Source organism: Mycobacterium sp. NGS49, assembly GCF_059812565.1.
The window spans coordinates 57672-115342 of the sequence record NZ_JCALCX010000002.1; the positions used below are offsets into that span (position 1 = coordinate 57672).

The following is a 57671-nucleotide window of genomic DNA, read 5'->3' on the forward strand; positions in this document are numbered from 1 at the left end:
TGGGTCATCTGCGCCCGGATCTTCTTGATCCTGGCTACCGGATCAACCGTGCCGACGGGCGCAGCGAGGTTGACACCGGTGAACTGATTCCCGCCGGCCGCATCGCCTTCGGCGCGCAGGTTCACCGGTACCGCCATGGGCAGCGTGCTGATCGGCACGCCGAGAGCGACGTGATAGCGGCGCAATGCTCCGCAGAGGCCGGCGAGATATGCGTCATTGATGGACCCGCCCCCGGCTTTGGCCGCCTTGTGCAGGTCGGAGAGCCGGATGTCGATCGCTTCGGTGCGAGTGGCCAGACTGCGCCGACGTAGCAGCGGTGAGGGTTCGGCGGCGCGATTCAACACGCGCGCACCCGACGTGGCATAGCCGAGGATCCCCGACACCGTGGACACGGGATCGAGCACCGCTTTTCCGGCCGCCGACACCGCGCCGGTCAACGCGCCCAGCGCGCCGCCGACGATTGCCATGGGCAGGTGGTTGATGCCCTGGCGCATCAGGTCGTTGGGGCTGAGATCCTGCGGAATCGGTTGCGGCGGCATCGGTCTGGGATCGGGATCGCGCTCCAGGTCATAGATCTCGGCGAACATCTCGACGCTACCCATCCCGTCGGTGACCGCGTGGCTGAGATGCAGCAGCGTCGCGGCCTTACCGTCGGCCAGGCCTTCGACGAGTGTGGCCGTCCATAGCGGCCGGGAGATGTCCAGCGGGGACTGCAGCATCACCTCGGCCAGATCGAACACTTCCCGCAACGTGCCCGGTTCGGCCACCCGAACCCGCCGGACATGGAAATCGAGATTGAAGTCGGGGTCGACGACCCAGCGGGGTGCCGCCGTCGGCAGCGTGGGCACGACGACCTTCTGCCGTAGCCGCAAGACCTTGCGGGAGGCCTTCTCGAAGCGCGACCGGAAGCGGTCCCAGTCCGGCGTGGTGTCGAGCAGCTCCAGCGCCATGATGCCGGAGCGGGTCCGCGGATTCGCCTCGCCTCGATGCAGTAGATAGTCGACCGGTCCGAGTTCGTCGGACAAACCCACGGCCTCAGCCATGGTCACGACCCCCCGCGGGCCGGGCAGCTCGACACGTCAACCCTCTCACCGCTGATCAAACCTCCTGCTATCAGGCCCCGCCACCAGAATTGCCAACCCAACGCTAGTCCGGTTGGGGCGGTGGTGAAAGTGAGGATGCTCTCGCAGACGCCGCAGGATCGACGCGCCCGCTGTGGTGAAGGCCCTGGGGTCGCCGCCTCAGCTGGCGGGCGAGGCGGACAACGCGAACGAGTCCATGAGCTCGCTTTCGCGCCGGCCGTAGACGACACCCAGGAAATCGGCGACGGCGTCGGCGGCCAACCGGGATCGCACCGTCGGGGTGATGTCGAATGCGTGATGCGCGTTGGCGAGTTCGGCATAGGCAACAGTGGGCGCCCCGACTCCTTGCAGCGCCGCGCAGAAAGCCCGGGCCTGCCCGACGGGAGCCAGTTGATCTCTGTCCCCGTGCAGCAGGAAGAACGGTGGCGCTTCGCGGTGCACGTAGGAGATCGGCGAGGCCGTGGTGAATCGTTCCGGCTCTTCGTCGAATCGGGCCTTCATGACGAAGTGCTCGAGGAACGGCAGCATCATCTCGTGCATGTTGTCGAAGTCGGTGAAGTCGTAGACGCCGTAATAGGGGGCGGCCGCGTGCACGGTGGTGTCGGCGCACTCGAACCCGGGCTGAAATGTCGGGTCGTTCGGGGTGAGCGCGGCCAGCGAGGCCAGGTGTCCGCCGGCCGACCCGCCGGTGATCGCGATGAAGTCGGAGTCGCCGCCGTAGTCGCCGATGTTCTCCCGGACCCAGGCGATCGCCCGCTTCACGTCGATGATGTGCGCGGGGAACTTGGCCCGGGGGCTCTTGCTGTAGTTGATCGAGACGCAGATCCAGCCGAGTTCGACCATGCGGCTCATCAAGGTGTAGGCCTGTGGCCGCTTGCCGTTGACACTCCACGCCCCGCCGGGTACCTGGATGAGTACCGGCGCCCGGTGACCGGGTGCCAGGTCAGGGCGGCGCCAGATGTCGAGCAGGTGCTCGGTACCACCCGGGCCGTAGGAGATGTTGGAGGTCTTGGCCGCGTAGCGGCGGTACGGGCCCGGCTTGGGCTTGGGCAGTATTCCGCGGCGTACGCTCAGCGCCGGGTCGGTCGTCGGGTGGAACACCTGGTCACGGAAGTCCGGCCCGAACAACCCCTGCAGGGCGGCGGTGAGCGCACTGTCCGCACGTTGGGCGGCCCAGCTGGTGCCGACGCGGTTGATCGACTGCGGCGCGATGCGGGACAACGCGTGGCCGGTCACGACGTGCGGCGGGAACTCGGTGGCCAGCCACCCCGCGATCCAGCCGACGGCGAATGGGGATCCGCGCAGCAGTACCGACCCGGCACGGTAGGTATCGCGCGCGTCGGCCGCGAGTTGCGCGCCCTGGCGCAACGCCTCGGCACCCGCACGCGAGCACCGCGAAGTCACACTTGCAATGCACATTGCTCAGCACACCCCTCGACGTCAGGCACACGCCTCGTTGCGGTTAACGGCCGATGGCCGGCCGGTGTTGTACGTGTGTCGAGGCTCACACCATAACCGATTTTTCGCATTATCAAAGACTTTTCGAGCGCGTTGCGTTGCCTGCGCCCCTTGATTTTCGGTGTTGGATAGACTGACCTGCGCATTGCCTCCGTAGCTCAGGTGGATAGAGCAAGGGCCTTCTAATCCCTAGGTCGCACGTTCGAGTCGTGCCGGGGGCGCTTACGCGGCTGCATCACGTCGACTCAAGGCTGACATCTCGCGTTCGGGTGAGGACAGCGCCCGGGTGGTGATGGATTCACCGGCGTGTCGGTCGCGATGCAGCGGGACAATCTCGAGAGTCTCCTCGGTCAAACGACCAAGACTCACCACCCAGAGGCACATCGCGACGGGGTAATCAGGCGCAAACGGCTCTGGCTCGCGCACCCTGTGCACCAGGACCGGGGCCTTGGCGTTGCGGATCTTGGAACTGCCCAGGGTCGGTCTCCCTTTGACCGAGTTCTTCCCGTGCCCGGATCGTGGGCCCTGTGTGGGATGCACTTCGTGATTTCCGATGTCCACGAAGCCACCTCTAACGCCATAGTTGAAAGCTGCACGTCCTTGAGCGGATCGCCAACCCGACTTGCACTACTGCCTGGGGCCCGACCAACGGGGCACAGGCAATGACGACCCGCGCCAGTCCGTGCAAAGCGATACCGGGGCCGTACCCATTGTCAAAAAGATCGATCCAATTGCGCCCGGCGGCTGCGCATTCCTACCGAACTCCACTGTGACCGCAGTAGGTGCTCTCGCGGCAGGCGGTCCGGATAGCGAACCTGGCAATATCGTCAAAGGTCATTCTTGGTCCACGGCACGCCGCGAACGGGGTGGGCTTCGTACTCCATTTCATCTAATTCGCCCACCCCATTGAAAAATTGCACCACCTGGCAGATTTCAGCACTGTCGTTGTGCAACTCATGCCAACTGTCACGCGGAATCAATAGGAGCTGACCCGGACTAATTTCGGTCGAGTTCTCAGACGCACCGATAAATTTCAGCGTGCCGGAGAGCGGAATAATGATCAAGTCAGCATTAGAATGACGATGCATATGGTGAATGAAACCCGGTGGAAAAGTGTAGTGCTCCACAACGATCCCGCGCGTGCCGGTAACTGAGTCGCTCAGCAATCGGCGATTGATTTGGTATTCGGTGATGTCTCGCCGGGTGAATAGCTCCGGCGTTACCTGGCTAAACGCCAGTATGCGGACGTCGTCCACATTTCCTCCGCTCAAAAGTGGGTACAACGATCGGAAAGGCATTAATCACATAGCCAGATGAGAACTACACCCCTGCTCTAGAGCCGACATCGGGAGTGCCGCCGGCCGGACGAATCGAGAAGCATACGCGTCCCCCCATGTCGGCCATCGGCGAACTGGGGCGCAACCCCCGCCTCCGCCGTTGCCCCACAGCCACCCACCGTTACCAACCGTGCCACCGTCGCCGCCGCCGATACCGCCAGTCCCACCGTTGCCGCCAGCACCGATGAGGCCGGCCGCGCCACCGGGACCGCCGGCCTGCCCGGGGGCACCGGCAGCGCCGTTGCCGACTAACGGACGCCCCAACAGCAGGCTTTGTCGGCGCATTGATCACCCCGAGGACGCCTTCTTCGATCAGCTGCAACGGCGATGCACCGACCGCTTCGGCAACTCTATTGGAACTCCCAGCCTCGCTTAACGCCTCGACGAACCGCGAATGAAATGCAGGCCTGCGCGTGCATCGACTCATAAGCCTAACCAAGGTCAGAAAACAACACCGCGATAGCCCCTGACACTTCTTCGCCGGCGGTGGCCAGAACTTCAGTAATTGGTATGGCCGCCCGCACTGCTACAGAAACCAACCATTCAGGTGCAATTAAGACATACGAATTCGTTTAGCTCCGGGGGCGAAGAGGATTGGCAAGCGAAGGCGCGACGAGTATGACCGGTTCAGCACGCCACCGCGAGGCTTCGCGGGTTATTCGAATTCTTTTCCGGCACGACTTTCGCAAGCGGTGCGCTGACCAGCGGCTAGACAAGCATTTCGGCTGTCAACCGCGCCAACTGCTGAACGCTAGGTCGCACATTCGAACCGCGCCGGGGGCAGACATGTTGCGAGCCGTGTGGCTGCGTTCGCGTCAGGCGCGTTCTCGGAGCGGGCCGCACCCTGCCCGCTAGCCGGAAAGCATGCGCCGCATCGCGGGCCCGGACACCGGCGGCGAGTACAGGAAGCCTTGCCCGCGATAGCACTGGTGATCGATCAGAACTCTTGCCGCAGCTTGCGTTTCGATGCCTTCCGCCACCACATCGAGGTTGAATCCCTGGGCCAGGACCATGATTCCACGCACGATGACCAGATCGCTGGGGTCGGCGCCCAGTCGTCGCACGAATCCCCGGTCGATCTTGAGCGTGTCGATCGGGAGGGTCTGCAGCAGCGACATGGCGCTGTAGCCGGTTCCGAAGTCGTCGATGGCGATCTGGACTCCGATTTCTTTGAGTCCGGCCAGGGTGGCGCGCGTGGTCTGCAGGTCTTGGACGATGACGTTCTCGGTGATTTCCAGGCACACCGACGAGGCGGCGAGACCGTGTCGGCCGATCGTGTCGGCCACCAAGTCCGCAAATCCCCCGGTTACCAGCTGACCTGGTGAGACGTTGATCCGAAGTACCAGTCCGCGGCCCAGCCCCTCGGACTGCAGGTTCGCGAACTCGTTGCAGGCCGATCGGAGCACCCATCGGTCCAACTCCCCCGCGAGATCACCGATTCGGCGACCGGGATGAAGGAATCCGGCGGAAGCAAGCCACGGGTGGGATGCTGCCACCGAACCAGGGCTTCGACACCCACGATTTCGCCGCTCCGCAGATCCACCTCGGGTAGATAGACCAGACGCAGCGCGTCGGATTCGATGCCACTTTTGAGGTGCAGCTCGATATCGTTGCGCAGTTCGCTTCGTTCGGCCATGTCGGCACTGAATGCCGCGACGCCGTCTCCGCCCGCGTGCTTGGCCGCCAGAACGGCTTGGTCAGCCCGGCGAATCAGGTTCGACGGGGTGTCCGTTCCGGGCGTCGCGGAGGCGGTGCCGATACTGACGGTGCGGGTGAGCACCTCACCGCCAATGGACACGTGTTCTCTGAATTGGTCGCTCAGCCGCTGGGCAAGATCTACCGCGGCGTCGGCGCTCATCGGCGCCGCCGGGACAACGACGAATTCGTCGCCGCCCAGTCGGGCGATCAGGCTTTCACTGCCACAGGCGGACCGCAGCCGCTGGGCGAACACCTGAATGAACTGGTCACCCGCGGCGTGACCGAGGTAATCGTTGATGGTCTTGAGGCGGTCGAGGTCGAGGAACAGCGCCGCCACCGGGCCGCGCTGACCGGGAGCCAGCCTCTGGTCCAGGTGCCGCAACAGGGCCCGACGGTTGTGCAGTCCGGTCAGGTCGTCGTGGTCGGCGAGGTGGCGGAGCTGTGTTTCGGCGGCTATTCGGGCCTGTACCTGAACGAACAGGGTCGCGATGGCCTTGAGGGCGTTCAGCTCCGCCTCGTGCCACTCCCGGTCTCCGAACTTGACCAATCCCAATGTTCCGGTGGTGACTTCCGCCGATATCAGGGGCACGGCAGCCAGCGACGTCGCCATGATCTGCCGGCCTTCGCGGATGCGCTGCTGATACTCGTCGGAGGCCGGATCAGGGCGCAACACGACCGGTTCCTTGGCATGTTGGCACAGCGCGAACACCGGGTCGGCGTCGGCGAAATAGATCACCGCGAGAGGATCGGGGTCGGGGATGTCCACCCGGGGCGGCCATTCGGCCACCAGCTTGGTCGCATCGATGTCGTGATCGTTGTGACGGAGGAAGCTGACGTCGACGCCCAGCTGCTCCACCAGATAGGCGAGCACCCGCCGACTGACTTCCACCGACGTGGAGGCGTCGGCTTCCATGAGTTGGTTGGCTACCGCGGTGACTATCTGGTCAAGCCGATGCGGCGTGGCGTTGTCGTCCATCAGGGGTAGGTCGCGACTCTCAGTTGTCTTGACGGCGGCGCCGGCGGCTACGCACCGACGGTGGCGGCGCATGGAACAGTCTGAATACCAATATCTCGTGCTCGTCTTCGCCGGCGTTGGCCAGGTCCCGCAGCTCGTGCTGCAGGCGGTGCAGCTCCGCAGCAAAATGCGGTGAAGCCTTGTGCAGGTCCTCCGTGGTGCAGCCGTAAAGGAAGACCGGTGAGACGGGTTGCACGGCCAGACCACACTGTTGGGCCGCGATCCATACCGCCTGCATCCCCGAGCCGCCGCGAGCGAAATCGATGAGCGTGGTGCCGTCAACATATACGATCGCCAGCGCCGAGCTCGCCGACACCCGCTCGGCCATGTCAGTTCCGAGTGCCGTTCCGACCTGCCACTGCGCGAGGCGCGCAACGACATCGGAGCGGCTCAGCAACTCCAGAACGCGCAACTCGGCAGCAGGCAGCCCCAGGGTTCGAACGTCGATGCCGGTGTCCGAGGCGGCGTCCCCAGGCCATCGAAGCTCGGAGATCATCTCCTCATGCAGCCTGGGAGTCAGATACCGGATGCGGTCGGCAGCGGCCAGAATCGCTGCGGCCCGTTCGATCTCATCGCGCGTCAGAAAGAGTCGCAATCGCGCACCTTCGGCCCGAGCCGCCCGGCGAAGCAGCTCAACGGTCGTAGCTTCCACTAGGCCTGGAGTACCGCGATATCGGTTGGTGGCGCGATGCAGCATCGGCTGATAAAGGGCGGCCAGACTGGGGTCGTCGCCGTGACCGAACCGCATCGTCGCCTGCAACGGTGAGCCGGGTTGCGTCATGTCGAATTCGACAGACCCCAGGGCCTTATGTGCCGCTGCCGCGACTCGCGCGTTGAACATCGCCGCCCCGAGCGCCACCGCACTGCCCCGGAAACCGATGTCCATCAGTGACGTGCGTTCCGGCGCCAGTCGCAGCGTGAGCGAATCCTGTTCGGCTGCAACATGCCACGGTTGCGCATTGCCCCCTGAGGGCGCGCAGATGGCCGCCTCGGCTACGATTTCGCTGACGCGCCGTTGCGGCTGGGACGCATTGTCTTGCGGCTCAGCAACGTCCGCTTCCGCGCGGTGCATCGCGGGCTGCTCGAGGCGATCCAGGGCCGCATTGACATCTACCCGCACCCGGCCGGAATCAAGTGGTTCCCCGAGGCCGATCCGGCGCACTGCGCTGGTCACCGTGGCGGCACCGACCCAGATGTCGCCGGCCAGCTGCGGCCACCCCGCTAGCGTGTGCCCGACTTCGACCAGCGACGCTGCGCCGCGCGTCGAGAGTTGCTTGCTGTCAAGGATATTGAGCACATATGGCACTTTCTCCCGGGTGGTCAGCCCGCTCAGCCGGACGGCGTCGACGTCTCCCAGCAACCCGTGCAGTATCGGCCGTCGCGGGTCGATGTCAAAGCGCTCGACATCTATCAAACCGCGGTCAGTGGTGGCCATCAACACCGGGATGCGGTGTGCGCGCGCGGCTTGCCGCAGCAGCAATTTCATGTCCAGCGAGTCACATTCCTCGACAACAACATCAAGCCCGTCGAGAAAACCTTCCATGGATTGCGGTGTCAGGCCGGACGCGATGACCTCTACCTGCAGGTAGGGATCCAGTTCCGCGATCCTGCGGGCCGCGACTGTCGCCTTGTTGAGACCGATGTCGAGAACGGTGGCTGGCACTCGGTTCAGATTCGACAGCTCCAGCTCGTCGAAATCGGCCAGTCGCAGTGTGCCACAGGCGCCTTCGGCGGCAAGTGTGTAGGCGATCGCATGGCCGGCGCTAACACCGACGACGCCGACCCGCAACCCGCTCAAGAGAGCTTGCTCCTGAGCGGTGATGAGATGTCGGTTGCGATCCAGACGCACGGCGCGAAATGTCCGGGGACCCAGTATCGCAACCAGCGTGCGACGCCAGGGGTAATAGGCCCACCGCCTGGCCTCCTCGAGCAGATCCAGGTCAGTCGCCGGCAGGCAGCGCCGTGCGGTCTCCAACTGCTCGTCGAGCCGGTCGATCTGCTCGACCTGCGGGTCCGACCGAAGTCGCTCGAGCGCAAGGCGATCGGCAGGGTCTTCGTCGCACAGCACTAGTACCTTTTCGGTATCGCCGCCGTCTGCGTTGCTCACCGGCCAACGCCTGCGCTCGTTGTGCTCAACGCCTCGGCCTCCCGCAGCAGCCGACCGGTCTCGGCATACATTCGCGAGAGTTGTTGAGGATCCGCATGGTTAGCGATGGTGCTGCGGTCCCACCACATCATCTTGGTCCGATAGCGGTCATCCGGATAGGCCACCGCGGGGATTGCTGCCGCGACCACTCCCCCCGAGGTACGCCATCGATCCAGCACGTGGGCCGCCGCGGTCGCCATGACGAACTGCACCCCTAACAGGGCCATGATCGGTAAAGCCGTGCGCGCCAGGGCGGTCGCGATCGCGTCGCGGTGACCAGAACTGCTCTCAGCCCACGCCGTCTTTACTTCGACGACCCCGAACGGCACCCGATCGTCGATCATTTTTCGCACGGTGACCGCACCGGGACTGCCTTGCCACTCGATCACAGCATGCGAATCATCGGCCGACGACAGCGGCCCCACCACCCGGGCGCCCCCCACGACAACGCCCTGATCGTCCACCGCCGCGAAGAACAATTGCGTGTCGACGCCGTCCCGCATTGCATCAATATTCAAAGTACGCTCTACCCCGTGTTTGGCGTAGTTGCGAATAGCGCCATCGAGGTAGTCGGTCCACAAAGTAGGGTCAAGCACTGGAGTTGACACAACGAGTCTGCAATTCGCCTCAGGCACCTGCAAACTCAGGTTTCGCCGAAAGGGCCACATCGACGGTGTAACGCATTGAATTACGGCGGTGCCCATATTTCTCCGATCTGTCGACGCGAGCCGGTCTGAAAATTGCCGGTACCTGAGCGGGCTCCCGGAATCCGGACTCGCACTTCGGGCCTTGCGGCCATGCACCGGGTCCCTGACGGGATCCCTGTTTCGCACTGCAGAGACTTAAACGTAACCGGACGGAATACGCGGCGCGAGGTTTCGGCTCATCCGGCCGAATCTCCGGCCTGCGGTCCCGCGCACCCGGAATTAGTCGTTAGTCATGCCACCTGATCGGGGTTGGTGTCGGGGGGCCATTGCCCGTCGCTGCGCCGCGCGTCAATAACGCAGTCGAATTCACTTTGCGCAACCGGCGGCCGGGCCGACCCGGACGCATAGCTTCCCGAAGGCATTGGAGCGATCGGCGCAATTCAAATGCCGCCTGCAACTCGCGGCACCGCGGTCCCCGCGCCAGTCCTATCGGGCGCCGCGCTAAGCACCCGCATTTACCAATTCGCGTGCCACCGCATCGAATGCGCGCAGGGTGGCCACCATGTGCGGCTCGTGAGAGTGGGGCTGGGTGGACAGCTTGGCGGCGACCACCTCGGCGGTGCGATTGACGTAGATCATCTGACCACACATCCCCAGACACAACAGGACGTCACTGCCCGGGTAGGGCAACCACACCTGATTGCGGTACATGCCCCCGGGCAGCTCGTTGTTATCCGGGTTCCCGGCAAACGCCTGACGGGAGTCGGGGCCACCCTGCAGCGTGTCGGCGATCCACGCCGCGGGCACCACTTGCTGTCCGGTCAGCGAGGTGCCGTCGCATAACAACAGCGTGCCGAACCTGATCATGTCGGCCAGGCATGCGCTGATTCCGCCGTCGAACAGACCGGTGCCTGAGGTGTCCACGCCTATGTTGGCGTCGCGTTGGGCACCGATGCGGCCCCACACCAGCTCCGACATCAGCTCAGGCATCCGCTGGGCTCCGGCCACTTCGCAGATCCAGCCGAGCACGTCGGTCTCACACGAGCGATATTCGAAGGGTCCGCCGTGCGGCGACTTCCGGCGCAACGTCAGCAGGAAGTCACGCATCGTGGCCGGGGCGTCCGGCCGGTTCCTGGGTGCCCACCCGATCGCCTGATCGAGCAGGTGGATGTCCGCCGCCGGGTCGTCGTAGTCCTCGGAGAACGCGATGCCCGACCTCATGTCCAGCAGATGGCGCACCGTCGCACCGGCGTAGCCGCAATTCGCCAGAGCGGGAACGAACGCCGTGACCGGCGCGTCAAGCTCGATCGCACCGCCCGCGTGCAGCGCCCCGACGACCGTGGCCACCAACGACTTGCTCACCGAGAACAGCAGGTGCCGGGTAGCGGGTTCCATGCCGTCGAGGTACTCCTCAGCCACCATCGAACCGCGGTGGGCGACCGCCCACCCGTCGGTAGCGGTGGTGGCCATCACGGTGCCGACGGTGGTGATCACCTCGTCGGGACGGGTCACCCGAATCTCCGCCAGTGCAGCACCCGCCGCCGGCAACGCCGCGACCGGCCCGGCGCCGCGCGAGATCGCGGCGGTCGGCACGAAGTCTTCGACGTGCTGAAAAGACCATCTTGCATAGGGCTCGGACAGCCAGTTGCCCAGCGAGATGCCCGGCGGGGCGCTCACGCTCGCGCGACGAGCCGAGAGACGATCGGCGCGGCGGGCGTCAGAGGCGTTGAGATGAACTTCGCTTTCATCCCTTTGACCCAGCGCTGGCAGCGCTCGCTCAGCTGGTAGTCGTCGGTCTGCAGGTGTCCACGGGTGACGAGCACGCCGAGTTGAGCACCCTCGGAACGCAAGTCCCCAGGCGCCGCGACGCGCATGTAAAAGGCCTCGGAGCCGTCGAGCAGTGTGGCCCAGTCGTTGGCGGTCCGCGCGAAGGAGACGCGACCGTCGTCGTCGATGCGCCACACCCCGGTGCGCGGCGTCGCGGTGAAGATCTCGATTTCCGGCGAGGTTTCCGTGATGATCACCTGGCCCCAAACTTCGTCTTCGCCATAGCCCCGCTCCCACCGAGAGTTGATCTCGTCGATGTCGAGCTCGTACTCCACGTCCATGTACTCGAGCAGATGAAAGAGGAACAGCGGCATGTCGGCGTAAGCCTCGGTGGTCAGGTTGGTCATCGGGCTGGCGCCGGACAGGCGCGGATTAACCTCGCCGAGGTAGAGCTCGTCGGAGTCGAGGTCATGCAGCAGGTCCACTTCGAAGTAGCCGAGGTACCCCTCGCGCCGCATGACGTCGCCCAGCTTGGTCACCATTTCTCGCGCGGCGCGGGTCTGGGCCGGCGGCAACACCTCGTGCCAGATGTCATTGCCACACCAGCTGCCCCGGCTGGGCGTCAGCTCTGAATATCCGACGAGGCTCGTCATCGCCGGTCCGACCACGGTGCCGTGGCGGGTCACCGAACCTTCAAGGCACACCTCGACATTGCGGATGCGCTTCATGACTTTGAGGTCCTGCCCGACCAGGTTGCCGGCGTGCTGGTCCCAGTCTTGCTGACCGTGCACGAAAAACGTCCCACTGCCGGCATTGCCGTACGCGATCGAGATGACGAGATCATCACCTAAACCCGCGTCCTGCGCGAGCGCCAGCAATTCGTCGTAGGAGCCGGCCCGCCCGATCGTGTTCGGCACGCTCGGTATACCCGCGTCGTTGGCCAGCCGCGTCATGACGATCTTGGAGCCCAGTCGCTCGCGCAGCTCGATGGGCGGATGCATGACCTGCAAACCCGCCGACCGCGCCAGGGCCTGGATCTCCTCATTCATCATCACAAAGCAGCACTTGCCACCGGGACCTTTGCCCGCGATGAAGTCGAGCGTCTCGGGATCGGACAGCAGGTGGCTGCACACCTCGTCCATGGAGTCGAAATCGCGGCGGTCTCGTCGCCGAGGCACGAACACGCGCGAATGTGTGCCCTCAAAAGCGTCGTAGTACGTCAGATAGAAGAAGTTTCGTATCCAGCGGTCGACGCCCAGCAGGTTGAACGGGGTCGGCGAGATGAAATACAGCGGCACGGCATTGGTGTGGAAGAACGCCCGCACGTCCGACAGGCCGTTCAGCGGGCGACGGGGCTCCGAGCCGCCGGCGGACCCGGTCACGCGATCCGAGCTGTCGTCGACGGGTGGGCAGCGGGGGTGGAATCTCTTAGCTCCATTTCTAAAGTTTGACCCCGCCCATGGCAGCGCGATCGTGTGGGGTGTCCCGCCACGCGGTCAAAGGACCGGACGGGCAGGTCGCAGCACGTCTGGTGGCCGGCGCCGGCCCGCATTGTCCGAGACGGGGCGCTTAATTCGCGACACTCAATTCCGCGGCTGAGACGGGTGTGGCCGGTTCGGGGTCTATCAACGTCACCGGACCCAGTGCCGAGGTGAAGTCCGACCACAACCGGGTCGACCGAAGGAGCCGCTGCGAAATCATGATCGCCGAACGATCAACGGAATCCACAAACTCCGCTGCCGCCAGCCTGACCGCGTTCGGCCACAACTCGTTTCGTATCTCGGCCGCGGTCGGTTCGAATTCGACGCCGACCGACTCGGCGACCGGCACATCCGCTGCCCCGGCTTGTGGGTGCGGGCGCCGATGCCAGCGGGTCGACCCGTGGGTATGGGCGAGAATCAATTCTCCGGCGTCGGTTCCGACGGTGATGGCGTGCATCAGGCGGGCGTAATTGTCGGGGTCGCTGGCGCAGAGTTCGTTCTGTACCAGCAGGTCGACGGTGACGTCGCCGAGAATCAGGCGCCCGGCGACGAACGGGCTCGGTCCACGTTGCTCGGGCACCATGATCTGCGCAGGGGTCAGGGGACCGACGACATGACCGAGGATGGTGAACAAGGGGTAGGCGACATGGATGGAAGAACGGGCGTGGACGTAACGGATCCGCGCAAGTTTGTCGAGCGACCTTGCAGCACTGATGAATTGGCGCATCGGCGCGATGCGGCTGTAGAAGTCGTTGACGGCGTAGAGCACTCGATTCTTCTTGGCAACCCGCAATAGGGACAGCATCTCGTCCGGGTGCACGGGCTGTTCCTGCATCACATGGATGCCACGGGCCAGCAGCTGCTCACAAATTCTGACGCCATCGCCGCCCACCACGCCCGAGCGCACCACCACGAACGCCACGTCAACCTGCGGCAGACCATCGAGATCCGTGTAGAGGGCGATGCCGAGGCGATCCGCCAGCGCCGCGGACGCCGCGGATCCGGTCGAGACCACTCCGATCAACTCGACCGGTGAACCAGACGCGGCCAGCGCCTCGGCGTAGATCGCACCGAACGTCGCTCCGACCACGATGGCCTGCGGGCGGCGCCGAGTACTCACAACGAGCCTTCCTCGATCACCGGCAGTACCGAGTCATCGACCCACGCTATCTCGGCCTCTGGCACAACCGAGGTCAGATAGTCCATCACCGCGCGAGGCTCGTCGACCCTCCAGAACGGCCGGACGCCTGGCGGCAGGTTCGCGATGTGTTCGGCCGCGAACGCCGCCGCAGCACCGGTGACGCGGTAACTGTCCGGACAGCTGAACGCGACGGTCGTTGCGCCGACGCTGCCGACGATCGCGAAGTAGGGCCGGCGACCGAACAAGTCCAGTTTGGCCGCGGCCAGCGCAGCATTCAGGTCGGTGGTGTGACGCCGTTGATCGTCGAGCGCCAGCAGTTGCATCGCCCGGGTGGTGCGCACACCATCAAGTACGTTCATCCACAACACCTCTGTGAGGCCCAGATGGGCTGCCACAGAGATGGTCTCGGCGTCAAGGTGGGGGTGGACGGTGGCCGAATCCGAAAAGTATTGCATTGGGGCAGGTTGAATGTCGGAGCGTGCGACCCGGTGGATCATCCCTTGGCGCAAGGCTGCACCGGGATGACTGTGCGGGTCCCCAAGGGCGGCCAGGTACTCCAGCACCGACGCAGACGTCAGGTGCTGCAGCCCACCGCACCATACGGTGATGCCGTCGTTGTAATCGGTTCGGTGCAGTGCAAGCACACGCAGCAAGACTCCTGAGATGCCGGGTTGAACACCCGCTTGCAGCACGGCTGGAACGTCAGGCGCTGCCGCCGTGAGACGGTCCGACAGCGCTCGGTCTCCACCGGGGTCGACGTAAGGTACCCCGGCAGCGATGGCCACGCCGGCGACCATCTCGCTTAGACGGTGTGAGGGGCCTGCGCAGTTGATCACGACGTCGTAGCCCGGTACCGCAGCGGTGACGGCCGCAACATCGGTCAGGTCGACACAGGCAACCTCCACCTTGCCTGATCCCGAAGCCTCAGCGGCCGTAGCCACATCGCACAGCGACCTCTCGTCCCGCCCGGCGATCACCAGCGACGTATCCAGATGTCGGCTCAGGACGTCGAGGCAGCTTCTTCCCACGGCACCGGTGGCACCGAACAGCAATACGTTCACGCGTTCGCGACCCAGCAATCCACCAGCATTTTGGCGACGGATTGAGCGTTTTCGCCAGTCAGGCAATCGAAGTGGGTGCCGTCGATATCACTGATCGTCAGATCCCCCAGGCAGTAATCGGCCCAGAACGCAGTCATGTCTTCCTGCAGCGTCGGCAGGAAGTGGATGTCGCCTCGTTGCCGGAGGAAATGGATGTCGCCAAGGAAGGGCTCGGCCGCTCCATGCACCACCGCCCGCAGGCTGTGAATGAAGATCGACCTCAGCTCGGTGAGCGACTCGACGTCCCATCCCGGCCCCAGAACTCCCGATTCGGCCAGCAGCTTCAGCCGTGGTTCCCCGGCATCCACGCTCCGCTCCAGGCTCGCCGCCAGGACAGGTTCGGCAGCACTGCGCAAGGCTCCGGCCGGAATCACGTCGACGTAGCGCGCCCTGGCTCGGGTGAACGCCCCACGCACCGCTTCATCGTCTACCTGCATCCCAAGTATCTCGGGTGAGACACCCAGTATCTGCGCGAAGCAGTAATCGAGGATGTCATCGTCTTCGACATCCATGGGCACCCGGTAGGAGCTGACAACAGTCACGGTGCCGACGTCGATGGCGGCCTCTTCCAGACGTTTTGCGATCTCGGCCGCCAGCAACCCTCCCATGCAGTAACCGAGCAGGTGAACCTTCTTCGGTGCCAGAGCGATAATGGGTTCGCTGTAGCGGGCGGCCAAGGTGGTGAACAACTCCGCAGGCGGGATCTGGGAATACCCATCACCCGGCACCCGGCGCAGCCCGTACAAGTCCGGTACTCGCTCTCCGGCCGCCCGCAGGTGCGGGGCTAGCTGGTCGTAGGGAGCCAGCCCACCGCTTCCGTCGTGCACACAGATGGTGATCTCGGATCCCGGGGTAAAGCCCTCCCCCGCACCGAGATACACCAGCGGCGACTCCAATCCACCGACCGCTTGGCCGGTTCGGTCTGCCGGGGATTTCAGCGCAGGCCGCAACACTGCGTCGGCCGCCGCAACCAACGTGGGATTGGAAACCATCGCGCGCAGCAGATCGTCCCAGGCCAGAGCGGAGGCTTCGGTGATCTCGCGGCGAATCCGGCCGATCGCTTGAGCCATCAACAACGAGTCACCGCCAAGGGCGAAAAAGTCTGAGGTAGGCGAGATCCGGCTCACATCCAGCCCCAGCACCGATGCCCAGATTTCGGCGATACGAGACTGCATGTCGTCCAGAACACCAGGCTCACCAGCCGCCTCGCTGCCACCCACGCGGGCCGCGGAGCGGAGCGCTTCCAATTCTGCTGTCACTACGCTTCGGTCAATCTTGCCGTTGGGTGTCAGTGGCAGCGTTGCCAGCGAGATCAGCTGCTGGGGGACCATGTAACTCGGCAGGACCCCCCGGGCAGCCTCGATCACGTCCAGCGGCCGCAGCGCGCGGGCCGGGGATGCCGAATCACACCAGAACACATGCTGGCCCAACAGTGCCAACGGATGATCGGGCGGCGGGAAGCTGTAGACCGCGCCGAACGGTGACCGCGCAAGGGCCTCGTGCCATTGGACGTAGGTGAGGAAGGCTGAGTCGGTGCCCAGGCGCGCATCGGTAAAGCCGTGTAAGCCTTCTTTGAATTCCATCGAGATCATCAGTGGATGGTTGACGGCCGTGGCGTCGATGAAAGCCAATGACCCGCCGGGTGCCAGAAGCCGGTGCAACCCAGCGAGCGCATCGTCGATGTTGACCGCGTTGTGCAATACGTTGGCACAGACGATGGCGTCGAACGAGGCGGGGGCAAGACCCTGCTCCGCAGGCTGCCGGTTGATGTCGAAGATTCGGTAGTCGATGAAGTCGTGTTCCGCGAACAGGTTTCGGGCCCGCGAGAGGAAGAAGTTCGACACGTCGGTGAAGGTGTAGTGCACGGGATAGGGCGCGAGTGCGGTGACCAGCCCAACGCTGGTGCCGCCCACCCCGGCACCGACCTCCAGGACCCGCAGTGGCCGCTGCGAAGTCGCCTGGCCGGCGCGGGCGGCTCGCGCGGTGAGTCCGGCCACCACGAGTTGGTTGGTATATCTGCTGACCAGGTTGTCCCGGTAGGCGGCCGTTGCGGTGTCGACGGTGCCCTCGGGGAAGAGCAGCTGAAGAGGATCGACGGCGCCTGCCAGGAGGCCGGGCAGATGGTGGATGCATTCGCCCACATACGCCAGCAGGTCGTCGCCATAATCGACCTCCGCACCTAACTCCCGCACCCGTTCCCATTGTGTTTCACAATCCGAAAGTTCATATCTCTCAGTGAGTTCCAATTGTGATCCCGGATGCCAAGTCACTCGGCCGTCAACGGCCAATGCGTCAAGCCAGCGGCGGAGCAGGCGCTGCAACCGGTCGGGAAGCGACAAGCGCTGAGCCAGTACGTCGACGGTGGTGCGTTCACCCGGGTGTATCGCGAGGCCCAGCGCCGCGCACATGCTCATCAGCGCGACTTCACGGGCGGCCGAGGCGAACGCGAGTAGCTGCTCAACCTCGAGACTCTCGGTCTCGTGCCGGTGGGCCTTGCTGAGGTCGCGCAGGACTTCGGCTGTGCTGCATCGCCGCTCGGTCTGCTCTTCGGGATCGGCGGCATCGGGGACCACCGCCGCGGCCAGGATTCGATCATGGCGCGTGTCGCCGATAGCGGCGCTTACCGCGGCGTGCACGCCGGGGAGGTCGGACAATGCCGCGTCCACTTCTGCCAATTCGATGCGGTGGCCACGAATCTTGACCTGGTTGTCGCGGCGGCCGAGCAACTCGATCACGCCCTCGTCGGTAACTCGACCGTAATCGCCGGTTCGATACAGCCGCTCACCGGAGACGGGATGGGTGATGAATGCGGCCGCGGTGCGCTGCGGGTCGCCGAGATACCCCTGCGCGAGGCCCACCCCACCGATATGTATTTCGCCGACCTGCCACCTGGCAGCCGGCTCGCCGCGGTGGGTAAGGACGTGCACGCTCTGATTGCGCATCGCCGTGCCGTACGGGACGCTGCGCGCATATCGGCGTGCTTCCATTGGATGGCAGATCGACCAGATGGCCGCCTCAGTTGCACCACCGAGACTCAGCATCGAGGCTGCGGGCGCCAGCGCGGCGATCTGTTGCGGCTGGGCCACTGGAATCCAGTCTCCGGACAAAATGATCCATCGCAGCGTCGGCAAGGTCTGGCCTTCACCGGCCTGGTCCAGCAGCAGTTGCATCTGGGCTGGAACCGAATTCCAGACGGTGACGCGATGTTTCGCCATCGCTTCGAGCCAGGACTGTGGATTGTTGCGGCCGGCGTCGGCGGCGAACACGAGGGCGCCGCCGACGGCCAGCAGTCCGAAGATGTTGTAGACCGACAGATCGAAGGTGTGCTGCGAAACGGCGAGCACGGAGTCGGTCGCACCGACACCGAGGCGGTCGTTGACATCGTTCAGGGTGTTCACCGCGGCGCGGTGGCTTGTCATGACGCCCTTGGGAATTCCGGTCGAACCCGACGTGAATATCACGTATGCCGTGTCATCCGGCGCCGGCGCTGTGCGCTGCCGCTCAGCCGTGGCGCGGGGCGACCAACACGCCGGATCGGCGAGCAGGTCGTCGATGCGTCCGCCCGGCTCGCACAGTGCGGCCAGCGAACATTGCTCGGCAATTTGTGCAATCCGGTGATCGGGCCACATCACGTCGAGCGGTACATAGGCTGCGCCGACCAGAACGGTACCGAGGATCGCCGCCACCTGACGCCGCCCTTCGGGCAGGCGGATCCCGACATAATCACCGGTGCCGAGATTCGAAAACTCGGCGGCGACCGCAGATGCGGCGGCCAGCAACTGGCCATAGGTGGTGGCCTCATCGCCGTGCCAGATAGCCACCGCGTCCGGTGTCTCCGCCGCTTGGCGGAGAAAACCGGCATGAAGCAGCGCGTTATCGTCATGCTCTGGCACTGCAGCGGGTTCGGGTGCGACGGCCGGCAGCACCGGACGGTCCCATGCCGCGGCATCACCGCTCAACGTCTGCAACACCGTACGGAAGTCGGCGAAGGCAAGGTCGAGTACCTCGTCGCTGATTCCCTCGTCGCGGCTGTCCCAGTTGATCTCGCAGCCGCCGTCGATCTCGAAAATCTGGCAGTCCAGCAACACTTGGGGTGTCTGGCTCAGGCCGTGGCCCGGTATTGGCCGTAGGAAAGAGGAGTTAGCCCCGACGTCTTGCCGGGCAGCGGCACCCAATGTCGAGGTCAGGACCACCGGTGAGTGCTCGCCCCTGTTCTCGTCGCTCCGGGCAAGCATGCGTGCCACCTCCACGCCGCTGACGGCGGCGTGATCCATATCGTCGAAGAGGCGCGCCCCGATCGTCCGCAGCAACTCACTAAAGGTGTGCTGCCCACGCACATCGACTTCCAGCGCACTGGTACCGGTGAAGTCACCGACCAGCCGAGCCACGGCCGCGGCGAATGGGAACCGGGTCATCGTCGTCAGCGTCAGCAGGAAGTGGTCGCGGTCGCCGTAGCGACCCAGCACGGTGCTGAATGCCGCCGTCATCGCCACACTCGCCGTGGCGCCGTGCGCGGTCGCGTAGCGGGCGAAGGTGGCGAATTGCTCGGCCGTCAGTCGCATCGAGCGCCGCGTGAAAGTGGGCGCGAGCGTTCCCGACGAGCCAGTGTCCGTCGGCGGCATCGGCAGTGAGATCGGCGGCGGAAGCTGCTCGAGCCGGCGGTGCCAATAGTCCAGGTCGCGTTGCCGGCGGGTTGATCCGGCGACGGAGTCACGGTGCCGGGCAAGGTTAAGCAGGTAGTCACGAAAACTGAAATCAACTGGCGGCGGGACATACTCGGGGTCGAGCAGGCACTGCCCGAAGTCCGTCATGAGGATGAATATGCTGACGAAATCGGCAATCAGCAGATCGACCGACACATGCACCACGGTGTCGTGCGGACCGATGGTGACCACGATGTCATACATCGGACCTTCACCGAGCGGGTAGGTGCGGTTCCTCAGCTCCTCGGAGGTACGTGCGCGCACGCCGGCGATGTGCTGCTCGTCGGGGCTTTCGTGGACCTTCAGGCCATCCGGCAGGTCGGGGCAGATGACCTGGTAGCCATCTGGATACACCACACAGCGCAGCATGTCGTGGGTGTCGACTACCTTCTGCCAGGCCGACCGATAGTCCTGCGCGACCGGCGTGGCGTAGCGATAGTCGACGGCGAACTCCGCATAGCCGTGACAGCCGACGCCGCCCCAGCGAAATGCCGAGGTGCGGCCGAGTGAGTATGCGGCCTGAACATCGGTGAGCGGGAATGGCTCGAACCGGTCCCCCGGTGCCCGCAGCAGCTCCGCCTCGCGGGTCAACTCCGCGATGAGGTCTGCTTTGATGGCGGACAACTGGGCTTTGAGTTCCGCATCCAGGACACCTTGCGGTGCCCGGAAGCGCAGGTTCTCACCGTCCACCCAGAGGCGTACGCCGGCGCGTCGCACCTGGGCGATCAACTCGGCCGCACTCATAACACACCCTCTTCAACGCCGTCGTCACCGGCCGCATCAGTCGTCGCGGCGGCGGCCACAAGTTCGGCGGCGAATTCCCCGAGCACCGGGTGCTCGAACAAGAGCCGCAAGGTCGCCGTGGCCGACACCTCCCGGCTGAGCTGCTCCACCACCCTGGTAGCCGTGGCCGAATCACCGCCGAGCAGGAAGAAGTTGTCGCTGGCTTGAACCCTGGGCAAGCCGAGGGCGCCGGCGCAGATTCGCAAGACCCGATCGGAGAACTCATCGCCAGTTCCCAGGTCCGGCTGCGTGGCTGCGGGGGTGGGCGCAGTCGCGGCGGCAACCATGCCGTCGACCATCAGGTCGAGGTAACGTCTGGCGTCGCTTGCCGGAATCGCTTGTGTGACATAGTCCCACGACAGCGACAGCGCGCCGGCTCGCTCCCACATCTGGAAGTCCAGCACCGTCTGCGGGGTTTGCGAGAGTCCGTACACCAACTCACCGAATGCGAACGATGACCGGCTTGACGTGTCCACCAAGCCGAGTCCGCTCGTGAAGACCACCGGATATACCGCTTGTCCCGGTATGCCGTGGTGATGCAACAACTCGCGCTGCAGCCAGACCGCGTCTGCGGCTCGATGTGGCAGGTCGGTCAGCAGTTGGCGCTGCAGGCTTCGGGCCTGTTCCCATATCGACGCATTCGGATCGACACGGCACTCCAGCAACAGCAACGAGGTGAAATCCCCGATCACGTCGGCGATTCCGGATACACCGGGATCGCGGTCGAAGAGGGTGACGTTGACGCAGAAATGCGTGTCGCCGCCCCACTGTGCCAACACTCGCGCATAGTTGGCCAGCAAGAACGATGCCGCTGTGACCCGCTCGACTCGGCACCGTTGGGTGATCTTTCGCCAATCATTCTGCGCGACAACGGCGGTTGCCCGTTCGAACACCGGCTTGTCGATATCCAACAACAGCCCCACGTCGGCAAGCTTCGGCGCCCGAGGCAGTGATGGCAGCCGCGAGCGCCAGTAGTCGCGGCTGGCCGCCAGCGTGGGCAGCTCCGACTCGTCAGCGCCCGGCCACAATTCGGGGTGGCTACCCACATACCGCGCGAAAGAGGTGCGCAACGGTGGCAGTCCATCAGTGCTGCCAGTGCGGTAGAGGTAGTCGAGTTGCCCAAGGGCGATCATCATGCTGGTGCCGTCCAGCATGATGTTGTCCATGCTGATGCCGACGATCGTTCTGCCGTCTTCGGTGGTCTCGATCCCGACATCGATACCGGGTCGCGTGAGCACGTCGATGACCTGGTTGCGCATCCGCGCCCGCGCGTCGTCACAGTCGGAGATCACGGGTTCGATGGGCACGGGGTGGACCACGGCGCGGCGGGCCGAGGACCCGCCGGTCACCGTGGTGCGCAGTCCGGGGTGATACGAGATAAGTTGACGCACAGCCGATTCGAACCTCGGTCGATCGAGGCCGGTCGCGTCGAACTCGAAATAGCAGTGTGCCGCAACGCCGCTGAGCAGGAAACCACCCTCCCGCCCGGCCAGATACGCCTGCTGGACAACGGTGAGGGGAAATTCGTTGTCGTCGAAAGCCGGCGCAGTGCTCGGCACCGGCGCGACCCGGGCCGCATCCGGGGAGCCGGCCTGTGCGACCAACTCACCGAGAACCGGATAGTTGAACAGGTCGACAAGAGCCAGCCCTGTGAAGCCGGCGGCCCGCAGATCGGCATAGACGCGGGTGGCCACCAAACTGTCGGCGCCAAGCAGGAAGAAGTCGTCGTCAGCGGTGGGCATCGGAATGTTCAAGTGTCGCTGCCAGATACCCGCGATCGTGGCCAGCACCGACTCGTCGACCGATTGCACCCGCACCGTTGCCGACGTTGCGGACTGAGCACGTCCGGCCCGCCGGGCCCGCGCACTGCCCTGCCGGCGGGCGATGATGGTCAGACCCGGACCGTCCTGAGTCATCTGCGCCGGTTGCCAATGGTGTTCTGCCACGAATCGCCACCATTGGTCGGCCGCCCGCAATGACTCCGATTCAGGCGAAAGTAGATTGGGGTTGAGGACCGCGGCGCTGGCCAGGGTCGCCGAGGTGATCGCACAGTTCTCGGCGATCCAGAGCCACCCGCCATCGGCCACACTGAGGACCTCGAGCACCGGCCCCGGATCCAACAGCTGATGCAACGAACTACAACAGATCACCACGTCGGCTTCCACAGCCGCCAGCTGCTCAGCCGACGCGAAGTGTCGCACGGGCGTGTCGATCTGCCTACCAGCGGCGATCTGCGCCAGCACCGCATTGGGTTCGAAGCACACATACTCATCGACCACCGCGCCGACCATCTCGGCGACGCGTTGAGAAATCAAGCCGGTACGGGAACCCACTTCCACGATTCGCAGCCGACGGCCCACCTGGCGAGCATGGGCGAAGATCCGTTCGGCAAGATCGTCGAGCGCCTCCTGCAAGCGGTCCTCGGCGAGCAGCATCGCTTCCGGCGCTAGCTGCGGGTCCCCGACCAGCGTGCGTGCCGATGCCGCCCCGGTGACGATGTCGGCAAGTCTGCGCGCCGCGCGTTGGGGATCCGGCCCGCCCGCCGCAGCATCCCCCTGCTGCTGCCACCGACGGAGCAGGGGCACGTACTCCGGACGGACGCGGCTGGCGTCGCAGAGACGCGCCGCCGTGGCGATCACTGCGCTCGCCCAGCCCGCGTCAGGAGGCTGCTCGGGCAGGGCCCGCCCACGGGATGTGGGCACCACCGCGCCCGTGTGCCCGGCGTAGCGCCACACCGCCTGTTCGAACCGCGTGAAGGCGGCGGTCAGTGGTTCGTCGTCGATGATGCCTTGGGCCGTGTCCCAGCTGACCCGAATGCCGCCGTTGTCGTCCTCGACCTGGCAGTCCAACCACACTCCGGGAGTCTGGGTCAAAGTGCTGACCTTCGACAGTTGCGCCGTCCAATACGGGGCGAGACCAACCGTGCTGGTGAATACGACCGGGTAGCCCGGCGACCCGGCGGCGCGCAGCGTGGCCAACAGTCCGGTCGCGTCACTGTCGTCGGAGATCGCGCGCCACAGTTCGGCCTGAGCGGTGGTGACCGCGTCCGGCGAGCCCGGCGCAACCTCACCGTAGTCAACCTCGCACAGCGCCAGTCGGGTGAAGTTGCCCAGCACTTCACGCTCAACGGGTGCGTAGGCCGGGCGGTGGGTCTTGGGAACCACGACCGCGAATCGCTCCCCGGCACCTATTGAGGAGAGCGCATCGGTGAAGGCCTCGAAAACCAAGGCGGTCGGTGTCACCCGTAGTTCCGCTGCGCGATCGCGCAGTGCTCTCGCCTCATTGGGCCCCAGAGAGAAGCTCGACCGCTCGAAGATCACCCGGGTCGGGGGGCCGGCCGGGTGGGCCGCCACCGGCAGCGTCGGGGCCGGCACGCTGTAATCCTGGCTGTCCCCCCGGTCGCCGCCGTGGCTTTCGGCGGCAAAGCGCGCGAAAACGTCTGCCGTTCCATCGACTTGGCGAAGCCGCGGGGTCTGCTGGTAGTCGGCGATGATGATCGCGAGGACCGTCGCCAGGCTGCGGGCGTCCAGGCTCAGGTAGTTGATCAGCAGGCCGACATACCGCGACGAGCCGGACAGCGCGAAACACTGGACGACCGGGACTGCTCGCGGATCGAACTCCGCGGCGGCCATATGCTGCATCAAGGCCTGCGGATCCGCGCCGGCGACGATGTTCACCACCACCGGTGGCGCCTCACCGTGCACTCGCTGATCGGTGTCATCGTCCAGCGCGCAGCGCAACACGTCGAATTCCGCGACACAGTCGCTGACCACGGCGCCGAAGCGGTCCAGGTCGACACGGCCTCCGAGTTGATCGGCCGCCAGAACGATCGAGAAAAATGTTGGTGCACGCGATGTTCCGTGTAACCCGGCACTGCCGAGCACGTACGCTTGCTGCAGCCGAGTGAGCGGGAAGGCTCCGTCCCCCTGCCTGGGACCAAGACCGGTCTCGTGGTCATGTGGTCGCGCACCGACGAGGCAGACCGAGCTGAATTCACGCAGGGTCTGGTGTCCGAGAAGTTGCCCGACGTCGGCTCCGATCACTCCCCTGGTCTTAAGCTCGGCGGCTACCTGCGTCGCTCGCAGGCTGTCACCGCCATGGGCGAAGAAGTTGTCGTCCCCGCTCGTGATGGCGCTGCCCAGTACCGAAGACCACACTTCGGCGACCAACCGTTCGACCGCATTGAGCGCGGTGGCGGACTGTCCGTCCCTCGCCGAGCGTCCGAACGCCTCCACTTCCGTGGTCACCCGTCCGCGATCAAGCTTGCCGTTCTGCGTGAGCGGCAACTCTATGCAGGGCATGATCACTCGCGGAATCATGTAGTGCGGCAGCCGTTCTGCCAGGTAATCCTTCAGCTCGCCCGCCGCTGTATCGGTGAATCCCGCGACACCGCGATGGCAGACCAGGAAGGCTCCCAGCGCCGTGTTGCCGTAAATCGGGACCACTGCAGCGTTCTCCACCACCGGATGCTCACGCAGCACGTGCTCGATCTCACCGCATTCCACCCGGTGGCCACCAATTTTGACCTGTGAATCGATCCGGCCCAGGAACTGCAAGGTTCCGTCGTGCCAGTAACAGCCCAGATCACCGGTGTGATACCAGCGGATTCCGTTCTCGTCATATGAGAATCGCTCGGCGGTCAAATCCGGGGCGTTGTGATATCCCTTCGCGACGCCTGCCCCGCCTATCCACAACTCGCCCGCCACATAGTCGGGACGGTCGTGACCATCGTCATCGACGACTCGAAACATCTGGTTGCACAGCGGGTATCCGTAGGGCACCGACACCCATTCGGGATCGAGGTCGGCACCGGGCGGTAGGACGAACTCGTTCGACCAGATCGCGGCCTCGGTAGCACCACCCATAGCGACCAGGCGGGCCCGAGGCGCGGCGTGATGCAGCCGCTTCGGCATATCCAGCGGAATCCAGTCACCGGAGACAAACACCGACCTCAGGCTCGGCAGCACGTCGCGGCCTCCACCCGCGGCGATCAACAGCATGTCCAGCAGCGCCGGGACCGAATTCCACACCGTGACCATGAACTCGTTGACCAACGCGTTCCAGTGGAATGCGTTGCGGCGGGATTGTTCGGAGATGGTCAACAGACTTGCACCGCAGCTGAGCGGGCCGAACATGTCATAGACGCTGAGGTCGAAATCCATTGCAGATACTGCAAGTACTACGTCGGTCGCGCTGATCCCGTTGCGGCGGTTGATGTCCACGATGGTGTTCAATGCCGCCGCGTGCGACACCAGCACCCCTTTGGGTTCACCGGTGGAGCCGGATGTGTAGATCACATAGGCGGTGTCGTCGGGGTCGACGCGAATCGGCTCCATCGCAACACACTCGATCATCGACTCGAGGTCATGAAGCAACGGCCCCGCGGAAACACTGCTGTACTGCGTCTCTTTCGAGCGAATCAGCCCCGACATTCCGGAGCTGTTGCAGATTCTGGCGAACCGATCAGCAGGCTGATCGACTCCGACCGGGAGGTAGCTGCAGCCCGCCATCAACACGCCGAGTGCGGCCACGACCTGGGCTGGCCCCTTGGGCAGCTGTATCCCGACGATCGAACCCGGGGCGTGCCGTTGCATAAGCACTCCAGCAACGCGACGGGCGTGATCGTCGAGCGCCCCGTAGGACAACTGCGAGTACAGTTCGGCGATCGGGTCGCGGTAGACACCATCTTCGAATTCGCCTGCCGCCCAACGTAACGCGACTTTGGACGGCTCACTGTGCGCCTGTTCGCGAAACGCGTCGAAAAGCAAACCCGCCGGCCGCGCCGCGGTCGTGGCATTGCGCCGCTGACGCACCAGTCGAGAATGCTGCGGTAGCCCGATGACCGCCGGGGTCGACCAGTCGTGGCTGCCGAGCCCTTCCAGAAGGCCGACGTAGGCGTCGAACATGTCCGCCAAGACGCCGGTCGGAAAGCAGCCCGCGCGGTAATCCCAGGACACGACGAGACTGTCGGCTACGACGCCCACCTGATTGTCGATGAGCACCTGCGGAGTCATCGAGGACACCTGACCGACGGCACCGAGAGTCTCGACATCCCGTGGCGGCAGGACCGTGGTTTCTCCCGCATAGGTGAACACCACCGGCGCTATACCACTGTGTCCGGTGCCGGCTTTCAACTGCGCCGCGAGTAGCTCGGTGGATTCGGGTGCAGTCAGCGCGGCACGCAGTCCCTGCTGTGCGCCGTGGACCCAGTCGGCAACGGCAGTCGGTTCCCGCAGCACACATCGGTAGAGATGCGTTCGGGTGAAATCACCGATTATATCGGGGATACCGGGCGGGCGTCCGAACGTGGTGACATTGACCAGAAAATCCTCGGCGCCGCTCCAGTGGCGCAGCACCAACGAGTAGGCGGCCAGAAATACCGCGGCACGGGTGACGCCGTGCGCCCGGCAGCATTCGTCCAGCCGCACCATCGCGCTGGTACTCAGCGTGTGTTGCCGGCGCAGGAATGCGATCTCGCGCTCTTCGGTCCACGGCAGCTGCGGACATTCGGGTAGTGGTTCGACCGAGGTTGTCAGCAGCGCCGAAACGGACTGGACTGCGCTGCCCCGTTCGCCTAAGTGTGTTGGCAATGGAGGCAATTCGTCGCCCCGGTAGAGCGCGGCCAGGTCGCTCAGAAAAATCCCGATACTGGTCAGGTCGGCGATGATCAGGTTGATCGCGAAGTGCAGGACACAACCATCAGGTAAGCGGGTGAGTTCGACACGCCACGTGTCACCCCGCTCGATGTCGAAGTGGTGCGTGCGCAGCCTGGTGCGCACCTCGTCGAGGTGAAGTCTGTGCTCGGTGTGGGCACCGCGGGTCAGATCGTGCACCGGCACCGGAGCATGCAGTTTCTCCGGGGCGATGTGACCGCGATCAGGGTCGGGAAACGTGCTGTGCAACATCGGATGTCGACGTACCAGCGCGTCGAGCGCCGCGTTGAGACGCCCCGGGTCGATCGCGGCTCCGGTCAGTTCGAAGTAGGTTTGACAGCCCACGCCGCCCAGCGGTTGCTCGGTGCTGCGGCCGATCCAGTAGGCGCGCTGCAGCGGTGTGGTTGCGAAGGTGTCGGTCGCAATATCGCGCGGGACGGGCGACTGGCTAGTCGGAGCGGCATCGAAGAGCTGCTGCCAGTGGCGCAGTGTCGGTTCGGCATACAGGTGACCGAAGTCCAGATGCCGTGACCGCGTGAGGGCCCATTCGACAACCTGAGCGGTCATCACCGATGTCAGGCCCAGTGCGATCAGATCAGTGTCGCTGTCGAGGTCATGCACATGAACGCCCAGCAGGGCCGCAACGCACGCTGCCAGCTCGGTCGCCGGCGGCCGCGCGTGCGACGGACCAGACGCGATCGATGCCTCATAGACGACATCGAATCGTCCGGACTCGAGCATCCCCAGAGCCTTGCGACGCCTGATTTTCCCGGACGTCGTTCTGGGAAGCACGCGCGGACGGACCCAGATGATGCGTTCCGGCGCGGTCTGATGCGCCGACAGAATCCGCCGCCGCAGCACCCGACTGATATCGCCCAGATCTTCGGCAGGATCCGCGGTTTCCGCGATCAGCCACCAGCCCTCTGATGCCTCGGGCTGGACGGCGCAGGCGCCGCCGCTGTCCACTCCGCAACGCGCTTCTTCGACCGTCGACTCGATGTCGTTGGGAAAGTAGTTGCCGCCGCCCACGATGATCAGATCGCGATAACGACCGCAGATGTAAAGCTCACCGCTGCTGAAGAAGCCCGCATCTCCGGTTCGCAAATAAGGGCCCGCGCCGTCTGAGGTGGTGGCTCCGAAAATCTCGGCCGTCGCCTCGGGCCGACGCCAGTAACCGTCCGGAAGTCCTCTGCCTCCTACCCAGATCTCGCCCACCTCGCCGTCGGGGACGACCGTACGGCGCTCGGGATCGACGATCCGCACGTCCCATCCCAGCGTGCTGTCGCCACAACTGACCAGCGTCCGGGTGCGCCGTGCCTCCGCCGACGACGAAACCTCTACCGCGCGGCCACGATTGAGCTGCTCGGAATCGAAGCTTGCCTGCACCCACCGGCGCGGCTTGAGGGTTCCCGCGACGCCGAGGCCGGCCTCGGCCAGACCGTATTGTGGCACCAGAACGTCGTCTCGCAGACCGGCCGATCGAAATTTCTCCACGAACCCGCTCAACGTGGTCGGGCGCACCGGCTCTGCTCCATTGGTGGCCAGGTGCAGGCAGGAGAGATCCAGAGCGGCCACCGCCGCGTCGTCGAACGCATCGATGCAGAGTCGGTAAGCGAAGTCCGGCCCGGCGATCCAGTTCCCGCGCACGCGATCGACTGTTTCCAGCCAGATTCGCGGGTTGCGCACGAAATCGAATGGCGGGATGAGCGTGGCACTGCCGCCGGTCGTCAGCGCCAGCATCACGCCCCAGAAGATGCCCATGTCGTGATAGAGCGGCAGCCAACTGACGGTGTGGATGTCCTCATTGCGGTTCCACATCGCATCACCGCACACGCGTTGGTACATGACCGACTCATGGGTGTTGACAATGCCTTTCGGTTCCCCCGTGGAGCCCGATGTGTACTGCAGGAACGCGATGTGCCCGACGGGCGGCGCAGGACCGGCCGCCGGCCGTTGCGCGTCCGGAGCCCCGGAGTCCGGCGTGCGCAGGGCAAGACCACCCAAGGCGGGATCACGTCCGATCACATCGACGAGTTCGGCGCTGGTGTAGACGGCGGCCGGCTCGCAGTCCTGCAAGATGTGGTGAGCTCGGCGCAGAAACCGTTCGGGCGCGTCGACACCGGGCAGATACAGCGGCACCGGTATGAGTCCGGCCTCGAGTGCGGCGAGGAATCCGGCGACATAGTCGCCATCGCCGGCCTGTGCCATGACCAATCGCGAACCGCGCGGCAGGTCGGCGAACGCGCCGTCGCGGATCTGGCTCACCCGTTCCCACAGCCGCCGATAAGACCACACGTCCGTGCTGTCTGTCTGAACCATGCGCAGGGCAATCGCCTCAGGGCGTCGCTGGACCCAGTCCGCGATCACCTCGTTGATGCGGACACCGCCGATCGGCGCGTGTAGCCGGTTGTGCACGAACTGAGGCCTTTCGGTTTCGGGCGTCGCCATCCCAGTCGCCGCGGACGCGACCCCTATATTGCTCCGGTCCTGGCGGATTCCGCCCCCTCCCCCAGCGCTGGTCAAGGCAGGCGGTTCTGTCGCCATGGCACTGAGACCCCCCCTGACGAATCTTCCGACACAGCTCGGCAAGGTTTGACAAACCTAAGCTCTAGAGGCAATTTATAACATGAAAATCATGTTCAACAAGGACGCTCCTGCAAACGATGTGCAACAGGGCTCGACCCTAACGCTGCCCAGCAGCACAGTGGCAAGCCCTGACGGACCACGGCAACGGCGCTGACCGGTCCCGGCATCCATGCGTGACGACCTTTGAGACCCCTGTGGAACCTACGGTCGGCCGGCGGGCCACCGTCCCGAAGAGTCGAGGAGAGTGCGGAATGGCATTTGTCGTCGCAGCGCCCGAAGTGGTGCAGAGCGCGGCCCAGGATCTGGCTGGTATCGGTTCATCGCTGACCGAGGCCTCTGCGACCGTGTCGGGCCCTACCACGGGGATCCTTGCTGCGGCCCAGGACGAAGTATCGGCGGCGATCGCTTCGATGTTCGGTAACTTCGGCCAGCAATTTCAGGCTGTCAGCGCCCAAGCACAGGCGTTTCACGGTCAGTTCGTCAATCTGGTGAATGCGAGCGCCGGGGCCTACGTCAGCGCCGAGGTCGCCAACGTCCAGCAGACTCTGCTCGGCGAGCTGAGCGCCCCGGCCCGTGCACTTGGTGGAGACGTCCTCGGCGCTGTCGGCCGGAGCTTCGGCCCCCTCCAGGGGGCTACAACCGGTGCACCCGCTGCGGCACTGGCCCTGGACTTGAATGGCCTCGGCGCCATGGTCGCTCACCCCTACCAAGCGCTCGCCTCGACCACAGCCACCAATGCCCAGACGGTCTTCGCCGCCACCGGGCAGTCCCTGAACACGCTGGCCCGCGGCGCCTCGACTTGGTTCAGCTTGCTTGCTACTGATCCCGTAGCGGCTCTGGGCAACCTGCAGACCGCGGTGCAGTCCGTGGCAGTGATCGGCTCACCCACTGATCTCGGGTGGAATATGGTGCAACACACCCTCGGCGGTGTCACCCAGTTCAACCCGTCGGACACCAGCCAGCCTTCAATTCCGGTCAATAATGCCCACAACCAGATTTATGAAAACCTCGTCGGCATCGGCAGCGATTTCAATCCAGGTCCGGATACCGCGGTGTTGAAGGCGGTTGTTGATTTAGCCTCGTCACCGTTGTCCGGGGTGCTCATGGGCTTCGCGGGGCCATTCGTCAGTCCCGGCGTGGCACTATTCAACGAGGCTGGGGCTATCTTCGGCGATCTCACCGGTGGTAATCCGGCGGGCGCCCTCGCTCGGTTGGTTGGCACGCCCGCCACGGTGGGCAACGCCTTCTTCAACGGCGCCAACCTCGACATATCCCCCCTGGCACCACTATTCAACGGTTTCGTCAGTGCCGGCTCGGACGGTGTACAGACACTCACCGGCGGCAGCCTCGGCTTCGGCGGGCTGTTCAGCCCCGGGCAGGTGGTGTACGGTCCCGGCGGGGATACATATTACGGCGTCGGCGGCTCGTTCCTGAATTCCTTGGGTCTGGACTTCGTCTATTCAAGTGATGAATTCGTCGGCCCCACTCAACTGACCGGCAACTTCAATATCGCCCCGGCACCGGTGGGTCCGATCGGCGCCGTAGCGGGTCTGATAGACCTTTTCGGGAATGCATTGGGCGGCAGCCTGCTGCCGCCACCAGTGGAAGACTAGCTCGGACGCTGTTGGGCGGACCTTCTTGGTGGTATGCCGCCGAACGTTGTCCGGCCAGGCCGATCGTGGGTGTGGCTGGTGCTTAACTCGTTTGGGCCGGCCGGCAGTTGCGGGCGGCGGGTAGGTCGACTCGGACGAAGTGAGACCGAACGCATTCACGGAAGGTGGCTTGATGAGCGGGATGGCGCCCAAACTGGGCGATGTTCAGGAGACGTTGCTGATTCCGCTCTATGCGCGAGCTTGTGACGCGGCGGCGCGGCGATCGGTACTTGCCGATCGCCGCGCACGCGAACTTGTCGATGCCATCGACTACGACTTCACCAAGTTCGGCGGCTCGTCGTTGTCCGGATCGGTGTCTCGATCGTCGATCTTCGACGGCTGGGGAGCGCAGTTCTTGCGCGAGCATCCCGCGGGGACCGTCGTCGAACTCGGCACCGGACTCAACACGCGGTTCGACCGCCTGGACAACGGACAGGTCCACTGGTTCGACCTGGACCTGCCCGACGCGATCGAGCTGCGCCGCCACTTTTTCAGTGATAGCGAGCGCTGCAAGATGCTCGCCGGTTCCGTGCTCGACACCGATTGGTTCGACACGGTGGCAGCGTCTCCGGGTCCCTATTTGTTCCTGTGCGAAGCCGTGCTGATCTATCTCAGCGGCGAGGAAGTACGCCGCGTCCTCACTCAACTCGGTCAACGATTCCCGGGCTCGTTGATAGCCTTTGACACCGCAGGCCGGCGGATGGTGGACAAGCAGGATCGCAATCGCTCACTGGCGCAGGTGAGCGCTCGGCTTCGGTGGGTGTGCGACGATCCTAGGGAGATCGAGGGCTGGGGCCCGCAGCTTATCGACACCCGGACTCTGGCCAAGCCGCAACCCGAGATCGCCAAAACGTGGCCGCCCCAACGCCGCTACGGTATGCCGCTGCTGGCGCGACTGGCGCCGTCGATGGTCAACACCTACAAGTTCAACTTGTTCAGACTCCCGACAACGTCGTGATTTCCGCCCCTCCGGGCTTGTCACTCCGGGTCAGCTGATGTTTGCCCTCGTGATGACGCTGTCCGGGTTGGCGCTTGTCGAATCGCTCAACGTCCTCAACCTCGGCGCCACCTCGGCGATCGTCTACGACAGCCGACTGCATCGTCGTTCTCCATTTCCTGGCGGGCTGAGTTTCGTCGCCGGCCTCTTTGCGGCGACCGCCGCTCTCGGCGTCGCGGTGGTGCTCGGGGTTGACGTAATGATCACGGTCTCGTCATTCGAACTGACTCCGGCGCTGCGTTATTGGAGCGAGTTGATTGTCGGCGCCCTGGTGATCTGCTTCGCGTGCTATCCCGCCGCGGCCCGAAGATCCTCACCCCAATCGGCCTTTACTGCGGCGCGACAACGCCCGTGGCTGCTCGCGTGCGCCGGTTCGGCGCTGGGATTCGGCCAGGCGGCAACCGATGTGGTCTATCTGGGCGCGATGGCGATGCTCAGTACGCACCACCCGAGACCGTGGTTCTGGCCGCTGCTTGTGCTCGCCTACTGCGCTATCGAGCTCTTTCCGCCCTTGCTGTTGCTCGTGCTGGCGGCCAGGCGCACTCCACGAGCGCAACGCGTGCAACGCACGGTGATCCGCGTAATTACGCGATATGGGCCACGTTTGGTGCGCGCGATGTGTGTGGTTGGCGGGGTCGCCCTCGTCGTCGACGCGTTCCGGCACAGCCACTACCTCTGGTAAGCGCTCGTCGCACACGGCTAGGTCGCGTCGGAAGCGGCGATCGGTTCAGGCCGGAGCTGCCAGCCCTGCGCGCGCAGGCGTTCCTCCCAGAAGCGGGTGTATGTTCCACCGGCGCCGAGCAATTCGTCGTGTCGCCCCCGCGCGGTGATCCGTCCATTCTCCATAATCAGGATCTGGTCGGCGTCCATGACGGTCGAAAGACGATGTGCGACAACAACAACAGTGCGATCACGGGCCAGCTCGTAGATCGCGTCGGCCACTGCGGCCTCGTTGACGGCGTCGAGTGCGGCAGTTGCCTCGTCCAACAACACCACCGGCGCGTCCTTGAGCAGCGCGCGGGCTATGGCCACCCGCTGCCTTTCCCCGCCGGAGAGGGCCGATCCCCCTTCGCCGACCCGAGTTTCCCAACCATCAGGCAATCGGTCGATCACCTCGTCAAGGCGCGCGATCGCAGCCACCCGACGCAGGTCGGAGTCGGCTGCGTCAGCGTTGGCCATCCGCAAGTTGTCGGCGATGCTGCCATCGAAGAGATACGCGTCGTCGAAAACCTGCGCGGTCATCCGCGCGACCCTACTGGTCCCCAGTTCACGCAAATCGCGGCCGCCGAGCATGATGCTGCCGTCGTCGACGTCGAAGAATCGGCTGATCAGCCGCAGCATCGTCGTCTTCCCGGAACCCGACGGGCCCACGATCGCGGTGAGGCTGCCACTGGGGATAGTGGCATCGATGCCCTTGATCACGACTTCGTCCGTCCGGTAGCCGAAACGGACTCCGCTCAGCTCGATGTCAGCGCCCGCAGGCGCGACGTCACCATTGGGTTCGGCGAGTGCCGGCACGGCCAACAGCTCACGCACCCGCACGATCGCATCGGCGGTGACCTGGACATGGCCGGAAAGGTCGCCGAGTTGCGCCAGCGGATCGATCATCCGCAGCGTGATGATCAGCAATCCGATCATCGTCGGCAACGCCAACTCGCCGCGCAGCGTCAAGGCGACCGAGAGCGCGATGATCATCGTCACGACCAACTGCATGGTGCCGAAGCATGCGATCAGACCCCACGCACCGCGGACGGTCAGGCGGGACTGCGAATGCTGTTGGCGGGTAAGGGATTCCTCCAACGTCCCGAGCTCCCGACGGTTCAGGACACCGTAGGCGCGCAAGGTCGGCTGCAGGCGCGCGTATTCCACGATCCGCGAAGCGGTGGCACCGATGTCGTGCTCGTACTGGCCGTCATTGCGCGCCACGATGCCCATGTACATCCGCAGCGAGAGCGCGCAGAGCACGGCACCGAGAGTAAGGGCGGCACCGATCCGCCAGTCGAGGACATAGCTGCCGACGATCAGGGTTACCGGCGCGGTGACACCGACGATCACGTGGCGGAGCAGATGCGCGGGAAAGTCCGCGACGTCGACCGCGTCTTTGGCGACGAGCCGTCCCACCGGCCCGGTGCGATCGGCGCCGAACCAGCCGATCGGCAAGGTGGCCAGATGGTTTCCGATTCGGGTGTGGAACCCGGTCAGCACTCCAGTGCCGACCACGTAACCGAGCGAGGTGCTCCACGCCAGCAGTCCGTGATGGACAGCGACCGTCAGGGTGATCACCGCGATGCAGCGCCACAACTGGTCCTGGTGGGCAGGCCGGTCGAAGACAACCTCGATGAGAGCAACGACGAACAGGAAGCCGAGCCCCTGCAAAACGCCCTGGGCGGCCTGCAATGCCAGCATCGTGCGCAGCTGACGTCGCCCGCGGGCGTCGAGCAGATCGAGCAGGTAACGGATGATGATCGTCATCGGCCCAGTTTCAGTCGCTCGGCGACGCCGCGTTCGGCACTACGTTCCCGCTCCCACAGCTGCGCATAAATCCCGTTGTGCGCCAGCAGTTCTGCATGTGTGCCGGATTCGGCCACCCGCCCGCCGTCGAGCACGACGATGGCATCGGCTCCCCGGATCGTGTTGAGCCGGTGGGCGATCACCAGCACGGTTCGCCCTCGCGCAACTTCGCTGAGCGCCTCCTGAATTCGGGCCTCGTTTTCCGGGTCAGCGCTGGCGGTGGCCTCGTCGAGAACCAGAATCGGCCGGTCGGCCAGAATCGCACGAGCGATGCACACGCGCTGTCGTTCACCGGCCGACAGCGCCGCGTCTTCTCCCACCACCGAGTCCAGCCCCCGCAGAAGCGTGTCGAGCCTGGCCAGAATCTGGGCTTTTGCGGCGGCATCGCGTACCGCCGCGTCGTCAGCATCGGGGCGACCGAGGCGGATGTTGTCACGAATGCTCATCGCCGACAACAGGTGCGAGTCCTGGAAGACGAAGGCGACGTGCTGGTACAGCTGCGCGGGGTCGATGCTGCGCAGGTCGACTCCATACAGCTCGATCGCACCATCGCACGGGTCGTTGAACCGGGGCAGCAATTTGGCCAAGGTGGACTTGCCGGCACCCGACGGGCCAACCAACGCGGTGATGGTGCCACGTTCGAGGCGCAGGTCGATCCCGTCGAGCGCGACCGTGTCACCGTAGGTGACCCGTACGCCACGCATCCGCACCACCGGCCCAGCGGCGTGCGGGTTCAGTTCCACGGGATCATCGGGCGTCGGAAGCTCGGGGGTGCCCAGCAAATCACTGATCCCGCGGTACACCTGCAGCGCCGTGACCAGCGGGTGGACGGACATGAGCAGGGTCATCCACCCAGCCGTGATGACGGTACCGAAAACCAGGAATGCGACGAAATTCTCGCGCGGCAGCTCGCCATTGACCGTCAGGATCCCGCCCGCGGTCGCGACGACCAAGAGAATGCTCGGGGGCGATAGCAAGATCTCGGCGATGACGCCGGCGACGCTCGTGGACTTGGCCCAGTCGTAGAAGAAGTGCGCAAAAGCACGCGACACATCTTGAAATCGGCGACTCGCGGTGCCGGGGGTGCCGAACGCCTTCACCACACCGATGCCGTTCACGAATTCCACTGCGGCACTGTTCAGCCGGACCAGCCAGTCCATGAACTCCGGATACTTAGTTCCCGCGCCGGCCATCGCACGTTGGTAAGCGATGATCCCCGCGAACACCGGGAGCATGGTCGCCAGTGCCATCCGCCAGTCCAGAACCCAGAGGTAGACGATCGCTGCCAGCGGCGGTACCGCCGCTGCGCTGATTTCGACGATGGAATGTGCGACAAGCCGGTGCAGAGCCGCGACGTCATCTTCGACGGCCTTTTTGACGATGCCGGAGTTGCGTTCGCTGAACCAGCTCAGAGGCAGTCTGCTCAGTTTGACCAGAAGTTCGCGGCGGACGCGAAACGATACCTGAATGTCGGCCAGATGCGTCATCACCCCGGCGGACAGCACACCCAATTGCTTTACGGCGAGAGCGATGACGGCTACGACGACGACGGGCCAGACATTGGTGTCGCCCGCCAGCAGACGTCTAGTCACCTCCACGACCGCAATCAGCGGCGCCATCCCGGCCAGGGAACTGACCGCCGACAACATGGCGCAGGCAGTCAGTGCCACCCAGGCTGACTTGAGAATCGAGGGCGGCCGTCCAGGCGTTGATAATCCCCTTCGTCGTTGCACGCTCATCCTCCATCGCACCCGTCGTGTAGCGAGCTGCCCAGGCAATGCCCCGACAAGGCAGTTACGACAGGTTCAAACCCCAATAGCGACCGGCCTTCGGTCAACTGTCACAACCTGGGAACTGCCTGCAGACCCTGACGCAGAAGTTGACAGGCGGTGTCCCTGGGTGCAAATTACTATATGAAAATCGTTTCCAATACTGGTCTCCGAGGTGACGAATCCAGGGATGCCTCGGATGAGGTGGCAACTTGTCGCCAAGCAAACCCCGAACTAGTCGAAAGTGCAATTCTGTCCATGTGTTTTACCTTAACGAGCAACGAGGTTAGCGACCGATGAGCGACTGGATGAACGGCGCCGGGGTACAGGCTCAGAGAGCCGAACAGACTTGGATGTGTCGTTTGTGGTCGTAGCGGGTGAGCCGGTGCGGGCAACCGGCGATTGGCAACTGATCGCTGCCCGTCGGCGGTGACCGCGCCGGTTTGGATGGCGCTCCCACCCGAGCTTCATTCGGCATTGCTGAGCAGTGGCCCCGGGCCTGGTCCGCTACTGGCGGCCGCGGCGGCGTGGACGTCCTTGAGCGTCACCTACGCCGAAGTGGCCGAAGAACTATCAGCTGTGGTGACAGAGGTGCTGTCCGCAGCCTGGGAGGGCCCCACCGCGGAGTCGTATGCGGCTGCCAACGCGCCCTTTGCGGCATGGCTGCTGCAGGCGGCGGCCAATGCTGCCGCCACAGCCGCCCAGCACGAGACCCAGGCCAGCACTTACACCGCCGCGCTGGCCGCCATGCCCACCCTGGGTGAGCTGGCAGCAAACCATGCCATCCACGCGGCGCTGGTAGCCACGAACTTCTTTGGAATCAACACCATTCCGATCGCAGTCAACGAGGCCGACTATGTGCGGATGTGGATACAGGCCGCCACCACCATGACGGTCTATCAAGCGTTATCTGCCGAGGCCCTAACGGCGGTACCCAGCACGCCACCGGCCCCGCCAGTGCTGCGAGCCGAAAACCCAGCAGCCGCCGCCGGGTTCAATCCTTTCAACATTCTCGCCGACTGGGAAAAGATCGTCGAGGAAATCATCAACGCCATATTTGGTGTCAAGGTCCCGCCCTCTGTCCTTGAGGCGATAGAAGCCTTCTTGGAAAACCCGTCTCTGGCGACGCTTGGTTATCTGGTGCTGGTGGCACTGCCCTACGAGGTAGCTTTCGATACCGTGTTCTTCGCGCCCGCGGCACTATTGGCTACTCCGTTCCTACCGCTGGCTGGTCTTGGCGGCCTTGGCGGTCTCGGCGGTCTGGCGGCCCTAAAGCGGCCCAGCCTTGAGCCCATCGTCGGCGGCGAAAATGTGCCAACACAGGTGGCCAGCGCGCGGCCGCAACTCGTATACGGGTCGGGGATTGCAGCGCCGGCGCCAGCGTCACCGGCGACGGCGTCGGCAGCCGGGTCGGCACCCGGATCGACACCCGCGCCAGCTCCCGCATCGGCACCGTCGACCGGGATGACCCTTTTCGACTACCTCGTATTCAGCGGACCGGACGAAGGAGAAGGTCCGACGCTGATCGACCGTGGCAAGGCCTCGGCACCGTCGGCCGACATCGCCGCGGCAGCCGCGGCCCCGGCGGAGGCAGCGGCACAGCAGCGGGCGCGACGCCGACGGCGAACGGTGATGAGAGACAACGCCGACGAATTCATCGACCTCAGCGCTGGACTGGACGTGTCCGGGGACAGTCCCCCCAGCGCTATAGCCGCCTCCCAGCGAGGCGCGGGTTCGATGGGATTTTCCGGGACGGCAATCAGCGGCCACGACCTTCGCCCCGAAGGGTTGACCGCTCTCACCGATGACTTCGGCAACAAGCCGACCGCGCCGATGCTGCCCCACACCTGGGGTAGCGAACGTGGCGGAGGGCCAACGCAGTTCACGGGTCACCAAGAGGCAGGGCATACCGAAGCCCACACCGATGACCTGCCGTCGCAATGAGCAGCGTGATGCTAACCGCGGACTTGATGCAGGAGTTGACAGACGATGTCCCCGGGTGCAAATTAGTATATGAAAATCGTTTCCAATAACCGTTCTCCTTGGTGACAGAATGAGGGCAGCCTCGGACAGGCTTCGCTTTTGCACCACGGCGGCGACTTGGGTGGCGTTCGACGCTACCTTGGGCCCGGCGGCGCGGGGGCCGGCTGGGACTGTGCTCGTAAGTGTCATGGACAGCGGGGGTGACCTACGGTCATCGCCACAGGGGAGCCAAGGAGGCTTGGACGTGTCGTCTGTAATCGCGATTGCTGAGTCGGTGCAGGGAATCGGCGCTCGGCCATCGATCGCGCCCGGTCGGCGGTGACCGCCCCGGTCTGGATGGCACTTCCCCCCGAGGTTCATTCGGCATTGCTGAACAGCGGTCCCGGGCCTGGTCCGCTACTGGCGACGGCGGGGGCGTGGACATCATTGAGCATCAAATACGCCGAAGTAGCCGATGAACTCTCAGCGGTGGTGGCAGAGACGCAGTCGATAGCCTGGGAGGGCCGCAGCGCGGAGTCGTATGTCGCTGCCAATGCACCGTATGTAGCATGGCTGCTTTTGTTGGCGGCCAATGCTGCCGCGACGGCCACCCTGCACGAGACCGAAGCCACTGCTTACACCGCCGCGCTGGCCGCCATGCCCACCCCGGGTGAGCTGGCAGCAAACCACGCCATCCACGCGGCCCTGATGGCAACGAACTTCTTTGGAATCAACACGATTCCGATCGCACTCAACGAGGCCGACTATGTGCGGATGTGGGTGCAGGCCGCTACCACCATGACCGTCTATCAAACGGTTTCGGCCGAGGCCGTCACAGCGATACCCACCACGCCGCCGGCCCCACCGGTGCTGAGATCCGGTGCCCCTGCCGCCGCCGACTTCAACCCTCTCAACATCCTCACCGAGTGGGAAAAGATCGTCGCGTACATCGTGGACGAATTGTTCGGCGTGGATAGCCCGCCTTTCATTCTCCCGCTGCTAGAGGCTCTCCTGCAAAATCCTTCCCCCGAGCTTCTCGCCACTCTCCTATTCGTGGCACTGCCCTACGAGGTCATCTTCAACACCCTGTTCTTCGCGCCCGCCGCCCTTTTGGCGACGCCATTTCTACCCCTCGTAGGCCTTGCCGGACTGAGCGGCCTTGCCGGACTCGCGGCCATTCCCCAGCCCGGCCAGGAGCCCGGAGCGAGCAGCGAAAGCCGGGCACCCAATACGGCCAGGGGGGACGCCGTTTTCGGATCCGCCGTCTCCTCGGTTCCGATGTCTCCGGCTACCGCCGCGATGACGGCGTCAACGCCTGCGTCGACGCCTGCGTCAGCCCCGGCATCCGCACCGGCCGTCGGGACACCGTCGTTCGGTTACCTGGTGTTTGGCGGCGGAAACGATGGAGGGGAGGGGCCGACATTGATCGACCGCGGCAAGGCCTCGGCACCCGCCGCGGACATCGCTGCGGCGGCCGCGGCGTCGTCACGAGCACCAGCACAGCAGCGGTCCAAGCGCCGACGACGGATAGTGATGAGAGACAACGCCGACGAATTTCTGGACTTGGATTCAGAGACTGACGCCGGCCCGGACACCCCGCCCGATGACACAACCGCTTCCAGTCGGGGTGCTGGATCGCTGGGATTTTCTGGAACGGCAACGAAGCCCGATGCCGTTCGTCCTGAAGGATTGTTCACCCTGGCTGATGACTTCGGTAGCAGGCCGACCGCGCCGATGTTGCCCCACACTTGGGGCAACGACTCCTGCGGAGAGTCGCCGGAGCCCACGGGCCCGCAATCGTCGGGCCAAACCGAGGAACCGTACACCTAGAGTGCCCATGCCAATTGAGGAGACTCGAATGTTCGACCGTACGTCTGCGCTATCAGGTTCGGCGCAGCCCTGACCATGGCGGGCACCCGGCTTTCGACACTCGATCCCGCGATCACGTCCGTGTCGGCGAAGGCGCAGGAGGCACCATGTCGCTTCTTGCCGTAACTCCCGAGTTTTTGGCTTCGGCGGCAGCAGATCTGCAGACTCTCCGTTCGGCGCTTGATGAAGTGCAGGCGGCGACCGCTGTGCCAACCACCGAACTGATAGCTGCCGGCGCGGACGAGGTGTCTGCGGCGGTCGCAGCGCTATTCGCCAACTATGGTCAGGAATTTCAGGCGATCAGCGCACAGGTCAGCGCGTTTCATCAGCAGTTCGTTCAAGCGCTAGGCGCGGGGGCCAGATCGTATGCGGCCGCCGAGGTGCTCAATGCGTCACCACTGCAGGCGGTCCAGCGGGAATTAGACGCTGTACTCAATGCACCCGGGCGAGCGTTGTTGGGCAATCCACTGGTCGGCACGGCCGGCCCAGCCCCGGCCATGCTGGCCCTCGACTACGCCACACTCATTATGGGCGGCACGGGAAACCCTGTCCCTGACAGTACCTACCTGAACAATGTCTATAACGCTTATATTGCGCCGCGCATCGCTCCGCACACGGCCATTCCGACCGGTCTGGTCACCCCCGAGCAAGGCTGGCCGCTGACCGGCTTGAACAGCCTGACGTTTGATACGTCGGTTGCTCAGGGAGTCGAAATACTCAAGCAGGCGATCGCAGCCCAGCCGCCGGGCACCAACACCACCGTTTTCGGTTTTTCCCAGAGCTCGACCATCATTACCGAGTACCTGCAGGGAATCGCCACCGGCACCATCCCAAATCCACCCGACCCGGCCAGTGTGCGATTCGTACTCACCGGAAATCCCAATAATCCCAACGGCGGCCAATTCGAGCGCTTCGTCGGGCTTTACCTGCCCGGTTTCAACCAGACATTCAGTGGCGCGACACCGGATTTGGCCTACCCCACCGACATTTACACCATCCAATACGACGGTTTCGCCCACTTTCCCCGCTACCCGATTAACCTCCTGTCCGTCGCAAATGCATATGCCGGACTTTACTACGACCACCTGAGCCCAACTCCGACGTATCCCAATATCACGCCCGAACAACTTGCGACCGCGATCGTCGCACCCGTGTCGCCCGGATCCACCGGCAACACCACTTATTACTTCATCCCGACCCAGGACCTGCCGCTGCTAAGACCGCTGAACTTGCCGCAGCCGCTGCACAACATAATTCAACCGCCACTGCGGGTGCTTGTCGATCTCGGTTATGGCGACATCGGCGGCCCGAACACGGAGTACGCCAATCTTCCGACCCCTGCCAGCCTGTTCCCGGTGGTGAATCCGATAAACGTCGGCACTTACTTGCTTAAGGGAACCGTTCAGGGCGTGCAGGCCAACTTGGTGTGGGCCGGAGTGCTTCCCCCCTCAGCGATGCCCGACACCTATCCCTTCGTGGCATCCCCTAATCCGGGTCTCACGATTAACCTGGGACAACCGAGTGTGACGGTGGTGTCCGCTACGACCACCATCGCCGGCTCACTGCTGCGCGCCCTGAATATTCCTCCATTCGGGGCCGGTTGATCGCGGAGCGCCTTCGGCGGATGACGCGCGCCCAGCATCGAAGACTCCGACAGTTTGGATGACGCGGTGCTGTCCTAGCGGACGAAGTCGTCGCGAATTCGGTGAAAATTGTCAGCCGCCGAGGCCCGCGGCAAGCCGCTGTCCAACCGTGGGCTGGATTGCTTTCGGGGCGGGGCGGGCGCCGTCCTGCACTCGATGAATGGTGATCAGATGCGCGGCTGGTTCGCGTCAGTGCTCGTCGTAGTGATCACCGTGAGCAGCGTGCCGACATCCATCGTGGACATAGTCAACGTGATCGCCGTGTGGGACGGCAACATGGCCACAGCCGTCGCCGTGAACGTGGTCATGATGCTCGTGAACGGTATGGCTGGCCGGCTCACATTCGTCGTAATGGCTGCCGTGCTGCCGATGAACATGACCATCGTGCAGATAGTCGACATGGCCGTTGTGCGGTATCGCTACGTGGCCGCATCCATCTGCATGTACGTGGTCATGGCCGAGGTGTTCCTTGTGAAGGGTGTCAGACATAGTTCCCACCGCCCGTCTTTGTTGATTCCCTGCTGACACTGTGCAACATTGCGCGCGGTACCGCCACCCTGCGTCGTTGGCGTGAAAGTCTCTGCCGAGCCGTTGCGGCCGATATTCCTGACGGCCGGCGTCGCGCTCGTCGTCGATTCACTCCTGCACAGCAATAGTCTCTGGTGGCAACACTCTAAATCCCCTGGACTCCCCATCGGGAACCTCCAGACATCACGTCTCGGACTGCATTACTAAGGCTGAATTGCCTGAGATATCGACGCGCTTGATTTCGCCTCACAACGCGACCGAAGACATAATTAATGTAACCTTGCTTCAACTTTGGAAAAGCTGATCCTAACAAGCATCGTTCGTTGCGCACCCACCTCGGCTGCGCTAATATCATCGCTCTCCCAAAATAGCTGTCGGAGCGTGCGAAATTGAAACACCGCAAGGCGTAGCAGTTGTCTGACAAATTCAACATGGCAACTCTACCTACGGTCAGGAATGAAGATGCGAAGCGATCCAGATATCTTGAGACTACTCAATGAGCAGTTGACGAGCGAACTCACCGCGATCAACCAATATTTTCTGCACTCCAAAATGCAAGCCAACTGGGGCTTCACCGAGTTAGCCGCCCATACACGCAACGAGTCGTTAGAAGAAATGCGGCACGCCGAAGAGGTCACCGATCGAATCCTCTTGCTCGACGGCTTGCCAAATTATCAGCGCATCGGCACGCTGCGCGTGGGCCAGACACTGCGCGAACAGTTCGAAAGCGATCTGGCGCTTGAGTTCGAGGTGATCAACCGTCTCAAACCCGCGATTATCCTGTGTCGGGAGAAGCAAAACAGCACCGCCGCGAACATTTCGAGAAAATCGTCGCCGACGAGGAAGACCACATCGACTATCTGCAAACCCAGCTGGAGCTGATGGACAAGCTAGGCGAGGCGCTCTACGCCGCGCAGTGCGTTAGTCGACCGCCCGGGTCATCTCTAACGGGCCTTAGGCGCCAGGTGCTCGACGGCGGCTGCGATTGCGACGGGCGCCGGAATCTCACCAGGGCTCCGCATCCAGCGGGTGCGGCTCCCGCCTAATGCACCGACTAGCGCGACCTGACCAGCGCGTATGCCTGCTGAGTTGCCCTGGCAGAGGTGCGATTTCCCATCGACCTAGTTCTAGCCAGTCCCTCAGCAACGCTGCCTCAGCGTTGTTGGTGATCGGGCCCACCCATTTGGGCGGCCTGGCCCGAAAGGTAGTCGGTCAGTGGTGCATGGCTGGACGATCGCCATGACACCGCACCCAGCCGGCCGGGATGCGCACGTGACCGGCCCGAGGATGCAGGGCGCCGAAACGAGCATGGTGTGCGGGCAGCACCGAATGGTCGGACGCAATTCATCGATCACAGACATTGCTGTTCGGTTGTGCAAACGTTACAGACGACGACGGTGAACGGGCGCGCGGTCCCCCGCCGCGCATTCAATGGTTCCCGCCTCGCCCGGTCAGGCCACGAGAGGCATGAACCGTCATTGTTTCGAGTCCCTTCGGTCCCCGGTGATCTGACCGCTTCTGAGAAGGCACAACTCAGCGACCGGCGGCGGACCCGGGATAGGGCAGCAACGCCATCTCGCGGGCATTCTTGATGGCAGTGGCAACTTGGCGTTGTTGTTGGACACTGAGGCCGGTGACACTGCGAGAACGGATCTTTCCCCGTTCAGAGATGAACAGTCGCAGCGCAGCCGTGTCCTTGTAGTCGACCGCGCTGACCCCGAGGCTGACGAGAAGGTTCTTCTTGGCCGATCTGCCGGTCGGTGGCGCACCCCGACCCTGACGCCGTTTCTTTGCGGTTTTCATGAGGCTCACCAACTGGCCTTCCGCACCCCGGGCAGTTGCCCATCATGCGCCAACTGCCGTACTCGCACCCTCGACAGACCGAATTTGCGCAGATGACCGCGTGGGCGCCCATCGATCGCGTCCCGGTTTCGCACCCGCACTGCGCTGGCATCTCGTGGCTGGCGCATCAATTCACGTTGCGCTGCGGCCCGCTGCTCACTCGAACTCGATGGCAACCGAATGATTTCCTTCAGTTCGGCGCGGCGCTCGGCGTACCGAGCCACCGTGGCGCGACGGCGCTCGTTCATGACGACCTTGGATTTCTTGGCCATGGCTCAACGCTCCTCTCGGAAGTCGACGTGGCGCCGAATGATTGGGTCGTACTTTCGCAGCACCATCCGGTCCGGGTCGTTGCGCCGGTTTTTGCGGGTGATGTAGGTGTAGCCCGTGCCGGCCGTCGATCGCAGTTTGACAATCGGGCGGATCTCGTTGCGTGCCATCAGATCCGCTGACCCTCGTTGCGCAACCGCGCCACAACCGCCTCAATTCCGTCACGATCGATGACTTTGATTCCCTTGGCGCTCACCCTGAGCCTGATCCGTCGGCCCTCAGACGGGAGGTAGTACGTCTTGAGTTGGATGTTGGGCGACCATCGACGCCGAGTTCGGCGGTGCGAGTGCGAAACGGCGTTGCCGAATCCCGGCTCCCGACCCGTGACTTGACAGCGAGCAGACATCCAGCAGCCTTCCCTCTCAGGTGACCTTAATGACAATCGTTTTCGACAAGCTCTCATCCAGACGCTACCGTAAGACCGCGGTTAATGAAAATGATTTCCAATAGGGGCTGCATGAGAACACCCGTCGTCGTCGTTGGGGGCCAGCAAGGCACCGACGCAATCGTGCAAACCATGCTGCGCACGCCCGGAACTCTGGCGGTGCGACACCATTTCACCGGTCATGTCGTCCTGCGGACGGTGGTGTCGCGTCAGCATGGGTTGTTGACCACCGCGGAAGCCGCACTTGAGCTCAGTCACGGGTGCGTCTCATGCACCATCCGCAACGACCTGCTTTGCCTGTTGCGCCGGCTGCATCGCCGCGACGATGTGCGCCGGGTAGCGATACACCTGGCGCCATGGTTGGAACCCGAACCAATCTGCTGGGCCATCAACCATATTCGAGTCCAGATGGGACCAGGCTATGTGGATGGTCCGGCCGCTCTGGATGTGTCGATTGCGGGCGTTGTGACGTGTATCGATTCATCGGTGTGGCTGCGCCAGGCGCTGGGAGATGCGGAGCTTGACGACGGGCGCACCGAGGCGCAGGTGGTCGTCGGCCAGGTCGAATTTGCTGATGTAGCCGTGCTGACGCCCGCCGATCCGGTGGTGACCAGCGTCGTGCGCCGCCTTGCCCCCCGCGCACGCATCGGTGTCAGGAGCACCGATATCGAGCAACTCTTAGCCGACATGAGGCCCGATGCCCGGCTAGGCCGAAGCGGCGATCCACACGGGCCACTCCTTGCTGGACAGCCGTCCCTGGAGGCCCAAGGAGCCGTCAAACTGCTCGAATTCGGCGCCCAGCGACCCTTCCATCCGCAACGCCTGGAGGCCGCCATCGACATTCTGCTGGACGGTGTGATCCGATCCCGAGGGCGGCTGTGGCTTGCCAGCCAACCTGAGGAAGCAATCTGGTTGGAATCCGCCGGAGGCGGATTACACGTCAGTTCGGCCGGCAAGTGGTTGGCCGCCATGACAGAGGCTGAACTAGCGGCCACCGATGCTGAGAGACACGCCTTCGGGCAGTTGAGATGGCATGGCACACACGGCGACCGACACACCGCCATGACTGTCTTGGCGTATGGCGCGAACACCGACGGAATCGTCGATGTGTTACACAGTGCACTGCTCACCGACGCCGAATTCCGTCGTCCGCAGGAATGGGCCAGCTATCACGATCCGTTCGGTGATTGGCACCAAGAGAACTGCAACTCGCCGATGGAAGCGACCACCGACACACCAGCACATCACAACGACGCAAGTGACCGCTGACGAATGCCCAGGGGCGCAGACCGAGTGCGCCCCGTAGGCAATCGTGGCCAAAGTCTGCCCAGCCGAAAGAATCAGAAGCAGTCATTCCATGCGTGCACGAAAAGCATTATCCCAGTAGGTCACTGGCCACCTTCCCGCGTTGCTAACAGCTCGCCCCAGATGACGACCGCCTCCGCATGGTGCGCGAAAGATTCACCGCTGCCACTGGCCAGCTCCACGAGTGCGCGGGAAATCTGCCGTAACCCAATACCGTTCTCGTGCACTGCATTTGCAATCTCTTCGAATGCTTCGCGTTCAGTGCACTTACGCAACCCGACCAGAACGCCAATGGCCAGGTCGATGGACCTGCGCGAGTTGGGCCCTGCGGTGCACTCGGCACCAGTCATCAATCGCTTTACCCCAACGTCAATGGGTGTGAGCAACTTCCCACTTCGGCAAAGGGTCGGCAAACGTCGTCCAGTGTTCTTGTCCCGCTGCAAATTCGAGATCAGTAAGCAAGGCGGAAGCCAGCAGTCGCCGCAAGCGATCATGGTCGAGCCGAACACCGATGAACACGATTTCCTGTCCGGGGGTCATGTCTGTCGACGACCAGTATTGCGCCGGTTCGATGACCAAATTCGGGCCGGCCTGTGACCAGATCGCCACGATCTGCGGGCGGCTGGCAATCCAGCAGAATCCCTTGCTGCGCAGCAGTCCACGAACCTGACCCAGCACCGCTTCCAACCGCTGCGGATGGAAGGGGCGATCCGCCCGGAAGGTGAGACTGCTGATGCCGTACTCCTCCGTCTCGGGAGGGTGGCCGCCAGCGATCTCCTCGTCCCAGCCAGGTACCTCTTCGGCGGCCAATGGGTTGAAGAGACCGGTGTCCAGAACGTCACTCAGCTCCACTTGGCCGTTGACGCTCCGCACGATCTTTGCTGATGGGTTCAGTCGACGCAGCATTGTTTCGACCCTGTTTACGGTGTCTTCGCCCGCTAAATCAGTCTTGTTGAGCAGCAGGACATCGGCGAACTCCACCTGGTCGACGAGCAGGTCGGCGATGTTTCGGTAGTCACCGTCGGCGGCCGCCAACTGCCGATCGGCCAAACCCTCACCGCGAATCAGTTCGGAGAGAAACGTTGAGGCGTCTACGAGCGTGACCATGGTGTCGAGGGTGGCGACCTGAGAGAGGCTGGACCCGTCCTCGAACTCCCAGGCAAAAGTCGCGGCGACTGGCATCGGTTCGGAGATGCCGGTCGATTCAATGATCAAGTTGTCAAACCGGTTCTGGCGGGCCAACAGCCCTACCGTTTCGAGTAGGTCTTGACGCAATGTGCAGCAGATACACCCGTTGGTCAACTCGACCAGCGTTTCGTCGGTGCGATCAAGGTGACCCTGCCCGGCGATCAAGGCGGCATCGATGTTGACTTCGCTCATATCGTTGACAATCACGGCCACCCGACGACCGTCCCGGTTGGCCAGAATGTGGTTCAACAGCGTGGTCTTGCCAGCACCGAGGAAGCCGGACAACACGGTGACGGGCAGCGGTAGGAGCTCCGCGGCAGCCACAGCTCATCGACTCCCATAGCGCCGGCGGAATTTTTCGACCTGACCAGCCGTATCGAGCAAGCGCCGGGTACCCGTCCAGAACGGATGAGAGTCGCAGGTCACCTCCACCACGACAAGCGGGTACGTCTGCACGCCGGCGGGAGTCTCGACGTCAATGGTGCGTGAGCTGGTAACAGTCGATCGAGTCAGAAAGGTTTTTCCGGTAGTAGCGTCTTGAAACACCACCGGGTGGTAGTCGGGGTGGATGCCACTTCTCATCTTTCTCCTTCAGGCCTAGCCGCTGCGCATGAAATGTCTGAAACCTCCAACAAGCGTGGCGACATGCGGCAACGCCGTCGCCAACTCACCGGGTTGGGCTACCTCACGCCAACCTTATTGAAAACGATTTTCATTAAATCGGTACTCTACATCCTGCGCGCGGGTCTGTCGAAGCTGCTAATGGCCCCGACCACGGCGGCATACGACACCCGATCCCACGCAGGTCCGCTCGGACAGGGGGCCGATGACCCGTTTCCATCTTCGAGCGAGTGCAGTCACCTGAGATCAACGCCTGAACCATCCATACCTTTTCCCGCCGCAACAGCACGGTCCTACGGTGTAGCGCGTGACACACGCGCATTCGCACTTCCCCGGCGCCGGTTCGAGCCGAGCCGCGCTCGGACCGACTTCGGCGAAGGTCGTCGTTGGACTACTCGCAGCAATCGCCGCATCGGTAGTGGCCGGCCTGGCTTGGCTGTGGCCGCACCAGCAGCGTGTCGACATCCCGATGCCTTTCCAGAACTCGTCTGGTGGCGCTGTCACCACGGAGGCCGGACACGTGCTATCCAGCCAGCTGGGCGACTGCGGCAGCCCGTCGGCAAGTCAGGTTCTCACCGCTTCGGCCCAGCCCGGCATGCCCGGTTCCGGAAGGTGTGTGCTAACCATGGTCACGATCGATTCCGGGCCGAACGCGGGCGCTTACACGGCATTCGAGTTCACCCCGGGTCCTGGCCAGCCCCATCTCACAGCTGGCGACCGTATCCGGATCACGCGACAAGTCGACGCCGGAGGCACGACCACTTATGCGTTCTATGACTACGAACGTCGATGGCCGCTGGCGGCGCTGGCGATTGCGTTTGCCTTGGTCATCGTCCTGGTCGCTCGCTGGCGAGGACTACTGGCGCTGGTCGGTATTGTCGTGGCCTTCCTTGTGCTGGTGGTCTTCCTGCTTCCGGCACTCCGAGCAGGCGCACCGGCGGTACCGGTAGCCGTGGTGGCGTCAGCGGTAATTCTCTACGCTGTGATCTATCTCGCGCACGGGGTGAGTCTGCGAACCAACGCCGCCTTACTGGGGACGCTGTCGTCGTTGTTCCTCGCCGCTTTATTATCTTGGGCCGCAATCGATCTGACCCACCTCACCGGCCTGTCCGACGAGCAGAACTCCGAAGTCGCCGCATATCTTGGCAACGTGTCGATACGCGGGTTGCTGTTGGCCGGGTTCATCATCGGATCACTCGGCGTGCTCAACGACGTTACCGTTACCCAATCGTCGACGGTCTTCGAACTCGCACACCTGGGTGGAGAAACGTCGCGCCGTACCATCTTTCTGGGCGCCTTTCGAGTGGGCCGCGACCATATCGCCAGCACGGTGTACACGCTGGTGCTTGCTTACGCCGGCAGCTCGCTACCCCTGCTGCTGCTGTTCAGCGTCGCCAACAGATCACTGGGTGACGTGATGATGAGCGAGAGCATCGCCATCGAATTGGCCCGCTCTGCCGTGGGCGGAATCGCTCTGGCACTCTCGGTGCCACTGACCACGGCCATTGCGGTGGTACTGGCAAAACCACACGGCGAACCGGCATCGACCGCGCCCGGATCACCCGCCCGTCCTGACAGCAAATAGACGGTGCTGCAACGAAATCGGCCGTCCGAAGCCCGCCCCTGTCCGTTACGAAGCCAACCGACATTGCGAGGCCTACACACGCCCGCTGTTTCACGAGCCGACATATGCGAAGAAACAATGTGACAATGGTTTTCAATAAGGCTCAACTTGGCCGGCGCCTGGGCCTCTGCACGGACTACTGGCGGGCGGCAGTGATGACGTCCACATCGCCGAACATGGGCGCACGGTCTGGGATTTCTCCGGTCGCGGGCCCACCGGGCGGAATGGGATGGTCGGCGAGTGGCACAGCGCAGATGTCACCGCCCTGGCCTGGGTACCGACAGACGACCTCAATCCGGTCCTGATCTCGGGTGACGCTGCCGGCGGCGTTGCCTTCCGGCGGCTTACGCCGAATGGTCAGCCAGGTGGGCGGATCACGCCTTTCCGAACGACGGCCATCGACGACCCAGTCGAGGCGGTGGCGGCCACCCGCGACAGAGTCTTCTCCGGCCACCGCTCCGGAATGGTCCGCTGCTCCGACTTCACGACCGCGCCGGGAATGCGTTAGAGCCCATAGTCGCGCGCCGTATCGGCCCGCAGCGCGAAGCCGCCGCCGACGGCGCCGACGATGTCGCCTAGAGGGTCCCCGCTGCTCAACCGTCCCCTTTGCGGGGAACTCGATGCCCGTAATGACCCAATCAACGGGTCCTATGTGTCGGAGCGGTTTGATCGCGTCCTGTCATTTACTTTCTCGACAGTCAGGGCAGGTGCCGTAGAAGTCGATGCAATGCGCGATGTCGGCGAAGCAGTGGTGCGTCGTGAACTCGCTGGCCTGTTCTTCGATAGCCGCCGGAGTGAACGCAACCGCACGTCCGCAGTACCGGCACAGCAAGTAATGTTGGTGATCTGTGCCATCGTGTAGGCGGTAGAGGATCTCACCGTTTTCGGCACGCTGGGTTGCGGCGATCCGCTCGTCAGCCAAGGCATGAAGGATGCGGTAGACGGTGGTCAATGCCACCAGATTAGCTTGCCGCTGACAAATTTCGAGATAGATCTGTCGGGCGCTGCGAAAGTTGTCACAGCCACTTAGAGCATCGATGACCGCCCGTCGTTTGGCCGAACTTCGACGTCGCTGTTTGGTCAATGGCGCGGACATCGTAGGCGCTCCTTCTGGTCGATTCATAAAGGCGTGGCCATGTCCGGGCGCTGCGTCTAACCACCCACGCATCGAAGCGTTCGCTTCGATGGCCGTTGGACATCAAACGTGAACGCACCGGAGAAGCTGCAGGTGCGGTACGTCTCAGCCAGAGCCATGGACACAAACAGACCCGTCCGGCTTCATATCAGAGTCAGCGCATTCGAAACCGGCGATATCGCGAGACGGTGACTACAGAGACAGGTCATGTGACAATGATAACCATTGTCATGTTTTCAGGGAACGCGCCGAACTCGAGTCTCCCGACCTTGTTCAATCGGCACCGGCTCGCGAACTGCGGGAGTCCGATAGCAGCGGCCCACCTTACGGCCGCCCAGGTGTCGGCAGTCCCTAATGATAATCGTTTTCAAAATCGCTCACGCGCGATACAGTGCATGAGTCAGCGGCGCAGAGAAGATTTTCGCCAGGATCTCCGGCTCAGACCGTCGAGAGAAGACGACGCCGTGTTGCAACTGAGGTGCCGAGGAGACATGTGGAAGTCGAGCACGGGCACACACCACACAAGGATCGCCACGCCGCCCGGCTTCGCCGGATCGAGGGTCAGGTCCGCGGCATCGCGAAAATGATCGAGGAGGACAAGTACTGTATCGACATCCTCACCCAAATCAGCGCTGCCAGTAGCGCCCTGCGGTCGGTGGCGCTCAATCTGCTCCACGAGCACATGGATCATTGCGTCAACAGTGCAATCACCGGGGGCGGTAGGGACGCCGAGACCAAACTCGCCGAGGCTTCGGCGGCTATCGCCCGCATTGTGCGGTCATGACATTCCACCGGTTACCGATTCACGTGCTTCGGCCTCCGGCCGAGCTACCCACTCTCGACCCCGTTAACGTCGACCACGGTCGGCTTCACTTTGAGTGGGCTCGTGGGCCGGATATGCTACGGTCACCTTAATGAAGATGATTGTCATTATCAGGCGAGGTCTCGGATGACACACAGCACCGGTTCGACCACTACTACCGCCGGCGACGTCGACCCGTATGCGCTGTCGGCGGAATTCTACGAAATAATGGCACTACCGCACTGGCAGGCCAAGCGTGACGTGCTCGTATCGGCACTGTCTGAAGCGGGCGAAATCACCGAACCTGTCGTCGATATCGGTTCTGGGACCGGGCTGTCTACTATGGCCATTGCCGACAGCGTCCCCGGCGTTGCCATTCACGCGATCGAACCGTCGGCTGCGATGCGCGCCGTGCTGATGTCACGCGTTCTTGGTCGAGACGACGTCAGAGACCGATTGACCGTCTACTCGGAGAGTATCGAGAATGTCGATCTTCCGGAGCGCATCGGCGCCGCTGTGTTACTCGGAGTAATCGGCTTCCTCGACCGGGAAGCACGACAGCGCTTCTGGAGCGAGCTACGCCCCCGTCTCACCGCGAAGGCGCCGGTCGTAGTTGAGGTGATGGCACTTGACCAACCGATGCCAGTACCGGAACTGACCATCGCCCAACAACGAATCGGCAACCGGCACAATGAAGTACTCATTTCCGGCGAACCCGCCGGTGCAGACGCGGAACTCTGGACCATGCGCTACGTCGTGCGTGAAGGCGACAATGTGGTCAGGGATTTCACTGCCAACTACACCTGGCATACCATCGGCCTCGCCGAACTTGCGCGTGAAGCCGAGGCACACGACATGACATTTCGACAGGTGCACCCACTGATCGGGTTGATGCATACTCGATGACCACCCGATGATCACATCATTGTCCCGGTAGTACTGTTCCGTTGAGAAAAGACGCCGCAGGCACGGCGCATTCCGCATCCTTCCCTGCCGTCGCTCCGACGGGCTGGCAACAGAGCCAGGCAGGCTTGAACGTCGCGAACCTGCTGGGATGTAAACGCCTCGCATATTGCCGGAAATGAGTTGGTGGGGACATGAGCGCAGGGTCAGAAATGGGCGGCGCGAACTCTGCGCAGAGGTCTCGAGAGCACGGAGAACTGGCACTGCGTTTGACCGGAATCGGCAAGACATACGGAGCCGACCCTGCCCAAGTCGTTGCGCTTCAGGAGCTGAACTTGCAGATCCGGGCCGGCGAATTTGTGGTGCTGCTGGGCCCTTCGGGATCGGGAAAGACGACGCTGCTCAACATCATCGGCGGAATTGACCAACCCTCCCAGGGTACGATCGAGATCAACGGCCGGAATATCGGAGAACTCGGCCAGAAGCTGCGAACGCAATATCGCCGTGACATGGTGGGTTTCGTCTTTCAATTTTTCAACCTCGTGCCTACCTTGACGGCCCTCGAGAATGTGGAACTCATCGCGGAGCTGACGGGCCCGGATGCACACTCACGAAGCCGCGCAGCGCTGCAGCGGGTCGGACTCGGCACACTCGCAGATCGCTTTCCCGCGCAGCTTTCCGGGGGCCAACAACAGCGAGTGGCTATCGCCCGGGCGATCGTCAAAGAGCCGCCGCTGCTGCTCTGCGATGAACCGACGGGAAGCCTTGATCTGATCACCGGCCGTCAAGTGTTGGAAGTGTTGAGCGACCTGGCGCGAAACGGTAAGCAGACGGTGATGGTGGTGACTCACAATGCTGAAATCGCCCGCATGGCGGATCGCGTGTTGTGGCTCCATTCGGGCGCGATCAGCAAGATCGTGGTCAACGAAAATCGTTGCAGTGCATCGGAATTAGACTGGTGAGCCGCACGCTGCGCCGCAAGTTGCGTCGTGAGGTGTGGCGCGAACGGTGGCGATTCGCCGCGATCGCCTTGATCATGGCTATCGGCGTGGCGGTCTTCGTCGGCGCCACCGACGGCTACCGGAATCTCGATCAATCATTCGACCGTTCCTACACGACCCAGCGCTTGCCGGATGCCATCTTGTCCGGCCCGGGCGCGACTGACTTGCGTGACACATTCGCCGCGATGCCGGGCAGGCCAATTGCCGAAGTGCGCCATCAAACCGACGTCGGTATCCGGGCAAACGGGCATGTGCTGTACGGGCGCGCCGTGGGCATACCCGAGGCCCGCCAGCCCGACGTGTCCTTGCTCGATATGCGCAGCGGCGTGCTGCCCAGGTCCGGACAACTGGTGGTCGAGCAACATGTGGCCGACCACTACCACCTCCATCCCGGTGATGGCGTCGAGCTGCTGGGGAGGCAAGGCTGGCAGCGCTTCGTGATCGCGGGTACCGCCCTTTCTGCCGAATACCTGTGGCCCGCCCGCTCTCCTCAGGAGATCCTAACCACCCCAGAGGACTTCGGTGTGGTGTTCCTACCCGACGATGACGTGCAGCATGCATTACCGCAGCCTGTCGAACAGGTCGTCGTCTACGCGCGTGACCGCTCTGCAGCCGCTGGCCTGACCGCCGCCGCCGGTGCGCTTGCACAGCGAAGCGGGCTGCAGTTCCTTCCCCGCGACCAGCAACCTTCATTCCACACCCTGCGTGACGACGTCAAGCAATTCGGAAGCCTCGCCGGAATTCTGCCGTGGCTGTTCCTGGCAGCTGTTGCGCTCGGTACCTATGTACTTCTCTCGCGGATCGTCTCGGCTCAGCGCGCAGTGATCGGAGCCTTGATTGCCAACGGGGCCTCCCCGAGTGCAGTGCGCAGGCATTACCTGGGCTACGGCCTCGCTTGTGCCCTCGCGGGTATGCCGCCGGGATTGTTCGGTGGCTACCTCTTGGGGCAGTGGGTCACGGCCAAGTACACCGCGGCGATCGCGCTACCGATGCATCTCACGTCGATACATCCCGTCAGTTACCTACTGGCCGCCCTCGCCGCCGTCACCGTCGCACTGCTGGCGGCGGTGGCCCCGGCCAACACCGCAGCCAGGATGCAGCCCGCTGAAGCCATGCGGGTAGGCCCGCCCCTAGGCCGCGGCCGTCGCAGCATCATCGAGCGCCTGGTGCCTGCGATGGAGCGCATCCCGGCGCGGTGGCGAATGATGCTGCGCGCCATTGCCCGCAACCGTCGTCGCACCGCATTCACAGCCGTCGGGGTAGCGGCGTCGGTCATTTTGGTGATGGTGTTCGCGGGCATGCGCGACACCATCCCCGGCATGGTCGACCGACAGTTCGGAAAGATCGAGCAACAAGACGGCGAAGTTGTGGTGTCCGGCGAGACGGACGCGGTCCTGGACGAGCTGCAGGCCGACCCCCAGGTAGCCGCGGCCGAGGCCTATGCCTTTTACGGCGTCACCGCTGTCTCAAGCACCCGGCGTTATGACACCATGTTGATCGGCCTGCCACTGCAGAGCCAAATGCATGATTTCCAAGCAGAATCGGGAGCCAGTCAGCTCCCCGATGACGGTGTCCTACTCGGCGTCGGCCTGCGCGAGCTGCTGTCTCTTTCAGTGGGTGACCGAATCGATGTGACAGAGCCGCAGCACGGGATACACCTCACCGAACGGGTAGCCGGATTCGTCGATGAACCGTTTTCACCGGTCGTGTACATGTCGTTGAATCAACTTCGCGCACAATCTCATTCACTTCCCGCCAATGGCGTAATGGTCAAGCTGAGCCCCGGAACGGAGTCGCGCGTGGCCGGCGACCGGATAGCGGCGTTACCCGGAGTGGTGGCATACCGGTCGACGACGTCGCTGGCTGCGACCATGCGCAAGACCTTCAGCCTCTACGACACCCTGGTCAACCTAATGCTCGTTTTTGCCGGGGTGATGGCCGCCGCCATGCTGTACAACGCGATGTCTGCCAACACGTCCGAACGGCTCGGCGAGCTGGGCGCGCTGCACGCTCAGGGTATGGGCGCGGGCACGCTGTCCCGGCTGATCGCCGCCGAAAACGTTGGCGTTGCTCTGCTCGCATTGCCATTCGGTCTGGTGGGCGGTGCACTGCTGGCCAATCGCCTGTTGTCCACTTACCACGCCAATGGCTACCACGTCAGACTCGAGATGCAGCCCGCCACGCCCGTGGCGGTGGCATGCTCCATTCTGCTGGGTGCGACCTTGGCGCAACTGCCGTCGCTTCGACGGATCAGCGGTATCGATCTGGCGCGGATCGTAAGAGAACGCGCCCTGTGAAGCGGGCGGGTGGGCACGCACTCCCCTGAGCCGTCGGATCAAGGTCTACATGCAAATGATTTGCTTGATACTTGCGAACGATTTGCAGTAACGTTTCTTCCGTGGCGGTGGTCAGGGAGTCAGATCAAGCTCAAGCCACCACAACCGTTCGCCTTCTTCTCACGCGCTTATCGCAGTAATCGTCGCCCTAGGGACCGGGAGAACTGGTATGTCGTCGATCGTCGCCACACCAGAACTGATCCGGGCGGCCGCAAGCGAACTAGCTGGTATTCATTCTTCGCTCGACGGCGTCGCACGTGCCGTTGCCGGTCCCACGTCCGACATAACAGCAGCGGCGCACGACGAGATTTCGACCGCGGTCGCGTCGATGTTCGGCGATCTGGGGCGCGAATTCCAAGCCGTGAACGCCAAGGCCGAGTCGTTTCATGCCCAGTTCGTCAAGCTGATGAACGCAGGCGCTTGGGAGTATGCGAGCGCCGAGATGGCGAATGCCCGGCAGACATTGATGGACGGACGGGAACTTGGCGCCCCCCTTCAGGGTCCGACCGGTGCAGCCGCGGCGGCTACCGGCATCGACCCGTTGTCCAGGTGGAATCAGGTCGTCAACACCACAAGCCAAAACGCCCGCACGGTGTTCAGCGCTCCCCAGGCGAGCCTGAATACCCTCGTCAGCGGCATCTCCTCTGGACTGCGCCAGCTCGCGACGAATCCTGCGTCATTCGTCGGCAATCTGCAGACCGCAGCACAATCTTTCTTTCTGGTCGGGGCACCCCAGGACGTCGCGTCGGCTGTCGTGCAGCACACCCTCGGCGGTGTCACCGAGGCGACGAACCCCGGGGCCATACCTCCGGATCCGGCCGTGGTTCCTCTCAATGGCGTCCACGTCGAAGTGTACGAAGGCCTGGTAGGCCTGGGAGATTTCGGGGCGGGGTCCGGTCTTGAGACCACCTTTGTGGCCGGTCTCACCAATCTTGCCGCGTCTCCGGCTAGCGGAGTGCTGCTCGGCGCTATCGGCCCCTTCGTCAGTCCCGCTGTGGCGCTGTGGAATAGCGCCGGAACCGTCTTCGCCGAGATCACCGGCGGATCTCCGGCAGCGGCACTCGGTCACCTGATCGACACACCCGCCAATGTAATCGATGCGTTCTTCAACGGCGCCACCCTCAACCTGGACGCGCTGGCACCGACGTTCAATCCCTTTGTCACTGCCGGCGCTCAGGGCAGAGAACAACTCAACGGCCTCAGCTTTGCCTTCGGTGGCCTGTTCAGTCCTGGTCAGGTGGTAACTGGGGCGAGCGGCCCGACGTACTACGGCACCGGTGGGTCCATGCTCAACGCGCTGGGCTTGGAACTCAGCTTCTTCCCACCCGATGAATTTGCCGGCGGCACCCTTAGCATTCCCGCCGTGCCGGTAGGGCCGATTGGCGCCACAGCGGGTCTAATCGGCGTCCTCGGGCACGCTTTGGGCGGCACCCTCCTGGTGTCCTGACCACCGGCACACCACGCGGTGCGCCCGATGAACAATGGCGCTCCATCTTGTACGGTTGCACCGCGCTTTCAGACACGACCGCGACCGGCTGGGCTGACCCCCGGTCACCCCCACGACCGCCTGCCTCCCGCTCCGCTCGGCACCGTTTCCGCCATTACCCGTACCCGTGTCGACAGTGGCAAAGTTTCCAGACGTACGCGTCACCGCCGCGACCGCCATCGCCA

38 protein-coding genes, 1 tRNA gene and 2 pseudogenes (1 of these 41 only partly in view) are annotated in these 57671 nt (G+C 63.7%); 16 read left to right on the top strand and 25 right to left on the bottom strand.

Going from position 1 to position 57671, the window contains the following annotated elements; genetic code table 11:
- Positions 1–1043, bottom strand: the 5' portion of a protein-coding gene (locus AC5Y7D_RS02285) for a WS/DGAT/MGAT family O-acyltransferase (RefSeq protein ID WP_499921090.1). It extends 421 nt beyond the left edge of the window; 1043 of the gene's 1464 nt are visible here — the first part of the coding sequence; the start codon lies at positions 1041–1043; the stop codon falls past the left edge of the window.
- Positions 1044–1241: 198 nt separating this feature from the next.
- Positions 1242–2501 (bottom strand): esterase LipQ, encoded by a 1260-nt coding sequence (gene lipQ / locus AC5Y7D_RS02290; protein WP_499921093.1) that lies wholly within the window; start codon positions 2499–2501, stop codon positions 1242–1244.
- A 186-nt stretch (positions 2502–2687) separates the two neighbouring features.
- Here lipQ and AC5Y7D_RS02295 point away from each other — a divergent pair.
- Positions 2688–2761: transfer RNA gene (locus AC5Y7D_RS02295), tRNA-Arg, on the top strand.
- A 606-nt stretch (positions 2762–3367) separates the two neighbouring features.
- Here AC5Y7D_RS02295 and AC5Y7D_RS02300 read toward each other — a convergent pair.
- From AC5Y7D_RS02300 to AC5Y7D_RS02355, 12 genes and pseudogenes are all read right to left on the bottom strand, one after another.
- Positions 3368–3796: a cupin domain-containing protein gene (locus AC5Y7D_RS02300; RefSeq protein ID WP_499921096.1), complete on the bottom strand. Its 429-nt coding sequence runs from the start codon at positions 3794–3796 to the stop codon at positions 3368–3370.
- Positions 3797–3841: 45 nt separating this feature from the next.
- Entirely contained in the window at positions 3842–4162 is a 321-nt protein-coding gene (locus tag AC5Y7D_RS02305) for a hypothetical protein (protein WP_499921101.1), read from the bottom strand.
- A gap of 146 nt (positions 4163–4308) precedes the next feature.
- Positions 4309–4401, bottom strand: a complete 93-nt coding sequence (locus AC5Y7D_RS02310; protein ID WP_499921692.1) for a PE domain-containing protein — start codon at positions 4399–4401, stop codon at positions 4309–4311.
- Between the two features lie 327 nt (positions 4402–4728).
- Positions 4729–6554: pseudogene (locus AC5Y7D_RS02315) on the bottom strand (putative bifunctional diguanylate cyclase/phosphodiesterase).
- Positions 6555–6570: 16 nt separating this feature from the next.
- Positions 6571–8697: an Rv1355c family protein gene (locus AC5Y7D_RS02320; protein ID WP_499921105.1), complete on the bottom strand. Its 2127-nt coding sequence runs from the start codon at positions 8695–8697 to the stop codon at positions 6571–6573.
- A complete protein-coding gene (locus tag AC5Y7D_RS02325) occupies positions 8694–9440 on the bottom strand; it encodes a hypothetical protein (RefSeq protein ID WP_499921109.1) in 747 nt (248 codons plus the stop codon). Before AC5Y7D_RS02325 ends, AC5Y7D_RS02320 begins: the two co-directional genes overlap by 4 nt.
- A 444-nt stretch (positions 9441–9884) precedes the next feature.
- On the bottom strand, positions 9885–11060 hold the full coding sequence (locus AC5Y7D_RS02330) for a serine hydrolase domain-containing protein (protein WP_499921113.1): 1176 nt from the start codon (positions 11058–11060) through the stop codon (positions 9885–9887).
- Positions 11057–12532 carry a biotin carboxylase gene (locus AC5Y7D_RS02335; RefSeq protein WP_499921118.1) on the bottom strand — a complete coding sequence of 492 codons (1476 nt, stop codon included), beginning with the start codon at positions 12530–12532 and terminating at the stop codon, positions 11057–11059. Before AC5Y7D_RS02335 ends, AC5Y7D_RS02330 begins: the two co-directional genes overlap by 4 nt.
- 187 nt (positions 12533–12719) lie before the next feature.
- A complete protein-coding gene (locus AC5Y7D_RS02340) occupies positions 12720–13751 on the bottom strand; it encodes a Gfo/Idh/MocA family oxidoreductase (RefSeq protein ID WP_499921121.1) in 1032 nt (343 codons plus the stop codon).
- Positions 13748–14833: a saccharopine dehydrogenase NADP-binding domain-containing protein gene (locus AC5Y7D_RS02345; protein ID WP_499921125.1), complete on the bottom strand. Its 1086-nt coding sequence runs from the start codon at positions 14831–14833 to the stop codon at positions 13748–13750. Before AC5Y7D_RS02345 ends, AC5Y7D_RS02340 begins: the two co-directional genes overlap by 4 nt.
- Positions 14830–20319, bottom strand: a complete 5490-nt coding sequence (locus tag AC5Y7D_RS02350) for a non-ribosomal peptide synthetase (protein ID WP_499921131.1) — start codon at positions 20317–20319, stop codon at positions 14830–14832. Before AC5Y7D_RS02350 ends, AC5Y7D_RS02345 begins: the two co-directional genes overlap by 4 nt.
- A complete protein-coding gene (locus AC5Y7D_RS02355) occupies positions 20316–29459 on the bottom strand; it encodes an amino acid adenylation domain-containing protein (protein WP_499921135.1) in 9144 nt (3047 codons plus the stop codon). Before AC5Y7D_RS02355 ends, AC5Y7D_RS02350 begins: the two co-directional genes overlap by 4 nt.
- Positions 29460–29848: 389 nt before the next feature.
- Between AC5Y7D_RS02355 and gjpA (AC5Y7D_RS02360) the strand changes: the two genes are divergently transcribed.
- The 3 genes from gjpA (AC5Y7D_RS02360) to AC5Y7D_RS02370 all read left to right on the top strand — a co-directional run bounded on the left by gjpA (AC5Y7D_RS02360) (position 29849) and on the right by AC5Y7D_RS02370 (position 32928).
- Positions 29849–31210 carry an outer membrane porin GjpA gene (gjpA, locus tag AC5Y7D_RS02360; RefSeq protein WP_499921139.1) on the top strand — a complete coding sequence of 454 codons (1362 nt, stop codon included), beginning with the start codon at positions 29849–29851 and terminating at the stop codon, positions 31208–31210.
- 172 nt (positions 31211–31382) lie between these two features.
- Positions 31383–32207: a class I SAM-dependent methyltransferase gene (locus AC5Y7D_RS02365; RefSeq protein WP_499921142.1), complete on the top strand. Its 825-nt coding sequence runs from the start codon at positions 31383–31385 to the stop codon at positions 32205–32207.
- Between the two features lie 37 nt (positions 32208–32244).
- Positions 32245–32928: a GAP family protein gene (locus tag AC5Y7D_RS02370; protein ID WP_499921145.1), complete on the top strand. Its 684-nt coding sequence runs from the start codon at positions 32245–32247 to the stop codon at positions 32926–32928.
- Between the two features lie 17 nt (positions 32929–32945).
- On the opposite strand, the gene AC5Y7D_RS02375 is transcribed toward AC5Y7D_RS02370, so the two are convergent.
- Both AC5Y7D_RS02375 and AC5Y7D_RS02380 read right to left on the bottom strand, forming a co-directional pair.
- Positions 32946–34718, bottom strand: coding sequence for an ABC transporter ATP-binding protein (locus AC5Y7D_RS02375; protein ID WP_499921147.1), 1773 nt, complete (start codon positions 34716–34718; stop codon positions 32946–32948).
- Positions 34715–36427 carry an ABC transporter ATP-binding protein gene (locus AC5Y7D_RS02380; protein ID WP_499921151.1) on the bottom strand — a complete coding sequence of 571 codons (1713 nt, stop codon included), beginning with the start codon at positions 36425–36427 and terminating at the stop codon, positions 34715–34717. The genes AC5Y7D_RS02375 and AC5Y7D_RS02380 overlap by 4 nt, the downstream gene beginning before the upstream one ends.
- Before the next feature lie 528 nt (positions 36428–36955).
- Between AC5Y7D_RS02380 and AC5Y7D_RS02385 the strand changes: the two genes are divergently transcribed.
- The 3 genes from AC5Y7D_RS02385 to AC5Y7D_RS02395 all read left to right on the top strand — a co-directional run bounded on the left by AC5Y7D_RS02385 (position 36956) and on the right by AC5Y7D_RS02395 (position 41961).
- Positions 36956–38470 carry a PPE family protein gene (locus AC5Y7D_RS02385; RefSeq protein WP_499921156.1) on the top strand — a complete coding sequence of 505 codons (1515 nt, stop codon included), beginning with the start codon at positions 36956–36958 and terminating at the stop codon, positions 38468–38470.
- 357 nt (positions 38471–38827) lie between these two features.
- Positions 38828–40318: a PPE family protein gene (locus tag AC5Y7D_RS02390; RefSeq protein ID WP_499921158.1), complete on the top strand. Its 1491-nt coding sequence runs from the start codon at positions 38828–38830 to the stop codon at positions 40316–40318.
- Positions 40319–40464: 146 nt separating this feature from the next.
- A complete protein-coding gene (locus AC5Y7D_RS02395) occupies positions 40465–41961 on the top strand; it encodes a PE-PPE domain-containing protein (RefSeq protein WP_499921160.1) in 1497 nt (498 codons plus the stop codon).
- A 228-nt stretch (positions 41962–42189) separates the two neighbouring features.
- On the opposite strand, the gene AC5Y7D_RS02400 is transcribed toward AC5Y7D_RS02395, so the two are convergent.
- Positions 42190–42489, bottom strand: a complete 300-nt coding sequence (locus tag AC5Y7D_RS02400) for a hypothetical protein (protein WP_499921162.1) — start codon at positions 42487–42489, stop codon at positions 42190–42192.
- Between the two features lie 501 nt (positions 42490–42990).
- Between AC5Y7D_RS02400 and bfr the strand changes: the two are divergent.
- Positions 42991–43463: pseudogene (bfr, locus tag AC5Y7D_RS02405) on the top strand (bacterioferritin); the annotation flags it as partial.
- A gap of 598 nt (positions 43464–44061) precedes the next feature.
- Here bfr and rpsR read toward each other — a convergent pair.
- Genes rpsR through rpmB form a run of 4 tightly spaced genes read right to left on the bottom strand, consistent with a single transcriptional unit; the run spans position 44062 to position 45046 of the window.
- Positions 44062–44331: a 30S ribosomal protein S18 gene (gene rpsR, locus AC5Y7D_RS02410; protein ID WP_499921164.1), complete on the bottom strand. Its 270-nt coding sequence runs from the start codon at positions 44329–44331 to the stop codon at positions 44062–44064.
- Between the two features lie 5 nt (positions 44332–44336).
- Positions 44337–44642, bottom strand: coding sequence for a 30S ribosomal protein S14 (rpsN, locus tag AC5Y7D_RS02415; RefSeq protein WP_499921166.1), 306 nt, complete (start codon positions 44640–44642; stop codon positions 44337–44339).
- A gap of 3 nt (positions 44643–44645) precedes the next feature.
- Positions 44646–44810: a 50S ribosomal protein L33 gene (gene rpmG, locus AC5Y7D_RS02420; protein WP_083156190.1), complete on the bottom strand. Its 165-nt coding sequence runs from the start codon at positions 44808–44810 to the stop codon at positions 44646–44648.
- The gene (gene rpmB / locus AC5Y7D_RS02425; RefSeq protein WP_205873892.1) at positions 44810–45046 is read right to left on the bottom strand and encodes a 50S ribosomal protein L28; all 237 of its coding nucleotides are present in this window, start codon (positions 45044–45046) and stop codon (positions 44810–44812) included. Before rpmB ends, rpmG begins: the two co-directional genes overlap by 1 nt.
- Positions 45047–45157: 111 nt before the next feature.
- On the opposite strand from rpmB, the gene mrf reads away from it, so the two are divergent.
- The gene (gene mrf, locus AC5Y7D_RS02430; RefSeq protein ID WP_499921168.1) at positions 45158–46354 is read left to right on the top strand and encodes a ribosome hibernation factor-recruiting GTPase MRF; all 1197 of its coding nucleotides are present in this window, start codon (positions 45158–45160) and stop codon (positions 46352–46354) included.
- Between the two features lie 119 nt (positions 46355–46473).
- Here the strand turns inward: mrf and AC5Y7D_RS02435 are convergent, their stop codons facing one another.
- From AC5Y7D_RS02435 to AC5Y7D_RS02445, 3 genes are read right to left on the bottom strand one after another with little or no spacing between them, the layout of a single operon-like run.
- Positions 46474–46740 carry an ANTAR domain-containing protein gene (locus AC5Y7D_RS02435; protein WP_499921170.1) on the bottom strand — a complete coding sequence of 89 codons (267 nt, stop codon included), beginning with the start codon at positions 46738–46740 and terminating at the stop codon, positions 46474–46476.
- 19 nt (positions 46741–46759) lie between these two features.
- Complete coding sequence (locus AC5Y7D_RS02440) at positions 46760–47902, bottom strand: GTP-binding protein (RefSeq protein WP_499921172.1); 1143 nt, start codon at positions 47900–47902, stop codon at positions 46760–46762.
- Between the two features lie 3 nt (positions 47903–47905).
- On the bottom strand, positions 47906–48160 hold the full coding sequence (locus tag AC5Y7D_RS02445) for a type B 50S ribosomal protein L31 (RefSeq protein WP_499921174.1): 255 nt from the start codon (positions 48158–48160) through the stop codon (positions 47906–47908).
- A gap of 346 nt (positions 48161–48506) precedes the next feature.
- Between AC5Y7D_RS02445 and AC5Y7D_RS02450 the strand changes: the two genes are divergently transcribed.
- On the top strand, positions 48507–49784 hold the full coding sequence (locus AC5Y7D_RS02450; protein WP_499921176.1) for a YibE/F family protein: 1278 nt from the start codon (positions 48507–48509) through the stop codon (positions 49782–49784).
- 268 nt (positions 49785–50052) lie between these two features.
- Positions 50053–50331 (top strand): hypothetical protein, encoded by a 279-nt coding sequence (locus AC5Y7D_RS02455; protein ID WP_499921178.1) that lies wholly within the window; start codon positions 50053–50055, stop codon positions 50329–50331.
- A 171-nt stretch (positions 50332–50502) separates the two neighbouring features.
- Here AC5Y7D_RS02455 and AC5Y7D_RS02460 read toward each other — a convergent pair whose 3' ends face one another.
- A complete protein-coding gene (locus tag AC5Y7D_RS02460; protein WP_499921181.1) occupies positions 50503–50919 on the bottom strand; it encodes a Fur family transcriptional regulator in 417 nt (138 codons plus the stop codon).
- Positions 50920–51451: 532 nt separating this feature from the next.
- Here AC5Y7D_RS02460 and AC5Y7D_RS02465 point away from each other — a divergent pair.
- The 5 genes from AC5Y7D_RS02465 to gjpA (AC5Y7D_RS02485) all read left to right on the top strand — a co-directional run bounded on the left by AC5Y7D_RS02465 (position 51452) and on the right by gjpA (AC5Y7D_RS02485) (position 57447).
- Positions 51452–51742, top strand: coding sequence for a metal-sensitive transcriptional regulator (locus tag AC5Y7D_RS02465; protein WP_499921183.1), 291 nt, complete (start codon positions 51452–51454; stop codon positions 51740–51742).
- Between the two features lie 165 nt (positions 51743–51907).
- Positions 51908–52666: a class I SAM-dependent methyltransferase gene (locus AC5Y7D_RS02470; protein ID WP_499921184.1), complete on the top strand. Its 759-nt coding sequence runs from the start codon at positions 51908–51910 to the stop codon at positions 52664–52666.
- Positions 52667–52857: 191 nt separating this feature from the next.
- Positions 52858–53625, top strand: a complete 768-nt coding sequence (locus AC5Y7D_RS02475) for an ABC transporter ATP-binding protein (protein ID WP_499921186.1) — start codon at positions 52858–52860, stop codon at positions 53623–53625.
- Positions 53622–55961, top strand: coding sequence for an FtsX-like permease family protein (locus AC5Y7D_RS02480; RefSeq protein ID WP_499921188.1), 2340 nt, complete (start codon positions 53622–53624; stop codon positions 55959–55961). Before AC5Y7D_RS02475 ends, AC5Y7D_RS02480 begins: the two co-directional genes overlap by 4 nt.
- Positions 55962–56169: 208 nt before the next feature.
- Positions 56170–57447 (top strand): outer membrane porin GjpA, encoded by a 1278-nt coding sequence (gene gjpA, locus AC5Y7D_RS02485; RefSeq protein WP_499921189.1) that lies wholly within the window; start codon positions 56170–56172, stop codon positions 57445–57447.
- The last annotated feature ends 224 nt before the right edge of the window (positions 57448–57671 follow it).

Coding starts and splice junctions, on each gene's coding strand:
- gjpA (WP_499921189.1), top strand. CDS start 56,170: ATGTCGTCGATCGTCGCCACACCAGAACTGATCCGGGCGGCCGCAAGC.
- AC5Y7D_RS02305 (WP_499921101.1), bottom strand. CDS start 4,162: ATGCGCCGACAAAGCCTGCTGTTGGGGCGTCCGTTAGTCGGCAACGGC.
- AC5Y7D_RS02470 (WP_499921184.1), top strand. CDS start 51,908: ATGACACACAGCACCGGTTCGACCACTACTACCGCCGGCGACGTCGAC.
- AC5Y7D_RS02395 (WP_499921160.1), top strand. CDS start 40,465: ATGTCGCTTCTTGCCGTAACTCCCGAGTTTTTGGCTTCGGCGGCAGCA.
- AC5Y7D_RS02325 (WP_499921109.1), bottom strand. CDS start 9,440: ATGGGCACCGCCGTAATTCAATGCGTTACACCGTCGATGTGGCCCTTT.
- AC5Y7D_RS02350 (WP_499921131.1), bottom strand. CDS start 20,319: ATGAGTGCGGCCGAGTTGATCGCCCAGGTGCGACGCGCCGGCGTACGC.
- rpmG (WP_083156190.1), bottom strand. CDS start 44,810: ATGGCACGCAACGAGATCCGCCCGATTGTCAAACTGCGATCGACGGCC.
- AC5Y7D_RS02370 (WP_499921145.1), top strand. CDS start 32,245: ATGTTTGCCCTCGTGATGACGCTGTCCGGGTTGGCGCTTGTCGAATCG.
- lipQ (WP_499921093.1), bottom strand. CDS start 2,501: ATGTGCATTGCAAGTGTGACTTCGCGGTGCTCGCGTGCGGGTGCCGAG.
- AC5Y7D_RS02455 (WP_499921178.1), top strand. CDS start 50,053: ATGGTCGGCGAGTGGCACAGCGCAGATGTCACCGCCCTGGCCTGGGTA.
- AC5Y7D_RS02375 (WP_499921147.1), bottom strand. CDS start 34,718: ATGACGATCATCATCCGTTACCTGCTCGATCTGCTCGACGCCCGCGGG.
- AC5Y7D_RS02475 (WP_499921186.1), top strand. CDS start 52,858: ATGAGCGCAGGGTCAGAAATGGGCGGCGCGAACTCTGCGCAGAGGTCT.
- AC5Y7D_RS02435 (WP_499921170.1), bottom strand. CDS start 46,740: ATGACTGGTGCCGAGTGCACCGCAGGGCCCAACTCGCGCAGGTCCATC.
- AC5Y7D_RS02355 (WP_499921135.1), bottom strand. CDS start 29,459: ATGGCGACGCCCGAAACCGAAAGGCCTCAGTTCGTGCACAACCGGCTA.
- AC5Y7D_RS02400 (WP_499921162.1), bottom strand. CDS start 42,489: ATGTCTGACACCCTTCACAAGGAACACCTCGGCCATGACCACGTACAT.
- mrf (WP_499921168.1), top strand. CDS start 45,158: ATGAGAACACCCGTCGTCGTCGTTGGGGGCCAGCAAGGCACCGACGCA.
- AC5Y7D_RS02365 (WP_499921142.1), top strand. CDS start 31,383: ATGAGCGGGATGGCGCCCAAACTGGGCGATGTTCAGGAGACGTTGCTG.
- AC5Y7D_RS02445 (WP_499921174.1), bottom strand. CDS start 48,160: ATGAGAAGTGGCATCCACCCCGACTACCACCCGGTGGTGTTTCAAGAC.
- rpsR (WP_499921164.1), bottom strand. CDS start 44,331: ATGAAAACCGCAAAGAAACGGCGTCAGGGTCGGGGTGCGCCACCGACC.
- gjpA (WP_499921139.1), top strand. CDS start 29,849: ATGGCATTTGTCGTCGCAGCGCCCGAAGTGGTGCAGAGCGCGGCCCAG.
- rpsN (WP_499921166.1), bottom strand. CDS start 44,642: ATGGCCAAGAAATCCAAGGTCGTCATGAACGAGCGCCGTCGCGCCACG.
- AC5Y7D_RS02460 (WP_499921181.1), bottom strand. CDS start 50,919: ATGTCCGCGCCATTGACCAAACAGCGACGTCGAAGTTCGGCCAAACGA.
- rpmB (WP_205873892.1), bottom strand. CDS start 45,046: ATGTCTGCTCGCTGTCAAGTCACGGGTCGGGAGCCGGGATTCGGCAAC.